This is a genomic window from Streptomyces sp. NPDC021093, assembly GCF_044333135.1.
Classification (GTDB): Bacteria; Actinomycetota; Actinomycetes; order Streptomycetales; family Streptomycetaceae; genus Streptomyces.
In genome coordinates this window covers 227978-285648 of the sequence record NZ_JBIRQJ010000009.1, presented here as the reverse complement: position 1 = coordinate 285648, position 57671 = coordinate 227978, and the positions used below count along the sequence as shown (strand labels likewise).

The following is a 57671-nucleotide window of genomic DNA, read 5'->3' as shown; positions in this document are numbered from 1 at the left end:
GCGTGCAGCGCGTGCTCGTTCCCGGCGCAGGCCACCAGGTCGCCGGTCTTCACGTCGTCGATTCCCGGGCCGACCTGCTCGACCACCCCGCACAGCGAATAGCCCAGCGGCGTGTACGAATCCAGCTTGCCCATCACCTTGCGGTACGTGGCGGGCAGCCCGTTGGTGGCGACGCTCTGCATCACCTTGGCCACCTGGTCCGGCCGGGAGCGGGCCTTGCCCACCATCGACATCCCGGCCTCGGACACTTTCATGAGCTCCGTACCGGTGGATATCAGCGAGTGGACGGTGCGCACCAGCACTCCGCCCGGCTTGCACCCCGGCACCGGCACATCGAGCACCGCCAGCTCGCCGCTCTTGTAGTTCTGCACCACTTGCTTCACTCGGACTCCCCGGAAGTCGCGCCGCGATACCAGTACTCAAGGGTCAGTACGTGCCACAGATGTTTGGAGAAGTCCCGCTGCCCGGCCGCGTCCTGGGCGACCATCCGGGCCAGCGCGTCACGCCGCAGGAACCCGGAACCGACGAGCGCGCCGTCGTTGATCACCTCGCGCACCAGCGGCGCCAGGTCCCGGCTCATCCAGGCCCGCAGCGGGGCGCTGAACAGCCCCTTCGGCCGGTGGACGATCTCCCGGGGCAGCACCGAAACGGCCGCCTCCTTGAGCGCGGCCTTCCCCTGCCGTCCGACGATCTTGCGGTCCCCTGGCACGGCGAACGCCGCCTTCACCACCTCGACGTCCACGTACGGCACCCGCACCTCGGTCGACGCGGCCATGCTGGCGCGGTCGGTGTACGCGAGGTTCAGGCCCGGCAGGAACATCCGGGCGTCGCCCAGGCACATCCGGTTGACGAAGTCGTCGAGCTCGTTGTCCTCGTAGACGTCCCGGTGCTCGGTCAGTACGTCGTCGACCGCCGGGGCCAGGTCCGGATCGATCAGCGCGAGCAGCTCGTCCTGGTCGTACATGGTGTAACTGCGCCGGAACGCGGTCTCCTCAGGCAGCTCGGCGAAGGACAGGAACCGCTTCGCGAAGCGCACCGACCGGTATCCCCGCCGTGCCGTGGCGACCGGCAGCCGGTCCACGACCCCGGAGATCCCCCGCCGCAGCGGTCGCGGCACGCGCTGGTAGCGCAGCGCGAGCCGATTGGCCAGGTGCTTGCGGTACCCGGCGAACAGTTCGTCGGCGCCCATCCCCGAGAGCATCACCTTGACCCCCGCCTCGCGGGCGGCCTGGCAGATCAGGAAGGTGTTGATCGCGGCAGGGTCGCCGATCGGCTCGTCCAGGTGGTACGTCATCCGCGGCAGCAGGTCGAGCACGTCCGGAGCGATCTCGATCTCGTGCAGATCGACGCCGAACCGCTGGGCCACCTGCCGGGCGTAGCGCAGGTCGTCCGGCATCGCCTCGAACTTGGCGTCCTCCGCGCGGAATCCGATCGTGTAGGCCGAGATCCCGGGCCGGTGCCGGGCCGCGAGCGCGGTCAGCCAGCTGGAGTCGAGGCCGCCGGAGAGGAAGGTCGCCACGGGTACGTCGGAGAGCAGGTGACGCTGGGTCGACTCCTCGACGACGGCGGCCAGGTCGGGCGGCTCGCTGTGCCGGGCCTCGTGGGCGACGTCCTTCAGGTTCCAGTACCGGCCGCGCTCCACCCGGCCGTCGGGCCGGCACCTGAGCCAGCTCCCCGGCGGCAGTTTCTCCGCCTCGCGGTACGCGCACCGCGAGTCCGGCACCCAGTAGTAGAGGAGCGAGGCCACCAGCGCCGCACGGTCCACCTCCAGCGTCCCGCCGGTGGCCGCTGCGAGCGCCTTGAGTTCCGAGGCGAACACCAGCCCCTCGCCGCGCCGGAGCAGGAACAACGGCTTGATGCCCAACTGGTCGCGGGCGAGGACCAGTTCGCCGGTCCGTTCGTCGAAGATCCCGAAGGCGAACATGCCGCGCAGCCGGGGCAGACAGTCCGTGCCCCAGCGCCGCCAGGCCTCAAGCAGCACCTCGGTGTCGGAGGTGCCGCGGAAGCGCACTCCGGCGGCCGCCAGTTCGGTGCGCAGCTGGGGTGCGTTGTACAGCTCGCCGTTGTACGTCAGGGCGAGGCCGTCCGAGACCATCGGCTGGGCGCCGGTCTCGGACAGGTCGATGATGGAGAGCCGGCGGTGCCCGAGCTGCACTTCGCCGTCACCGAGGGGGTGGCCGTACCGGCCCGCCCCGTCCGGACCCCGGTGGGCGAGGACATCGGTGAGCCGGTCGGTCACGGACTTGCCGTCCGGCCATCGGTAAGTGCCTGCGATGCCACACACGTTCTACCGTGCCTCCTGGTCGTTGTCCGGAATCCGTGCGGCCCGCACCGGCACCCGCCGGCCCGTTCCGTTCTGCCGGGTCGACTGCTCGCTCCGGTCGGTCCGGCCGCGCAGCGCGGTGTCGGGCCCGTCCCACAGCGTGCCGTCGGTGCGGTCCCGCGGATCGGGGTCGATCAGCACCACACCGATCACCGGGATGCGCTGGTCCGCGAGCTGCCGTGCCACGGTGTGCAGCCACGCGGTGCTGCCGTGCCCGGCACGTACGACGAGCACCGTCCGGGTGCCGAGGTACTGGAGGTCGGTCCACGCCGTTCCCGGCGCCACCGAGCCGACACCGAGCCGCAGTTCCTGATCCGGAGCGGCCGCGGCATGCTCGCCGCCGACCACGGTCGGGTCTCCCGGCTTCGGCCGGCGCCTCGCGAGCTGCCGGCCGGGCAGCGCGTCGACGACGACCACAGGACCCTCCTGCGCCAGTGCTCCGGCGAGGGCCAGGGCGATCGTGCCCGTGCCGCGCGCACAGCCGAGTTCGAGGAGCGACAGCGGCTCCGCGGAGGCGCGCACGGTGCGGGCCAGGGAGGCCGTGAGCCGTCTGCGTGCCGCCTCGGTCCTTCGGCGCCGCCACGGCCTGCCCGAGCGGTGCGGCAGCTCCGCGACGACCGAGGCGCCCAAGTGCGCCGCGATGTCCCGGCGCAGTACGGGGCGGTCCGCCACCACCGAGCCGACCGCGGCCAGCGCGAGCCCGAGGACGAGTCCGAGGGCGAGCCCGATCGCGGCGTCGGTGGCAGCGGTCCTGGGCAGCGAGTGCTGCACCGCGCGCGGGGCGTCCACGATCTGCGTGCCGGCGACGAGCCGGGGCGTGCCGGTGCGCGCCTGTGCGGCGCGCTGGTCGAAGTCGGCGATCCGCGAGTTGAGTTCGGCCCGGCGGGCGTAGAGCGACTCGATGGTCGCCGACGCCGTCGGGTCGCTCTCCGGCGAACGCTCCCCGATCGCCCTGTTGACCTCGGCGAGCTCGACCCGCATGCGGTCGCGCTGGTCGAGCAGGGCCTTCGCCTCGGCGTTCGCGGTCGCCCGCATCCGGCGCACATGGTCCGCCACGAACGCGTCGGCCAGCGCCTTGGCCCTGGCCACCGCGTGTGCGTCGGTGTCACCCGTCACGTCGATCTGCAGCACGTTGTTGGTCAGGCCGCTGCCCCGGTAGTCCTGAATGAAGTCCTCCGGTTTCTCCGGTGAGTTGAGGGACTTCAGGGCCTCGCCGGCGATCCGGGTGGTTCCCAGGAGCGCGACGTCGGTGCGGATCAGCGTTCCGCTGTCGTTCGGCTGGTCCTCCTGGTGCGCGACGAGGACCTTGGTCACCGCGCTCGGCGGCGGTGGCAGCAGGACCGCGACCGCCGCGCCGGCCAGCAGGCCCAGAAGCGCCATGGCGCACCAGAGCCGACGGCGCCTGCGCACCGCCACCACCAGGGCCTGCAGGTCGATCAGCGGAGCGGCCGCCGAAGAGTCCGAAGCCGTGTGCGTCGTCACTCCGGACCTCCCGTCGCGCGGCCGCTCCCCGCGAGCGCGGGAGCGGCGTTGTCCACGGCAGGGGCGGAGCGCGTCGTACAGGCCCGGACGGTGCCGGCGACGACCGTGCCGACGACCTCGTGCCTGCCGTCCGCACACGCCTCGGCGATGTCGGCGAGCTCCCCCGCGGTCCTGCTGCCCGCGCTGAGCACGACCAGGGCGCCGGACTCGGTGTCGCGGTCCGGCACCACCGGCCGGTCCACCGAAACCTCCACCAGCCGCAGCACGGGGTACCCCCTGCCCGAAGAGCCCGGAGCGGGATCGTTGCCGGCCTCGGCACCCGCGGCCTCGGCGACGAGCTGTTCGGCGGCCCGGCGGGCGATCGAGTCGTCGGCCGGTACGACGACCAGCAGCCGCCGGGGGGCAGGCAGCCGGTCGCGCAGGCGCGCGCACACCCGCTGGTAGCGGATCCGCAGACCGGCCTCGTCGCCGTACGTCTGCGGGGTCGGCACGTCCCACCGGGTGTCGACGCCGAGGAACCGGCGGATCCTGGCCCGCGCGCCACCGTCCTCAGGCCGGAGCGCGCGCCGTTCCTCGGGCACGTCGACGGAACCGAGGAGCGGTGAGCCCAGCGCCGCGGCGATCTCCGGTTCGGAGCGCAGCCGCCGGTTCGCCCGCGCGGCGGCGAGATGGCCGACGACGGCGAGCAGGAAGAACAGCAGCGCCCCGGCGACGACGAGCTGCATCCGCGTCGGTGGCGCCTCCCCGGCCGGCCGGGGCGCAGGACCCATCACGACCATGGTGGCCCTGTCGTTCGCCGGGTCGGCCTCGTCCAGCTTCTTCATGGCCGCCTCCAGCGTGGCGCGCAGCTTCTCCAGCGAGGTGCGCGCCTGCACGCTCTCCACGGACCGCCCCGGATCGGCCGCACCGGCCAGCTCGGTGATGCGCCGGTTGGTCTGCACCACCTGCCGCCGCAGTGCTTCGGGCTCCGTCACCGCTTCGGGGCTGGCGGTGCCGCCCGTGATCCGGGCGGCGAACGCGACGAACTGCTGGGCCGCCCGGTCGGAGAGTTGCTGCGCGCGCTCCGGAGTGTCGGCCGTGCCCGAGATCTTGATGATGTTGCCCTCGGCGGCCGTGGCGCTCACCCGCTCCCGCAGGTCGCCGCCGCTGACGCCCGGCCAGCCGAGCGTGGCGGCCACGCGGTCGGCCACCGCGGAACTGGTCGCGATGTTCACCTGGGTCAGCAGCTCGCGCTCTTCCCACTGCCCCGGCAGCAGTATCGACGCCGACGCCGTGTAGCGCGGCGGGAACAGCACCGAGGTGCCGTAGCCGACGAGCGCGCCCACCACGGTGAGGACGGCGAGGAGTTGCCAGCGCCGCCGGAGAATCCGACCGATCGTGGCCAGGCGTATCGTGTCCTCGCTCAACTGCGCGGCCTCTTCCGTGTCCGCAAGGCCCTGCCCGCCCGCACCGGAGTGCGGCCGCGGCAGGCAGCGGCGTACGCGGCGAGCAGCGCCGCCTGCGAGTTCCGCCAGGAGAGCCGCCCGCCGATCCGCTCCTGACCGATCTTGCCCATCCGGGCCCGCCTGTCCGGATCGTCGAGGAGCAGCGCGATCAACCTCGCGAATTCGGCCTCGTCGTTGGCGGGCGCGTAGACGGCGGCGTCACCGGCGGAGACCCGGGCCTCCCGGAGGTCGAACGAGACGATCGGCCGGCCCATCGCCATGTACTCCAGGACCTTGTTCATGGTCGACACGTCGTTGAGCGGATTGCGCGGGTCGGGGGAGAGGCACACGTCCGCGGTGGACAGGTGGCGCACCAGGTCCGCGTCCGGAATGCGCCCGGTGAACTGCACCTGCTCACCGAGACCGAGCTGCCGGGACAGCTCCACCATCGCGTCGAAGGCGTCGCCGGAACCGACGAACACCGCGTGCCAGTCGGTCCTGCCGAGCTCGTCGCGCAGCTTCGCCAGGGCCCGCAGGGCGTAGTCGACGCCGTCCTGCGGACCCATGACGCCCAGGTAGCACAGCAGATGGGGCTTGCCGCGCTTCAACTCCGGCTCGGGCGGCACCGGTTGGAACCGGTCGACCGCGGGTGCGCTGCGCACCACGAAGACGTCCTCGGGACGCTTGCCGCCACGGCGCACCGCGACGTCCCGGTAGCTCTCGTTCGTGGCGAGCACCACGTCCGCGGCCCGGTACGTCATCCGTTCCAGTGCGCACACCGCGCGGTGCAGCAGGTCCTCGCCGCGGCCGAACCGGGACAGGTACAGCTCGGGCACCAGGTCGTGCTGGTCGAAGACGAACCGCGCGCCGAGCCGCTTCAACCGCAGCGCGGGCAGGAAGAGAAGGTCGGGCGGGTTGCAGGCGTGGACCACATGGACCGGTCCGACCCTGCGGGCGAGGCGGGCCGTGTGCCACAACGCCGATCCGTACTCCCGCAGATAGCCGGCCGGTCCTCCGGTGGCCGCGCGCAACGGGTAGCGGTGGATCCGCACCCCGTCGATCACCGCCTCCGGCTCCGTGTCCCGCTTCTCCCCGCGGGGGCAGATGACGTGCACCTCCCAGCCCGCGTCGCGCAGCGTCGTGCACTCCTGCCACACCCGCCGGTCGAAGGGCACCGACAGGTTCTCCACCAGGATCAGCGCGCGCCGGTTCGTTCCACCGCTGCCCGCGGTGCCGTCGGACGATGTGTTACCAAGCAAGGCCCACGTACCCCGGTTCGGCCCGGCGCGCCTCGGCGTCGGGAAGGTGGATGAGGTCGACGATCACCGGTGCGGCGCCATGGGGGAGCGCCGCGAGAACGGCCGGATCCCTGGTCCCGACCAGGCACACCTCGGCGTGTTCGAGCACCTCGTCGACGGAGTCCGCGAGCAGCTGCGCGAGGTGCGGCAGCCGGGTCTCGATGTACTCGCGGTTCGCGCCGAGCAGCCGGGAGAGGCTCACGTTGGCGTCGTAGATCTTCAGGTCGTAGCCCTTGCCGAGGAGCGTCTCCGCCAGCTCGACGAGCGGGCTCTCGCGGAGGTCGTCGGTGCCGGGTTTGAAGGAGAGGCCGAACAGCCCCGCCCGGCGCTTGCCGGTGCGCTCGACCAGCTCCACCGCGCGCTGCAGATGGGCGGAGTTGGAGGGCAGCACATGGGCGAGGATGGGCACCGAGACGTCGGCCCGCTGCGCCGCGTGCACCAGGCTGCGGAGGTCCTTGGGCAGGCAGGAGCCGCCGAAGGCGAAGCCGGGCCGCAGATAGGCGGGGCTGATGTTCAGCTTGCGGTCGGCCAGGAACACGTCCATCACCTGGTACGAGTCCACCCCGAGCGCCTGGCACACCGCGCCGAGCTCGTTCGCGAAGCCGATCTTGAGGCCGTGGAACGCGTTGTCCGCGTACTTGATCGCCTCGGCCGTCGGGACCGGCACCCGGAACACCTCGCCCGGCAGGGCGTCGTACAGCGCCGCCACCGCGTCGCCGCTCGCCCGGTCGAGCTCGCCGATGACGGTCTTGGGCGGGTCGAAGAAGTCCCGCACGCTCGTGCCCTCGCGCAGGAACTCCGGGTTGACCGCGACCCCGAAATCCACCCCCGCCGTGCCGCCGACGGACTTCTCCAGGATCGGCACCAGCAGGTTCAGACAGGTGCCGGGGAGCATGGTGCTGCGGAACACGACGGTCTGCCGCCCGCCCCGCTCGGTCGGCCCGTCCTGCCCGCCCCGCTCGGCCAGCGCGGCGCGTTCGGCCAGCGCGGCGCCGATCTGCTCGGTGACCCGCTCCAAGTAGGTGGTGCACAGGCTGCCGTTGGGCTCCGACGGCGTACCCACGCAGACCAGCGACACCTCGCTGCCCATGATCGCCTCGCGGACGTCACGGGTGGCCCGTAACGCCCCCGTCCGCACGCCCTCGGCGACGAGCTCGCCGATCCGCTCCTCGACCACCGGGGCCCTGCCGTCGTTGACCAGGTCGACCTTCACCTGGTTCACGTCCACCCCGATGACCTCGTGCCCCATACCGGCCAGGCACGCGGCCGACACGCAGCCCACGTAGCCGAGCCCGAACACACTGATCCTCATGACTCGTTCCTCCCCCCAAGCAGGCCCTTGTGGCCCGCAGTCCGCGCGTCGTCGGGACCCTTGAACCGCAGCCCCCCGCGCATCAGTACGCCCCCTGCCCGTGGAGCACCGCACGCAGCGTCTTCCACAGGATCACCGCGTCCAGGGCGAGCGACCAGTCCTCCACGTACCGCAGGTCCAGCCGGACCGCCTCCTCCCACGGCAGGTCGCTGCGTCCGCTGATCTGCCAGAGGCCGGTGAGCCCGGGCTTGACCAGCAGCCGCCGACGGATGTCCGGGCCGTAGGCTGCGGACTCCTCCGGCAGCGGAGGCCGCGGACCCACGAGCGACATCGATCCGGTGAGCACGTTGAACAGCTGCGGGAGCTCGTCGATCGAGTACCGGCGCAGCACCGCGCCCACCCGGGTCACCCGCGGATCCCGGCGGAGCTTGAACAGCAGGCCCGCGCCCTCGTTCCGGTCGGCCAGCTCGGCACGTGCCCCGTGGGCCCCGGCGGCCATGGTGCGGAACTTGAAGATGGTGAACTCGCGGCCGTTCTTGCCGACCCTGCGCTGGCGGTAGACCGCCCCGCCCCGGCTGTCCACCAGCACGAGCAGCCCGACGAGCATCATCAGGGGCGCGAACAGCATCAGCAGGATCGCCGCTCCCGTCCGGTCGACGACCGCCTTGACCACCCGGTGCCCCCCGGTGAAGGCGGGCATGCTGACCCGCAGCAGCGGGATCCCCAGCACCGCGTCGACGTGCAGCCGCGGGCCGGCCACCTCCATCAGCACGGGGGCCACGATCATCTCGGCGTCGCTGCCTTCGAGGTTCCAGGCCAGCCGCTGCAGCCGGTCGGGCGACCAGTGCGGGTCAGGTGTGAGCGCGACGACACGGTAGCCGTCGCAGTGGACGTGGCCCGCGACGTCCGCCAGCCGGCCGACGACCGGCACTCCGTCGACGTCGAGCCGGTCGCCGTCGAGACCGAGACCGTCCGTCGTGCACACCGCCTCCACCCGCCAGCCGAGGTGCGGGAATCTGCGGGTCCGGGTGATCAGGTCGCGCACGGTGTCCAGGCTTCCGGCGGCGAGCACCGGTCGCAGACACCGTCCTTCCTTGCGCTGCTTGTGCAGCCAGAGACGGAGCAGATACCGCGCGATCATGGTGATGAGCGCGATCGCGGGCATCGCGACGAAGATCCAGAGTTTGATGTTGCGCGAGGTGAGGGCGATTCCGCCGAGCGCCAGGACGACGGTCGCCATGAACAGTGAGCGTCCGAGCCGGCGGAACTCCTCGGCGCCCTGGCCGAGTACGGCGGGAGCCCATGACCGGCTCACCGCGAGCGCCCCCAGCACCAGCAGTTCGGTGCCGAAGGCGAGAATTATCCACTTCTCGTGCCAGTTGGCCGCGTCCCGGGCCCCGAAGAAGTTGCCGATCGCCCCCACTACGACGGCGGTGGCCATGGTGTCGCTGGTGATCACGGTACGGCGGTACCGCTGTTCCCAGTCGGTCGCGGGCCGGCTGATCGCCGCGTCCGCCAGGCGCTCCGGCGCTGACGGAAACGGGCTGACTAAATCCCCCTGCTGCACAAGACCCCCCAGGTCGCCAGTGGTTCGACGCGTTCGCCTAACACCGCTTCCTCTCCCCCCGGAAGGCCCCCCGGCCCTCATGCTGGATGCTCCCCGCGGGAGGCCCCCGCCCCCGCGCCGCGCTGTTCCTCCCCCCCCCGGGAGGCTTCCGCCCCCCGCGTGCGATCTCTCGAACCGTTCCGGTGCTCTTGGAACAACTCACCGTTGGCAACAGCGGACTTGGACGCCCTGCCGGATTCTTGAGACGTGATCACCCCGACGTCTGACGCCGGGGACGCAACTGCCGGCTGGCCTTGGCACAGGACCTATTGATCATTTACTGGCTGCTTCTTGATCATTATCGGTCTCTTCGTGCCCGAACAGCTGAAGCACGGTCAATCTAGACCATCGGGGCCGGGATGAAGAGGGGATGTGTGAAATTCGTGCCCAAGCTTTGAGGCCGGATTCACCGATCACCCACGACCTGGGGGTACTTGGCGACACGCGCGTGCCGTGCGACCTGTGACGACGGCAGTTCTCCGGGCAGCCGGCGCGGGCGGTCCGGAGGTGTCCCGGGACTGCCAACTGGGCGGCACCCAGGCCCTGTTGGTGCCCTTTGGTGGGGGCGTCGCGGTGGAAGGCGTCGCCGGTCCCGGCGCACTGCCGGGCAGGCCCGTTCGCCCTGCCGATCGGCAGGGCGGGGCCGGGGCCTACTGAGGGTCAGGCTCCCTTTGTGAAGACGAGTACCTCCGTGGAGGCGACGCCCATGGGTGCCAGGAACCCGGCCTGCAGGCTGCAGCCGAGGGACGCGAAGAGGTCCACGCAGGCCTGGCGGGGCATGGCGGCCGGGTAGGAGCCGTGCCCCGCGCCGCCCTCTGTCGCCCAGGTGCGCACCGCGGCCGGGTCCAGGCAGGTCTCCGTCATGACGTCGAAGACGATCCGGCCACCGGGCCGCGTGACCCGCGCCATTTCGAAGAAGTAGCGGGCGGCGCAGAGGAAGGTCACGGTGTTGAAGACCTTGTGGGCCTGAACGAGGTCGATGCTGCCGTCGGGAGTCGGGGCGAGACTGCACCCCGCGGTCGGTTGGGCGACCACGCCGAATGTCTCCACCAGGTAGCCGGCCCACGGCGCTGCCGTCTCGTAGATCTCGTAGCGGCCCGGTGAACACTCCTTCAGCGTCTTCTCCAGGTACCTCCCGGACCCGGGGCCGATCTCCAGCACCGACTTCGGGTCGGCGGCGAAGACGCCGAGAGCGCTCAGTTCGTCGATGGTGGACTGGGTGGCGCCGGGCGTCCCGTTCATCACCTCGTCGATGTGGTCACCGACCGACAGACCGGCCGCCCGTGCGGCCCGCATCGTCGCTTCGAACGGGATGAAGTCGTCCACGCCCTCAAGGTTGTTGGTGCTGCGAACGATGTCGAATCCCGCACGTCCCAGGAGTCGCTTGACCCCGGACTTCACTAATGACGTTCCCTTGTCCACTGCCCTCATCAGGCATGACCCCCCAGGTCGTCGCAAGCCTCGGTGCCAGCATAGGATCGCGCACGCACCAGCGCAGTGGGACGACGAATTCGATGCGCGGCTGTCGAGGCCGATGGAAACGCATCACCGCCCCCGTGCACCACGAATCCACGCGCCAGATCGGTACGGAGTTGTCTTCGCCACCGTCGGCGATCCAGGAACCGTTTTCGGTGCGCCCCGGCGGAGCCGGGTGGCGAGTGTGCGGTCGGTATCGCCGGGTGCGACACGGGAGTTCGGCCTCCTTGCGGGCTGGGCCGCGGTGTCGGCCGGGTTCCGGTGCGGCTCGGTCGGGTGCGGGGTGTGACCGGTTCCTTCTCTCCTTCGGTCTCTCCTCTCGTTTCCCCCCCGGTTCCGTCGGCATGTCCCTCGCGCAGGGGGCGGCCGCGCCGCCCCCTGCGGCGGTGCGGCCCTCGCTGAGCTCGTGGTGTTCCACGATGGTCCGCAAGATCCCCGAACGGCAGGCTGACCTCACCGCCCTTTGCCGGCGGCGGACGCACCTCCACACGAGTCTGCGCCCGCCGCGCGTTCCGGCAGCCGCGGTGGAAAGCCCTCATCCACGGGGCGAAATCCACAGAGCGAAGGAGAAGCACATGAACAACATCGTCGAGAGCATCGCCGCCCACCGGGACAGCGTCGAGGTCGCGGGCCTGTTCGCCCCGGCCGAGGCCCCGGCGGCCGCGTGGGTCCTGGTCGTCGAGGAGGACTGACTCGACCCGCAGGACCAGCACTTGGGTGCCCTGTGCCGCTCCGGCGGCACGGGGCACCCGTCCAACGGCTCCGCCCCACGGCTCCTTCCGACGGCTCCTTCCCCCCCGGAGGTTTCCCCTTGTCCCTGCACGTCTTCGTCGGGCCGACCCTGCCGCGCGAGGAGGTCCTCGCCCTTGCTCCCGGCGCCGTGGTCCACCCTCCCGTCGCCCACGGCGATCTGACGGTGCTGCACACGGGGCCGGGCGACACGGTCGTGATCATCGACGGCTACTACCACCAGCGGGGCGCGGTACGCCACAAGGAACTGCTCGGCCGACTCGCCGCAGGGGTACGGGTCGTCGGCTGTTCCAGCATGGGTGCACTGCGCGCCGCCGAACTGCACCCGTACGGCATGGTCGGGCACGGAACCGTCTTCCGGATGTACTGCGACGGCGTCGTCGAGGCGGACGACGAAGTGGCCGTCGCACACGGCCCGGCACCGGACTACGACAGCCTCAGCACCCCCTTGGTCACCGTGCGCCACGCCGTGGACGCCGCGCGCCGGGCAGATCTCCTCACGGCCCAGGAGGCGGCCGACGTGGTCGCCCGGGCCCGCAGCATCCCGTACCAGCAGCGGAGCTGGCGCGCCATCGGCCACCGTCCGCCGTCCGCCGTCCCGGATCTCCCCGACGCCCTCAAGAGGCTGGCGGCCTTCCTCGAACGGCACCCGGAGCACCGCGACATCAAGGCCGCCGACGCGCGCGACACCCTGCGGGAGCTGGCGCGCGGCGGCCTGCTCTGCGCCCCGCCCGGAGCCTGGGCCACGACCACGGACTGGCGCAGCCGCGCACACCACGACTGGGACGCCGAGTTCACCGGCGCGAGCGTCGACGGCACGCCGGTCGGCAACGCCGCGGTCCTGCGCCACCGCCAGGTGTACGACACCGGATTCCCCGCGCTGTGGCGCCGGTTCGCCCTCACCGGCCTGGCCGACGAGTCCGGCCCCGCCGACGAGTCCGGCCCCGCCCACGAGTCCGGCCTCGCCCACGAAGCGGGCACGGCTCCCGCCCCCGACGGAGTGGAGAGCCGCGCGCTGGCCTGGGCGGCCCACCGCGGCCTCACCCCCGCCGAGCTCGCCCCGCACCAGAAGGACGAGTGGCTGACCGCAGGGGAAGCCACCGAACTCACGCCACGGGAGATGCTGTTGCACGTTCTCGTACGCTCCTACCGGCCGCCCCTCGGAGCCGCCGCGGTCATCGCCGCCCTGCCCGGCCTCGTGGACGACGCCCGAACACGCCGCGCCGTCGCCGAGTGTCACGCCGTGAACGACGAAGTGGCGCGCTGGCGCCCCGGGCAGAGCATCGCCCAGCTGACCGGCTCCGTCCTCGTGGACCACCTGAAGCAGACCTGGGGCCTGCCCGGCGCCACGGACCGCGAGCTGACCGCCGCGGCCAGGGACCGGGGGCTCGCCTCCCTCGGCACGGCCGTCGCCGCCGTACGCCCCTTCTTCCTGCACCGACGGCTCGGCGCTCAGGAACAGAAAGCGGGGACACCGTGCTGAGCACACCGACAGCGAAGGACGCGTACGTCACCGGCGCGCACCGCACCCGTCACCCCGAGGAGACCTGGAACGCCGTCCGGCCGCTCCTCGCGCGGTTCGGCATCACGCGGGTCGCGGACGTCACCGGTCTCGACGCCCTCGGCATCCCGGTCATGATGGCGGTGCGTCCGCTGGCCACCACGGTGAGCGTCTCCCAGGGCAAGGGGGCCAGTTCTCTGGCGGCCAAGGTGTCGGCCGTGATGGAGGGCGTGGAGCTGTGGCACGCGGAACAGGTCCACCCGCCCCTCACCGCCCGGTCGGTGTCCGCCCGCGACCTCCAACTCCCGTATCAGTACGCCGACTTGATCACCTCCCCGGGTGCCCTCGTCACCGAGAACACACCGCTGGACTGGGTCGGCGCGCGAGGCCTCCGCGACGGGGCGCCCACGCACCTCCCCCTCGACACGGTGTGCTTCCTGCCCGCCCCCAGCCGCCGCCCGCAGCTCCCGGGCATCGGCAGCAACACCAACGGCCTCGCCTCCGGCAACTGCCGCGCGGAGGCGGCGCTGCACGGCCTGTACGAGATCGTCGAGCGCGACGCCCTCAGCGGGCCGACCGCAACGGGCCCGGCCGAGCGCGCCGTCGACCCCGCCACCGTCGACGACCCCGTGTGCGCGGAGCTGATCCGGCGGATCGCCGCCGCGGGAGCCTGGCTCCACCTCACCCACGTCCCCAACCGGTTCGGCGTGCCCTGCTACACCGCACACCTGTGGAGCGAGGACGTCCCGCTGCGCTGCTTCGGCGCGGGCGCCCACGGGACCCCCGCCATCGCCCTGTCCCGCGCGATCACCGAGGCCGCGCAGAGCCGCCTCACCGCCATCGCGGGGACCCGCGACGACATCCCTCCGATCTACGACCAGGTGCGCCACGCGGACGCTCCCCGCCCCGAAGGGCCCCGCGACACCGTGCCGTACCCCGCGACGTGCGCCGACCCGCCGCCCGCCTTCACCGACGTCGACCGGGAACTGGCCTGGGTCGGCGAGCGGGTGGCGACGGTGACCGGGCAGCAGCCGCTCGTCGTGGACCTGAGCACCGAGGACGCGTTCGCCGTCGTCAAGGTCGTGGCCCCCGGCGCCGGACTCGACACGCACCGCATGCACCCTGCCGACGCCGCGCGACGCGGCGCACACGAGGAAAGCCGCCCATGACACAGCAGGACATAGCGCCCGTACCCGAACGGACCCTTGAGCAACGGGAGTTGAGCGACCCGCACGCGCTGCACGCGGCGCTGCGCGCCGACGGCGCGGTGCACCGGGTGCGGCTGCCCACGGGGCTGCGGGTCTGGCTCGTCACCGACCACGCCGCGGCCCGCGCCGTCCTCGCCGACCCCACCATGAGCAAGGACATGCGCGGCGCGGGCGCCCTCTTCGACCGGCACACGGACTGCCCCGCACCCCGCAAGCGGAAGAGCCCGACCCTCGCGGTGAACATGCTCGGCAGCGACCCGCCGGACCACACCCGCCTCCGCCGCCTCGTCTCCCGCGCCTTCACCCCGCAACAGGTCGCCGCACTGCGCCCCGGAATCGAGGAATCCGCACACGCGCTCCTGGACGACATGGCACACCGCGACGGTGGCGACCTCCTGGAGCTGTACGCGAATCCGCTGTCCATCACCGTGATCTGCGCACTCCTCGGCGTCCCGGAACAGGACCGGGTCGACTTCGCCGCATGGTCGCGGGCGCTCCTGGACCAGGACCCCGCAGGGCGCGCACGGATGCGCGAGGCCGCCACCGCGACCCGCACCTACCTGACCGACCTGATCGCCGCCAAGCGCGCGAACCCCGGCGACGACCTGCTCTCCGCACTCGTCCAGGCGCGGGCCGACGACGCCCTGAGCGAGGACGAACTGGTCGCCACCGCACTGCTGTTGCTGCTCGCGGGCTTCGAGACGACGGTGAACCTCATCGGCAACGGCATGCACGCCCTGCTGACCGACCCCGGTCAACTCGCCCTGGTCCAGGGCGATCCGGACACGCTGCCCGCCGCCCTTGAGGAGATCCTCCGCTTCGACGGCCCGGCCAACCACACCAGCTACCGCTACACCACGCGGCCGGTGGACATCGCCGGAACCACCGTGCCCGAGGGCGAGTTCGTGCTGGTGTCCCTCAGCGCCGCCAACCGCGACCCCGCCCGCTTCCCCGACCCCGACCGGCTCGACGTCTGCCGGGACACGGGCGGACACCTCGGCTTCGGCCACGGCATCCACTACTGCCTGGGCGCCCCGCTCGCCCGCCTGGAGGGCGAGGTCGCCCTGCGGCTCCTGCTGCGCCGCCTGCCGCACATCCGGCTCGCCGTACCGCCCCACGAGCTGGTCTGGCGGCCCAGCACCCTCGTCCGCGCCCTGGAAGCGCTGCCCGTCACCTGGAGCACCGATGACACCCGAGCCCCGAGAGCCGATGACGCCCGAGCCCGCAGCGCCGCCGACGTCTGAGCGCACTCTGATCGCCGTCCGCACCCCCGTGGCCCTGACCCGCGTCACCCGCGACGACATGCGCGCCTTCGCTGCCGCCCGGGACAACGCCTACGAGGTCGACCCGGACCCCCGGCCCCTGCCGATCACCACCCCCACGGACAACGCCGCCGTGGTGGACAGCGGGACGGGCCGCCTGTACGGACTCGTGGGCTGGCACGCCGTCAGCCACGGCAGTACCCACGCCTGCCTCGCCTGGAACGTCGGCCTGGCCATGCTGCCCACCGCACGCGGGCAGGGCGTCGGCGTCACGGCCCTGCGCCTGGTCGTCGAGCACCTCTTCGCCACCACGGACTTCCACCGCATCGAGGCGGCCACCGACGTCGACAACATCGCGGCCCGGCGGACCGCCGAAAGCGCCGGATTCCACCACGAGGGCACCCTGCGCGGCGCCCAACTGCGCGACGGCCGACGCCGCGACCTGATGACGTACAGCCTGCTGCGGAGCGATCTGTGAGCCTCCACCTCGCCTTCGTCACCGTCCCCGCCCCCGGCCACACCTACCCCGGACTCGGCCTCGTACGGGAACTGACCGCCCGCGGCCACCGCGTCAGCTGCGTCAACACCCTCCGCCACGCCGACCTGATCGCCACCACCGGCGCGCGCCTCGTCCCGTACGACTCGGTCCTCCCGGCCCCCGACCGGGGCGACGCCTGGCCGGGCGACCCCGTGGCCCAGCTCGACCTCTTCCTCGACGAGGCCCGCGGCATGCTGCCCCAGCTGCACCGCGCCCTCTCCGACGACCGTCCCGACCTCGTCCTCTACGACCAGGCGGCGTACGCGGCCCGGGTGCTCGCCGAGCAGTGGAAGATCCCCGCCGTGCAGCTCTCGTCGACGTTCGTGCCCTGGGAGGGGTACGAACGCGACGGCGCCCTCGCCCCGCTGCGCGACACCCCGCACGGCGTGGCCCATCTGCGCGCATGCGAGAAGTGGCTCACCGCGAACGGCATCGAGGACGCCGACCCCGTCGCGTTCACGACCCGCCCCGAGCGCGGCCTGGTGCCCGTCCCGCGCTTCCTCCAGCCCCGCGCGGACGAGGTGAACACCGACCGCTACACCTTCGTCGGCCCGCTCACGCCCCCGGTCGGGCGGGCGGCGGTCCCGGCCGGACCGGAAGGGGACCCGGCCCACGACGGCTGGAAGGACCGCCGGGCCTCCGCCACGGACAAGCTCCTGCTGGTCTCGCTCGGCTCGCTGTTCACCGACCGCCCCGCCGTCTACCGCAGCTGCCTCGACGCGTTCGGCGGCCTGCCGGGCTGGCACGTGGTCATGCAGACCGGCCCCCACGTCACGGCGGCCGACCTCGGCCCGCTGCCCGCCAACGTCGAAGTGCACAGCTGGGTACCGCAGTTGGCGGTACTCCGCCGGGCGGACGCCTTCGTCACCCACGCCGGGATGGGCGGCACTCTCGAAGGGCTCGCCTGTGCGGTGCCGATGATCGCCGTGCCGTACGCGGCCGACCAGTTCAGCAACGCCCGCCGCATCGCCGAACTCGGGGCGGGCCGGCGCATCCACCCCCGGGATCTCACCGCGGACGCGCTGCGCACCGCACTGCGCGCGCTCGACGGCGACCCCCGCGTCCGGGCCCGGCTGGGGGAGTTGCGCGAGACCCTGTACGAGGGCGGCGGCGCCCGGCGGGCCGCTGACCTGATTGAGACATTCGCCCACTCCCGTCGGGCGACGCAGGAGGCGTGACGACCACGCGCTCCGCACCCTTCCGCCGACGTGCTCCGTCGTTACGGTGGAGTGCGGGCGTCCCCTCTTGCCTGCCGGATCGGACGGGCGGTGGACGACCTCGACGAGACCATAAAGATCATCCGGTCGACCATCTTCGGCCTGCGCGCCCACGAATCGCCGGTGCCCGGCAGCGGGTTGCGGATCAGGGCGGTGCGCACGGTCGAGGAGGCCATCTCGGCGCTCGGGTTCACCCCCGCTCTGCGGATGGAGGGACTGCTGGACACGGACGTGCCGCATGCCGTGGCCGACGAGGTGGTCGCGGTGCTGGGCGAGGCGCTGGCGAACGTGGCCCGGCACGCCCGGGCGTCGCGGACGGACGTCGCCGTGACCGTGGGGCAGGGCGTGCTCACGGTGGCGGTGGCCGACGACGGTGTGGGTCTGCGCGAGGAGGAGCAGCGGTGCAGCGGGCTGCGCAATCTGGCCGAGCGGGCGGAGCGGCTCGAAGGACGGCTGACCGTCGGCCCCGGGGCGACGGGAGGGACGCGCCTGAGGTGGAGGGTGCCGCTCCAGGGACTGAAGTGACGCCTGTTCACTCGCCTTTCGTGTCGGGCGGGGTGAACCGGGTGGCGAGGACGGCCGCCTGGATGCGGCGCTCGACGCCGAGCTTGGCCAGCAGCCGGGAGATGTGGTTCTTGACCGTCTTCTCGGAGAGGTAGAGCTGCCTGCCGATCCGACGGTTGGTGAGTCCCTCGCCGACGAGCGCGAGGATCTCCCGCTCCCGCGGGGTGAGACCGGCCAGCCGGGCGTCCCCGGCCGTGGTCTCCTGGGCCGGTCCGCGCAGGCTGCTCATCAGCCGGGCGGTGGTGGCCGGGTCCAGCATCGACCGGCCCGAGGCGACCGTGCGGACGGCCTCGACCAGGTCCGAGCCCTTGATCTGCTTGAGGACGTAGCCCGAGGCGCCCGCCATGATGGCGTCGAGCAGCGCGTCGTCGTCGTCGAACGAGGTCAGCATCAGGCAGGCCAGCCCCGGTGTGCGGGAGAGGAGTTCGCGGCAGACGGTGATGCCGTCGCCGTCCGGCAGCCTGATGTCCAGGATCGCGACGTCCGGACGCAGCGCCGGACCCCGGACCAGAGCCTGTTCACCGGTGCCCGCCTCGCCCACCACCGCCATGTCGGGCTCGGCGCCGAGCAGGTCGTGCACCCCGCGCCGTACGACTTCGTGGTCGTCGAGAAGGAAGACCCGGATCGGTTCCTGCGGCGAGAACGCCCGTACGGTCATGACTGCCCCTCGCGTCCTGTCGTCCCGCAGCGATCGTGCCCGGCAAGGGCGTCTGCACACCAGGGCCAGTCGGCCCCCATTCGTCTTCCGCGTGCTCGTGCCGTACCTCCCGGGATCGCGCGGAACGTTTCACAACTCCCTTGCACGGAGCGGCGGTTCGACCAGGTCCCAGCCGACAACCGGGCCGGCCCGGCAGAGCAGCAGCGGGCCGAGCCTGCAGTGGCCGCAGTGCCCGGTGGCGCAGTGCATGGTGCGGTCCAGGGAGACCCGGACACTGCCGGGGGCGAGGCCGCGCTGCACGAGGCTGCGGGCGGCGGCGCGGATCATCGGTTCGGGGCCGCAGACGAACGCCGTGGCGTGGTGCGGGTCGAAGCGGGCCCGGTCGAGCAGCTTGGTGACGACGCCGATCTGGCCGGTCCAGCGGGCGTCGGGCCGGTCGACGGTCACTCCGGTGTACGCGGTCGACCACTGCCCGGTCTCCACCTTCGCCATCAGACCGGCCGGCGTGCGGGCGCCCACGAGCACGTTGAGACGCCCGTACGGTTCCGGGTCGGCGACCGCGTCGCGGACGAGGGGCCGCAGGGGTGCCAGCCCGATGCCGCCCGCGAGGACCACCAGGTCCTGCCCGGCGGCCTCCGCAAGCTCCCAGCCGGTGCCGTAGGGGCCGCGCAGTCCGATCGCCCGGCCGACCTCCGCCGCGTAGAGCTCCTCGGAGACCGCACCGACACCGCGTACGGTGTGCGCGAGGCCGCCCGTGGTCGGGATGGCGCTCACCGACAGGGGTATCTCGCCCCGGCCGAACACCCAGACCATCGCGAACTGCCCCGGCACGAAGGGCGGCAGCGGTTCGCCGACGGGTTCGATCCGCAGGGTCGCGGTGTCCGGGGTCTCCTCCCAGCGCGCGACGATCCGGTACGGAACGGGGACGGCGGTGGTGGTCATCGCCGCACACCGTCTCCGCTGCCGTAGGGGGCGTACAGGTCGAGCAACCGGGTGCGTGCCGCGTGGAGCCGGTGCGCGAGCACCCGGCCGACCCACTGGCTCACCGCCATGCCCAGCGCGGGATCGTTCGCGCACATCGGACGGACAACGGTGGCGTCGAACTCGTAGGTGCGTACGGGGGTCCAAGTCTCGGCGCCGAACTGCCAGACGTACGGGCTGAACATCCAGGACCAGCCCACGAGTTCACCGTGCCCGAGGGTCTCGATGACGGGCGAGCGGCGGCCGGGGACGTGCGTGTCCACGGCGACCGAACCCGTCCGGACGATCCAGAACCTGTCGGCGTGCCCGCCTTCCTCGAAGAGCCTGGTGCCCGACGGGAAGGACGTCTCGCGGGCGATGCGGATCAGGCGTTGGCGGTGTTCGGCGGGCAGGGCGTTGAGCATGGTGCTGATGGCGGTCATCGTGTCGCCTCTTCCTCGTGCTCTTCCTCGTGGGTCTTCTCGCCGGCCGCGACGGCTACGAGGAACGCTCCCCTCCGGGGTTCCCCGTGGCCGGTGTCGTGGAAGTGGCCGCAGGTCAGGACGGAGTCCGGTTTCAGGGCACGGCGATGCGTGGCGGTGTGTCCATCGAGTCCCCCTCCGTCGGCGGTTCCCTCTCCTCCACCGTGCGGACTCCGACCGGGCGCGCGGCAGGGGCCGAACGGCCCTGTCCGGGGCCGGATATCCCCTCCCCGGCCCGCCCTCCGCGTGGAAACGTCCGCAGCAGCGTCTCCGCCGAGAGGCGAACCGGAAGGTGGTGCCGCGGTGCACAGGCCACTGATCGTGGGAGTGGACGGCTCTGAGCCGAGCCTGGCCGCCCTGGACTGGGCCGCCGACGAGGCGGCAGCGCGCGGGGCGCCCCTGCTCGTCGTGCACGCCTCACGGTGGGACGAGTACGCGGCCCTGGAACCGGCCTTCGGACTCGGCCGCCCTTCCGTTCAGGTCTACGCGGACGACATCGCCGCCACGGCCGTGGAACGCGCGGCGCGCCGCCGTCCAGGGGTGCGGGTGACGAGCACAGTGGTCGGCGAGGATCCGGCGTTCGCGCTCGTACGGCTCGCCGAGGACGCCGACGCCGTCGTGGTCGGCAGCCGGGGACACGGCGAACTCGCGGAGCTGCTGCTCGGATCGGTGAGCCTGACGGTGGCCGCGCGGGCCACGTCCCCGGTGATCGTGGTGCGTGGCGGCCGCGAGCACGCCGCCGCAGAGCAAGAGGCGGTGCGTACGGTCGCCGTCGGTGTGGACGTACCCGAGGATGCCGCACCGGCCGTGGAGTTCGCCTTCCGCGAGTCCCTGCTGCGCGGGGCCCCGGTGGTCGTCGTCCACGCGTGGCGCTGCCCCGCCCACGAGGTCCCCGACCACCCCCGCACCCACCCCGACGACCACCGCCTGCGGGCGGAACGCCAGGTCGAGGAGGCGCTGAAGGGCGCGGTGCGCGCGCATCCGGAGTTCGCCGACGTCACCGTGCGACGCGAAGTCGTCGAAGGCCCCGCACGGTCCGCGCTCCTTGATGCCTCCCGCACCGCGGGCCTGCTGGTGGTCGGCGCACGACGCCGCAAGGGACACCTCGGAATGCAGCTCGGCCCCGTCGACCACGGCGTCCTGCACCACGCCGCCTGCCCGGTGGCCGTCGTCCCGCACGACTGAACACAGCTGTGCCGGTATCCCGTGCACCCGTATCCCGTACACCCACACCTCGTACACCCACACCCCGTACGCCCCGACTCGCAGACGGAGAAGGCAACGTGGCACACGACCGCATGGCCGACCTGGACGCCCACTGGCGCGCCGCCAACTACCTCGCCGCCGGCCAGATCTACCTCCTCGACAACCCCCTCCTCACCGAACCGCTGCGCCCCGAGCACCTCAAGCCGCGCCTTCTCGGCCACTGGGGCACCTCTCCGGGCCTCAACCTGGTGCACACCCACCTCAACCGCCTCGTCCAGGAACACGACCTCGACGCGATCTGCGTCTGGGGCCCCGGCCACGGCGGGCCCGCCGTCCTCGCCAACTCCTGGCTGGAGGGCTCGTACAGCGAGACGTACCCGACCATCGGCCGGGACGCCGACGGCATGGGCAAGCTGTTCCGGCAGTTCTCCTTCCCCGGCGGCGTGCCCAGCCACGTCGCCCCCGAGACCCCCGGCTCGATCCACGAGGGCGGCGAACTCGGCTACTCCCTCGCCCACGCCTACGGCGCCGCCTTCGACAACCCGGACCTGCTGGTCGCCTGCGTGATCGGCGACGGCGAGGCGGAGACCGGACCGCTCGCCGCGTCCTGGCACTCCACCAAGTTCCTCGACCCCGTCCACGACGGCGCGGTCCTGCCGATCCTGCACCTCAACGGCTACAAGATCGCCAACCCGACCGTCCTGTCCCGCATCCCCGAGGCCGAACTCGACGCCCTGCTGCGCGGTTTCGGCCACGACCCCATCCACGTCACGGGAGACGATCCGCGCATCGTCCACCCCGCGATGGCCGCCGCCATGGACCGGGCGTGGGAGCAGATCACCGCCTTCCAGCGCGGGGCCCGCACGAACGGCGCCCGCACCCGGCCCCGCTGGCCGATGATCGTGCTCCGTACCCCCAAGGGCTGGACCGGCCCCGCCACCGTGGACGGCGACCCGGTCGAGGGCACCTGGCGCGCGCACCAGGTCCCCCTCTCCTCCGTACGGGAAAACCCGGACCACCTGCGGCAGTTGGAGGCCTGGCTGCGCTCCTACCGCCCCGAGGAACTCTTCGACGCCGACGGCCGCCCCACCGCCCAAGTCCTGTCCTGCGTTCCGTCCGGCCCCCGCCGCCTCGGCGCGAACCCGCACGCCAACGGCGGCCTCCTCACCCGGGACCTCCCCGTTCCGCCCCTGGAGCACTTCGCCGTCCCCGTCGACAAACCGGGCACCACCCTCCACGAACCCACCCGCGTCCTCGGCGGTCTGCTCGCCCAGGTCATGCAGGACACCGAGCAGCGCCGCGACTTCCGCGTGGTGGGTCCCGACGAGACCGCCTCCAACCGGCTCGGCGCCCTCTTCGACGTCACCGGCAAGGCGTGGCAGGCCGAGGTCCTGCCCACCGACGAACACCTCACCACCGACGGCCGCGTGCTGGAGATCCTCTCCGAACACACCTGCCAGGGCTGGCTGGAGGGCTACCACCTCACCGGCCGCCACGGCCTCTTCTCCTGCTACGAGGCCTTCGTCCACATCGTCGACTCCATGGTCAACCAGCACATCAAGTGGCTGAAGACCTCCCGCACCCTGCCCTGGCGCGCCCCCGTCCCCTCCCTCAACTACCTCCTCACCTCCCACGTCTGGCGCCAGGACCACAACGGCTTCTCGCACCAGGACCCCGGCTTCGTCGACCACGTCCTCAACAAGAGCCCCGAGGTCGTCCGCGTGTACTTCCCGCCGGACGCCAACACCCTGCTCTCGGTCGCCGACCACGTGCTGCGCAGCCGGGACTACGTCAACGTCGTGGTCGCGGGCAAGCAGCCCTGCTTCGACTGGCTCTCGCTGGACGAGGCCCGCGTCCACTGCGCCCGCGGCGCGGGCATCTGGGAGTGGGCCGGTACGGAGGACCACGAGAGGGGCCCCGACGTCGTCCTGGCCTGCGCGGGCGACGTACCCACCCAAGAGGTCCTGGCCGCCGCCCAGTTGCTCCGCCACCACCTCCCCGACCTGGCCGTACGGGTCGTCAACGTCGTCGACATGACCCGCCTGCTGCCGCGCGAGGAGCACCCGCACGGCATGCCCGACTCCGAGTACGACGCGCTGTTCACCCCCGACCAGCCGGTGATCTTCGCGTACCACGGCTATCCGTGGCTGGTCCACCGCCTCGCCTACCGCCGCACCGGTCACCCGCACCTGCACGTACGCGGCTACAAGGAAGCGGGGACCACCACCACGCCCTTCGACATGGTCGTCCGCAACGACCTCGACCGGTACCGCCTCGTCATGGACGTCATCGACCGCGTGCCGGGACTCGCCGTCCGCGCCGCGACCGTACGCCAGGCCATGGCGGATGCCCGCACCCGCCACCACGCCTGGATCCGCATCCACGGCACCGACCTCCCCGAGGTCGCCGACTGGACCTGGACCGGCTGACCCCGCACTACCCTCACCCCGCACCGCGAGGAACCAGTCAGCGGCCCGTCGGTGCGGTCCGTCATCGCCGGGCGATGTGCCCCCGGAAGTGCTGCGGCACGGGGGCGAAGCGACAGGCCATGGTGACGGCGTCGGTGTCCGGGACGGTGAGGCGGTAGCGGGTGCACATCAGGTGGCACAGGGCCATCAGCTGGACGGTGCCGATGTCCGCGCCGATGCACCTCTTCGGTGCCCAGCCGAACGGTACGTAGCAGGTCCGGTCGGCCGGTCCGTGCGGTGCGCCGGGCAGGAAGCGGTCGGGGTCGAAGGTGTCGGCCCGCTGCCAGACCCGGTGATCGCGGTGGATCATGTGCGGGCTGACCAGGTAGCGCTGCCCCTTCTCCAGCCGGGTGGTGCCGACGTCGGATGAGACCCGCGCGTTGCGCACCAGCAGGAGCGGGGGGCTCCACATGCGCAGCACCTCCTTGACGAACCGGTGGGTGACCGGTGCAGCCCTGGCCGGTGCGGCACAGAACTCGGCCCGGTCCACGCCGCGCAGTTCGCGGGTGAGCCGCTGTGCCCACCGCGGGTTGCGGGCGAATTCGTACAGCACGCTCGCGGCTGCGGAGCCGGGCGGTCCGCCGATCGCGGTGAGCACGGCGGTGACGACGTCGAGCGCACGGTCCATACCGAGCTCGGGGAGGAGGTCGACGATCGGATCGGTGAGGTCCGGCTCGCGCACGCGGCGGCCCGAGGCGCGGTCGCGCAGCACCCGTCGCACCACGAGGCCGGCCCGGACCTGCACGGCGGCGAACCGTACGTGGTGGAGCGGCCCGCGACCGGGGTGACGGTCGATCAGCCGCAGCAGCTTCTGCTCCAAGTCCCGTGTGATCAGGGCCGATTCGCGGACGGTGAGGCCGGAGAGCGCGACCGGCAGAACGGACCGCACGGCGATGTCCTGGGCGAGCAGGACGAGGTCGACGTCGTCGCCGAGCCGGGTGTCGACGACCTGTTCCATCCGCGTGATCATCGCGGCGGTGTGCTCTCCGGTGGAGAGCGTGTGCAGCTGGGTGAGCCAGGCGGCGCGTACCCGGCTCCACGGCACCGTCGTGCTGCGACGGCGCCGGATCATGTCGACGAGGCGGTCGGACATGACGAGGCCGTCCCAGTTCGTCCGGCTCACCAGGCGTGCCGCTGCCGGTTCGAAGACGGCGAGCTGCCCGTCGTCCAGCCAGAAGACTCCGCCCTCGGCCGCGCTGCGCAGCCGCAGATCGTGCAGGAAGTCCTCGCCGTGGTGCGGTGTGGTCATGGCACGGCCCCTCCCGGCCGGTGGGGGCCGGCCGGCGGCCCGCCCCCACCGGTTCCGATCAGATGTGGTGGTAGAGGTACCAGAACCGCGATCCTCCGTATGCGGACCGGATGTTGAGGACCGACTTGGCCTTGCGAACGAGCTTCCTCATGTCATTCACCTCCTTCCGGCGCTGCGGCTCGGTGGTGCAGCTCCGCGGTGAAACGCGGCGGAGCCAGTGCGGGCCCCAGCTGGGGTCCGCCGCCGCTCGCGGTGATGGACAGGTGCCAGTCGCGGGTGATGATGCGGATCAGGTCCTCCAGGAGCGACATCGTCACGGTCGCCCCTGCACAGGAGTGCGCGCCGAACCCGAACGGCATGAAGGCAGGCTCGTGCGGAGGTGCCGCCCAGCGGTGCGGTACGAACTCGTCCGGGCGCTCCCAGTGCCCGGGGTGCCGGTGCACGAGGTACAGGCACACGTTCACCTCGTCGTGCGGGCCGGCCGTGACGTCGGCCAGCTCGTGCACGCGGCTGGGCGTACGGGAGAACAGCCAGGCCACCGGCCACAGCCGCAGCGCCTCACGGACGATCCAGGCCGGCTCGTCGTCGGCGGCGGCCGGGTGCGTACCGGCGAGATGGACCGCCCAGCCGAGGGCGAAGCCGATCGAGCCGACCGTGGCGAACAGGAACGACAGGTAGACCTCGGCCACCTGCCCGGGATCCGCCGACGGTCCGGCACCGGCGACGGCGACGTCCAGCAGGTCGCGCGGTCCGCCGGTACCGGAACCGGTCCTCATGCCGGGACCACCGGGACCACCGGGACCGGCGCTGCGGCGTGCCTCCGTCTCCCGGACCAGGAGACGCATCGCCCAGCGGCGGAAGCGGAGCCGGGACAGGGCCGCATGGCGCTCTCGCGCACCGGCCAGAACCGCGCGGTCGATGATGCCGTCGACCGCTCCGTGGAGTTCCGCGGGAGCCTCCGGGCACAGGAGCACGTCCCGCAGGTGCTCGCGGACCAGCAGGTTGCCCGCGTCGGGCCAGCTGCTGGCGGGCGCGAGCCGCGCGCCGACCAGGCGGGGCAAGTCGTCGCGGCGGGCGTCGAGTTGGCGGCGCAGCAGGTCGCGGGCCGCGCGTCCGATGTCGGTCTGCGCCGTTCTGGGGCCGAGGACTCCGGTCCGGGTGTGGAAGAAGTCGGAGGTCTCCAGGAAGGTGCCCTGCCGGTTGCCCAGCACCTCGCGGGCCGCCTGCGGACCGGCCACGCAGAGCCGGCCCGATGCCGAGCGCCACACGTCCCGGGTGCCCCCGAACTCCTCGGCCAGGAACGCCAGCGGGTCGTGCCGGTAGGCGGCGGCGCCGCGGAGCCTTCGAGCCGTTCCGCCTTCAGCCGACCGGGCCATGGCATCCCTCTCGATCGAGCAGCCGACCGGGACCGCACGTGCGGGGGACCGCATGCGTGGGTGGCCGGGCCCGGCCACCGGCACATGGATCCCGGGGCGTCCGGACCGCTTGGAGGACAGGTTCCTCCGCCGGAAGCGCGCTGTGAAGTCGCCTGCGGACTTTGCCCGCCGCATGGCCGGAAGGGGTTGTCCGCGTACGGATCTCCACGCGGAGGGTGCCGACCGAGTGCGCGTCGATCCGGTGCGCCCTCTGCTGCGACGGGTGACGTGCTTCGAGGGGCGTCGTGCTTCGAGGGGCGTCGTGCGTCGACGGGCGTCGCGGGAAGGGTTCGAGCGCCTCGGAGCATGGGAACCATGGAGGCATGACGGGGCGGGTTCAGGCCTGGGTCGGCGGCGCGGTGGCAGGCGCGTTGGTTGCGGCCCTTGCGGCCTATCTGATCGCGGTGGGCTGGGACGAGGCGGACAAGATAGCCAGCGTTCTGGCGTTGTTCGTCGCCCTGGCCGGTCTGGCCTGGGCCGTGGCAGGAACACGACGGGAAGATCCGGCGCCGGTGGTGCGACCCTCAGGGGGCGACGGCCGCGGGCGACCCTCCGTACAGCACACCATCGTGAACAACGGTGGCACGTCCTATTCGGCGATGTACGGAAACGTCATCCACCGTGAGGGCGGTGCTGCCCGCCGGGTGCCCCCGCCCCCGCCCGCACCGGCGTCCCCGCCCTCACCGGCGCCCCCGGCGGATGACGGTGCGGGCGACGGCCGGTGAGGTTCCGGAAGGCGAGGGACGAGGAGCCGGCTGCGCCACGACAAGTCGTGACGGTGGAGAGTGGCGTCGCCTACGGGGTGCAGGGTGCCGACATCCATGTCTTCGGCGACGGCATGCCGGTCTATCTTCTGGAGAACCGGAAGCCCCCGCCCATGACCGACCCCGCGTTCCTGCGCGAACTGCCCAGCCGCATGCTGAACGCTCGCTTCCAGGTCGTCGGATTCACCGGGCGCCAGGAAGAACTCGGGCAGCTGCGCGAGTGGCGCGATCAGGAATCGCGCCTGGCCGTGCGCTGGCTGCACGGGCCCGGTGGGCAGGGGAAGACCCGACTCGCGGACCAACTCGCCCTGGAATGCACGACACTTGGCTGGAAGGCCGTCACCGCTCTGCACGGCCCCGGTGCGGTCTGGCCGTCGCCGGGCCTCCAGGAGGACCTTCGTCCGGGCGATGCTCCAGGGATCCTTCTGATCATCGACTACGCCGACCAATGGCCGCTGTCGCACCTCACCTTTCTGTTCAGCAACGCACTGCTCCACCACACGATCCCGACCCGGATCCTGATGCTCGCCCGGAGTGCGGACTGGACGGCCCTGCGCGCGACGCTGGCCAACCATCAAGCATCCACCTCCACCCGGCAGTTGAGCCCGCTGCCGGAAGGTCCTGGCGGCCGTCCGGAGGCGTTCGCCGCTGCCCGGGACGCCTTCGCCGCGCGGTACGGCCTCCGGAACGCCGCCCAGCTGTCGTCCCCGAGTCCCCTGGAGGGACCGGAGATGGGGCTGACCCTGACCGTGCACATGGCGGCGCTCGTCGCCGTCGACGCCCGGGTCGGCGGGCGTCGGCCGCCCCGTACCCCCGAAGGGCTGACGCTGTACCTGTTGGACCGCGAACACCTGCACTGGGCACGGCTCTACGGCGACGGCACCCATGAACTCGACCCGGACAGCCGTACCTTCCGTACCCCGCCGGAAGCCATGGAACGAGCCGTGTTCGCCGCCGCCCTCACCGGTGCGGTGCCCCGGTCCTCGGCGATCGACGTGCTCGACAGGCTGCGTCTCGCCCCCGGTGCGGAACGGGTGGCGACCGACCACGTCTCCTGCTATCCGCCCTCGGCCCCGTACCGGACCACGGACCAGGTGCACGCCTCCGCGCTGGAACCCCTCTACCCGGACCGCCTCGCCGAAGACTTCCTCGCGCTGACCCTTTCCGGCCACCGCGCCGACTATCCGGCCAGGCCCTGGGCCGCCCCCGTCATCGAGAAGGTGCTCGAACGTGCCGCGGACGGCTTTGCCAGGCCGTGGACTCCGCGTGCGGTGACCTTCCTGGCCGCGGCGGCCGCCCCGGACCGCTGGCCCCATGTGGCGGCGCACCTGAACAGGGTCCTGCGCGACGATCCCGCGTTGGCCGTCGCCGCCGGCAGCGGGGCACTGACGGCCCTGGCGGGCATCCCCGACATGGACGTACAGGTGCTGGGCGGCATCCAGCTCTGCCTCCCCACCGGGCCGTATCCGGAACTCGCTCCCGGAAAGGCCGCGCTGGTCAGAAGGACCACGCTCCACCTCTTGGCAGCCACATCCGATCCGGCGGAGCAGGCCTCGCTGTACAGCGAGCTGGCGTTGAGCGTCGGTGAGGCAGGGCAGCACGAGGAAGCGCTGACCGCGAACGAAGAGGCCGTTCGGCTGCGGCGGCGGCTGGCCCAGGAACAGGAGGTCCACCGACCGGATCTCTCCCGGTCACTCAGTCACCACGCGGTCTTCCTCTCCAGGACGGGCCGGTTGGACGAAGCTCTGGCCGCCTCCGAGGAAGCGGTGACGACCCAACGGCTCCTGGCGGCGGCAGACCCCGAGCACCTGCGCGGACTGGCCCTTCTGCTGAGCAACCTCAGCGGTGAACTGGAGGGGCTGGGTCGGCTGGAGGAAGCGCGCGCCGCCGTGGAGGAGGCCGTGGAGATCCGGCGACGGTTCACCGGGACACTGGACGAGCGGCGCAGTTACGCACGCTCGCTGAGCAACCTCGGCATGATCTTGGGCAAGCTCGGCAGGACGCGTCCGTCCCTGGAGCGGGACATGTCGGCCTTCCTGATCCACCGAGAGCTCTACGGAGAGAACCCGGTTGCCTCTCTGCCCGATGTGGCCGCTTCCGCGAACAGTCTCGGTACGCACATGTTCACCTTTCGGTGGTTCGACAGAGCCGTCTTCTTCGGTGAGGCCGCGGTGCACTTCTACCGTCAACTGGTCCGCGCCAACCGGGACATGTACGAGCCCTACCTCGCCGACGCCCTCACCAACCTGGGGGTGTTCCTGGAAAAGGTGGACCGGGGGGACGAGGCGCTGACAATCGCCGAGGAGTCCGTGGACCTCTACCGCTCCTTGGTCCGCACCAACCGCGCGGCTCACGAGGTGGAACTCGCGAGCGCACTGAGCAATCTCGGACTGCGGCTGTGGCTCCAGGAACGCGTGGAAGAGGCGCTGAAGGCGACCCGCGAGGCCGTACGGATCCATGAGCGCCGGGCGCGTGCCGACTGGGACGCTTCCGGTGAGCACTACGCGATGTCGTTGAGCAATCTGGGATTCCAGCTGGCGGCATCGGGCGAGCGGCAGGCGGCGCTGCACACCTCGGGAGAAGCGGTCCTGTGCTACCGCAGACTCGCGGACGCCAACGAAGCCTTCGTCCCCGAGCTCGGCAGAGCGCTCCTCGCCCATGCCTGGACCCGGCTCGAACTCCGCGAGGAGCTGACGTCGGGGCTGAGCGCGGCCAAGGAGTCGTTCGCTCTCTACAGAGAACTCGCGGAGAGCCTCCCCGAGGCCTTCGAGGCCTATCTGCCGGTCACCCTCGCCATGGTCGCCGAACTCCTCTCGGCTCTCGGCAGGAAGGCCGAGGAGGAAGCAGTCCGGCAGTTCATCGATTCCGGTGACTTCGATGCTGCGGCGAGCGCCCTTTCGTGATCCGTCGTGTTCGGCGGACCGGGCCCGACCGGAGACGTCGCACGCGCCGTCCAGCACACGCGCCGTCCAGCACACGCGCCGCCCAGCCGTTGCGCCGCATCCGAGGAACCGCGCGGCGTAATTCGATTGCGCCCCCTGCCCGCCTGCTGCATCGTGCGACGAGCAATCCGTAAGCCCCTCCCCGCAAGGAGACCTCACATGCGCCGACTCTCCGAGTTCCCTCCGAAGGCCGTTCCCACCTCTTCAGAGAACCGGATTGTCAGTGCACACGGAAACGCACACCTCGACGGGCGCACGCACCCACGCGCACCCCGCCCCCTTCACGACCTCGGCTGACTCCCTCAACCTGGGCATCCTCGCCCATGTGGACGCGGGCAAGACGAGCCTCACCGAACGGCTCCTGCACCATGCCGGTGTCGTCGACGAGATCGGCAGCGTCGACGCGGGAAGCACCCACACCGACAGCCTCGCGCTGGAACGCCGACGCGGGATCACCATCAAGTCCGCCGTCGTGTCGTTCGCGCTCGACGGCCGTACGGTCAACCTCATCGACACCCCCGGACACCCCGACTTCATCGCCGAGGTGGAGCGGGTCCTCGGCGTGCTCGACGGCGCCGTGCTGGTGGTGTCGGCCGTCGAGGGCGTCCAGGCGCAGACCCGTGTCCTGATGCGCACCCTGCGGCGCCTGCGCATCCCCACCCTGATCTTCGTCAACAAGATCGACCGCAGAGGAGCCGGCGACACCGACCTGCTCCGCTCCCTCGGCGACAGGCTCACCCCCGCCCTCGTACCCATGGGAACGGTGCGCGACGCCGGCCTGCCCGCCGCCTCGTTCCATCCGTACCCCTACCCGGACGGGGACGCGGACTTCGCCGACCGCCTCGGCCAGTGCCTCGCGGAGCAGGACGACACCGTGCTGGCGGCGTACCTGGACGCCCTGCCGCACCCCCTGCCGTCCGCCCGGCTGCACCAGGAACTCCTGCGCCAGACCCAACAGGCCCTGATCCACCCGGTGTTCTTCGGCTCGGCCATCACGGGCGCCGGGATCGACGCCCTCGCCCGGGGCGTCAGGGAACTGCTGCCGCGCGCCGGGGGCGACCCGGACGGGCCGGTGTCGGGCACGGTCTTCAAGGTCGACCGGGGCGCGTCCGGGGAACGGACCGCGTACGTCCGGCTGTTCGACGGAACGGTGCGCGTGCGCGACCACGTGACCCTCCATCAGGGGCGGGGGAAGGCCCGCGGGGGCAGGGTGACCGGGGTCCGGGTGTTCACGGACGGCACGGCCGCCCGCACCGGGGCGGTCGCGGCCGGGCGGATCGGCCAGCTGCTCGGCCTCACCGAGGTACGCGTGGGAGACACCGTCGGCCGGCCAGGACCGCGTACGACGGCAGGCGGCCACTTCGCCCCGCCCACCCTGGAAACCGTCGTCGGGCCGGTCCGCCCGGGCGACCGCTCGGCGCTGCACACCGCACTCGTCCAACTCGCCGAGCAGGACCCGCTGATCGGGCTGCGGCACGACGAGATCCGGCGCGAGATCTCCGTCTCGCTGTACGGAGAGGTGCAGAAGGAGGTCATCGGGACGACGCTCGCCGAGGAGTACGCAATCCCCGTCTCGTTCTCCGCCACGACCACCATCCACCAGGAGAGCGTCGACGGCTCCGGACAGGCACACGAAACGATGGGGGAGGACGGGAACCCCTTCTTCGCGACCGTCGGCCTGCGCGTGGAGCCGGGTCCGGAGGGGAGTGGTGTGGACTACCGGCTCGGCGTCGAACTCGGCTCCATGCCCTATGCGTTCATGCGCGCGGTGGAGGACACCGTCCGGCAGACCCTCCGGCAGGGCCTGTACGGCTGGGAGGTGAGCGACTGCGCCGTCACCCTGACGCACTCCGGATACAACTCCATCATGAGCACCGCCGGAGACTTCCGCCGCCTCACCCCGCTGGTGCTGATGACCGCCCTGCGCAGGGCCGGGACGACGGTGCGGGAGCCGATGCACGACTTCCGGCTCGAAGTCCCCGCCGGAGCGCTCGGACAGGTCCTGCCGCTCCTGTCCCGACTGCGTGCGGTACCGGCTCCACCGCAGGCCGAGCGGTACGGCTACCAGCTGACCGGCGAGATTCCGGCAGCCTCCGTCCACGCGCTGGAACGCCGTCTCCCCGGCCTCACCGGGGGAGAGGGGCTGTGGGAATCGTCCTTCGCCCGGCACCGGCCGGTGCCGGGTGCACAGCGGCCCCCGGCCCGGCCGCGCACCGACCACAACCCGCTGCACCGCAGGGAGTATCTGCTGCACGTCGTGCGCAGGGTGTGAGGTCCGGCCGTGTCGAGTACCGGCGTGCACACCCACGGTGCGCCTGTTGCAGGACGGTGACAAAGCGCGGGGAACGCACCCGAGTGGTCAATCATCTTTTCCGGTGAGATCACACCATGGGCGCCTTTGCCGCCTTTGGTGCACAGCCTGTAGTTCTGCGTTGAAAGGCCTGGAATCATGATCGTCACCAAGCGCCACTCCCTGCGCATCGCCGCTGTCGCCGCCCTCGGCGCGGCCTCCGTCGCCCTCGCGGGTACCGCGACGGCGGCCACCCCGGCCGTGCACACCCCCTCCGCCGCGGTCGCGCACAAGACGGCCGCCGTCAAGGCGACCATCACCGCCAAGCCGTCCGTGTCCTCGGTCGGCGCCTGGAAGCTGTTCCGCGTCACCGGCAAGACCACCGGTCTCAAGCCCGGCAGCAAGGTGACGCTCCAGCAGAAGCAGCACGGCACGTGGGTCTCGCTGCCCGCGAGCGTCTCCACCGCGCGCGACGGCTCCTACTCGCTCGGCGTCAAGCTCGGCCTGAAGGGCAAGAACGAGCTGCGTACGGTCAGCGGCAACGTTGTCTCCGCGGTCTTCCAGGTGACCGTGCGCTGATCGGCGTCCACCGGGCCGGGCCACCCTCGCACGCTGCGGGACGGCCCGGCCCGGCTCCGTGCGGCGGGCGCGCACGGGTCGCCGTGTGCTCCCGCGGCTAGCCGAAGACGAGCCCGACGTCCTTGTCGACGCAGAACCGCAGGACCGTGACGAGCTCACCGACGTCGTCGATGCGCCGCCGGAGAACGGGGTCGCCGCTGTCAGGTCGGCGTTGGCCGAGAATTGCCACCAGCCGGGGCAACATGGCCGCGCATTGAGCGGGCGTGAGGTCGGGGCCATCGTCGTCCTGATGGTCGAGCAGGGGCTCCAGCGTGGTGGAGACGCTGCCCCACGGGCGGTCTCCGTCGAACCCCTCCATCTCGGCGAGCGTGAATCCCTCGGCCTGGGCGAGCCAGTTCCTGAACATGCTGAAACCGGTGTAGGACCAGGAGATGTCCGGACTCGCCACGTCGTCGCCGCCCGGGAAGAGCATCAGTCCCACCTTGTCCCCCTTGCTTGCCGGGTACCCATGATCAGTCGTGGGGAGGGCCGTAGGCAACTGGAATGATCACCGGATGGCTGGTGCCGTCCCGCCGTTGTACCCACCGTCCCGGGCGGTCTGCACACCCCGCCCGGACCGTTACACGGCGAACGAGGGCCACGGCCACCGGTGTACCCGGTACGGCAGCCACCAGGCCAGGTTGCCGGCCCGTCCGGCGAGGCTCTCGCCGACCAGGTCGTCGAGCACCTGGGCCGGTACGGCCTCGGCCGGGCAGCCTGCGGACAGCTGCTCCACGGCCCGGAGGTAGGCGGGGTCGTGGAGGGTGAAGCGGAGCAGCGAGCCGCCGCTGCGCCGGTCGCGCACCTGGATGAAGCCGGGGCCTTTGCGGTAGATGCACTTGCAGAGGTAGAACGTCTCCTTCCACTGCTGCCGGATGTCGTCAGCGTCCGGCGCGCCCAGGACGGCGCTCGGCGGGTACAGGTGGTTGAGCGAGCGCCAGATCTCCGGTTCCGCGCCGAGCGAGATCTCCCAGTCGACCACCAGGCCCCAGCTCGTCAGCTCGGCGACGAGCAGCATGGTGGTGACGATGGAACGGGCGCCGGTGGAGCCGGACATGTCGGCGGGCCGGTCGAGCGCGACCCGCCGGGCCCCGCTCCGGTAGAGCTCGGCCGCGAGTTCCGCAGGCCCCGGGCCCGTGGGATCCGCCGCGATCCGGGTGGAGGAGTCCATCCAGGGCAGTTGCAGTACCTCCTCGTCGTGGTCGCGCCAGGTGGTCAGGGAGAGGGGAGTGGTGGTCGTGGGCATGAACGGTGCTCCTTGGGTCCGCTGCGGGCGTCCGGGTCAGGCGGCCGGTACGGGTGCCGCGCCGGTGGTCCCGGCCGGGACCACCTCGTGTGCCTCGGCCGCCGCGGCTGCTCCGTCGGGCTCCTCCCCGTCGGACGTGCCCTTGCGCCGGGTGTCGAAGATGCGCTCGAAGCGCAGCAGCTCCTGGTTGGTGGCGAAGGGGGCGATGTGCACCCACTGCCCGTCGTCGGTGAAGACGACGCCGAGCCGCAGCCACTCCTCCAGGAGCGCGTCCACCTTGGCCTTTGTGGCGTCGCCGCCGAGCTTGCGCACCAGGCCCGGTACGGCGTGCGGCTGGTCGAGCAGCCGGAACGCAGCAACCTCGAACGGGTCGTGCAGGGTCAGCGTGGTCCAGTCGAAGTCCTTGCGGCGGCTGATCAGCACGATGCGGTCGTCGAGGTCGATCATGCTGAGCCGGCACTGCACGTGCTCCTGCTGCCAGCGTTCGCCGCCGGCCTTGAGCGCGTCGCTCGTCTCCTCGTCGATGCCGAGGTGCGGCGCGGTGAACAGATAGCCGAAGTCGAGCATCTCCGACTCGGGCAGGTCGTAGTTGCGCCGGTACTGCGCATCGGGCTTGAGCGGGTGGAAGCCCAGCGCGGGGTTGTTGAAGTTGGGGCTGAACCGCTCGGTGACGATCCTGGCCACGCCCTCCATCGGCGCCAGGTGGTGAAGGGCCGGGAACTGCTCGATGATCGGCAGGTAGTCCTCGGACCGCTCGCCCGGGAAACCGAAGAGGTAGTTCCAGGACACCGACAGGCCGACCGTCTCGGCGTCGCGCAGCATCCGGATGTTCAGACAGCCGGAGACGCCCTTGTCCATCAGCTTCAGGACCCGGCTGTTGAGGCTCTCGATGCCGGGCTGCACATTGACCAGGCCCGCCCGGTAGAGGGTTTCGAGCTGGTCGCGGCGGAGGTTCGACTTGATCTCGTACTGCAGCCGCATGTCGTAACCGGACTCGCGCAGCCTCGGCAGCACCGAGGACAGGTACCGCATGTCGAGGATGTTGTCGACGACGTACATGTCGAGCACCTGGTGCCGCTCGACCTGCCGGATCACCTCGGCGTAGAAGTCGTCGGGGCTCTTGCTGCGGAATTCCATGAACGAGCCGTTGAGGCCGCAGAACGTGCAGTGGTGCTTCTCGCCCCACCAGCAGCCGCGCGAGCCCTCGACCACCAGTTTCGGCTCGACCCAGTCGCGTGCAGTGGACGCTTCGAGGCGGGCGAAGTAGCCGTCGTAGTCCGGCGAGACGATCTCGGCGGGCCGCAGCGGGCGGGTGCTCATGGCGTTGACGACGATGCCGTCCGCACCGCGCCAGCAGAGCCCGGGTATCCCGGCGAGGACCGCAGGATCGGGTCGCCCCTTGTCGAGTTCGTGCAGCAGCGCGGGGAAGGAGTGCTCGCCCTCGCCGCGCACCACGGAGTCGACGAAGTCGAAGTTGCGGTGCAGCGCCGCCCCTTGGGGGCCGTCGCAGTTGGCTCCGCCGAAGACGGTGTGCGTCGCGGGGGCCGCGCGCTTGATGGCGCGGGCGGTGGCCAGTGCGGCGGTGTTCTGCTGGAAGGTGGAGGTGAAACCGACCACGTCGGGTGCGAGGGCGAGGATGCGGGAGGTCAGCTCGGCGATGAACTCCGGGGCCTCCCGGTGCAGTTCGATGCTGAGCTCGCGGTCCGCGTCCTCCAGCGGGATCTCCTCGGTCATCTCGGCGATCCGCCACTCAGGGTCGTCGTAGAGGGCCGAGGAGAACACCCAGTCGCCGAGACCGCTGAAGTAGCTGTCCAGGGCGAGCAGGTTGAACTGGGCGAGGCTGAACTCCCGGCGTTCGGTGAGCCAGTCGACGTAGTCGAGATTGCCGTGCACGACGGTGACCTGCGCGTCGGGAAGGGCGTTCGCGGCCGTACGGCGCAGGATGCCGGTCGCGAGGGACGGTACATCGATGAGGGACCAGGGCATGTTGACGATGACGATGTTCACGTGGGTTCCCGGCCTTTCGAGGCGTACGGGGCTTGCGCTGTTCGGGTTCTCCCGCGGGCGGAACGGCCGGGACGGCCGGCAGGCGGCCGTCCCGACGTCCCCCGTGGTCAGGCGCTGACGATGATGACGATGATCGGCCGGTTGGCCCGCGCCTGATTCTTCAGGTCGAGCGGGTCGTTGTGGACGATGGTCTTCCGCATGGTGTTCACCCCCTTCCCGTACGGGAACGGTCGGCCGCCGGACCCGTGCCGGGCACGGGCCGGCGGAGTCGGTGGGCGCTCACAGCGCCTCTGCCGCGACGTGTCCGCCGAGTGCGGCGCCGAGGAAGGTCACCACCTTGATCAGGGCGGTCGCCTGCGACTGGACGGCCCGGTCGGAGTGCCCGGTGTCCAGTTCGAGCAGCTCCGGCTCGGCGCCGTGCGCGCGGAGCGCGTCCGCGTAGGCCACGATCTGCTCGGGCGGGCACTTCACGTCGTTCCCGCCGGCGATGAGCAGGACCGGTGCGCGCACCCGGTCGGCGTAGGTCAGGGGCGACGATTCGGCGTAACGGTGCGGTACTTCGTCGGGCGTCCCGCCGAACAGCCGCGTGTCCAGGGACCGCAGCGCCGGGGTGCCCGCACGGAACGCGGCGACGCTGTCGGCGACCGGGTGGACCGCAGCCCCGGCCCGCCACAGCTCGGGCCGGGTGCCGAGGGCGAGCAGGGTGAGATAGCCGCCCCACGACCAGCCGGCCAGCGCGATCCGTTCCGGGTCCGCGAGGCCCGCCCGCACCAGGTCGGCGCGGACCGCCGCCAGGTCGGCGACCTGCGTCAGGCCCACCCCCTCGTCGAACGCGTTGCGCCAGGCGGGCCCGTAGCCCGTGGAACCGCGGTAGTTGACCCGTGCGACGGCGTACCCGGCGGCGGTCAGCAGGGTGACCGTCGGGTCGTACGCGTCACGGTCCTGCTCGAAGGGGCCGCCGTGCACCAGGAAGACGGTCGGCCACGGCCGCGACCGGTGGGCCGGGGCGGAGAACAGCGTGTGGACCGGGCCGCCGGGTCCCGGCGTCCACCGGTCGGTGACCTCCACCGGGGGGCCCGCCGCGACCGCCTGCTCTCCCGGCGGCCTGCGCCCAGATGTGGTGCGGAGCACCGGAGGCGTCGCGGTCTCCGTCCAGATGTAGTGGAGATCGGCGCCCGGTCCGCTGCGTTCCCGTACGCCGTCGACGATCGGCTGCATCCGGGCGTCGAGCACCGTTCCCGGCGGCGTCACCAGCGGGATCCGGGTCCGCCGCAACAGGTCCACGGTGGTCAGCGTGGAGCGGCCGTGCCGGTCCTGGCGCACCAGGACCCGGCCGTCGGGGCACCAGCTCGCCGAGATCTCGGTGTCGAACCTGCACCATCCGGCGAGGCGCAGACCGCCCACGAGCGACCAGGTCCCCAACTGGTAGCCGCCGTCCCGCTCCACCACCAGGAGCAGCCGGCCCGGCCCCGGGCCCGGGCCGAACCCCAGTGCCCACAGCGGGTGCCGGGTCCCCGCCAGCGTGGTGACGGGGCGGCCGACGCGGTCGAGCACCCGTACCGCGGCCGGATCCGTCGGCTCGCCGCAGACCGCGAGCAGGGTGCCGTCGGCGGACAGGTCGACCAGCTCGCCGTGGTCCACGCCGGACAGGAGCGTGCGAACCTCTCCCTCGGGCGACCGCAGGTGGAGCGAGAGGCCGTCCGGGCCGAGCAGGCCCACGGCGGCGGTGCCGTCGGCGGCCATGGCGAGCCCGCCGTGCGCACCCGGCGCCACCCCGGGCAGCGCGGGCGTGTCCGCGCCGCCCTCCCACGGCTGCAGCAGCCACCGGCCGTTGCCCGTCGGACCGTCCTCGAACCACCAGACGGTCCGGCCGTGCGGGTCCACGTCGGCGGTGTCGGTGCCGAGCCCGGGGCGGTCGGTGACCTGCCGGACCGTGCCCTGTGCCAGATCCCAGGCGAAGATCTCGCACCGGTCGTCCGCCTCGCCTGCGAAGCAGCCCCGGTCCGGGGCCAGTTCGGCGAGCGTGGGCAACAGGGCAGGCGCGACGCGCAACTGCATCTCCACCTCAGTCTCCTCGGGTCGGGGCGGTCGGTGCGGATTCGTCGGACACTTCGGCGGTCGGCCCCGCCCGGTCCAGGTGGCGGCGGCCGGTGTGGGCGTACAGAGCCAGAGCGGAGAGGCAGCCGGCGAGCACCCAGCCGACCGCCGCCGGTTCGAGGAGGCCCGTCAGCAGGCCCGCGGTCGCCGGCGCGGCGAGCTGCAGAGCATTGGCCGCGCCGCCCATGACGGCGCCGGCGCGGCCCTGGAGTCCGGGCGGGATGATCGCGATCGCACGGGTCTGGAACAGCACGCTGAGCACCGGACCGATGAACAGGGACGTCCCGAACAGGGCCCCGTACATCCACAGCGACCCCACCATTCCCAGCGGGGCGACCAGCGCCACCATCGCCCAGGAGCAGACCGCGACGAGCGTGCCCGGGGACACCCGGCGCAGCACCCACGGCGTCACCAGCGCGCCGACGAGACCGCAACCGCTGGCCAGGCTCAGCATCAGACCGACGGACGAGGCCGAGGCCCCGTCGAGGCGGGATGCGATGAGCACGAAGTAGTAGACGGCGGTGAACACCGCGTTCACCCCGGCCCCCCAGATCAGGGCGAACCGCAGGAACGGCTGGCGCCACAGGAAGCGCAGGCCCTCCACGGCCGACTCGCGGAACGACTCGACGGGCCCGGGCCGCGCGGGCGCCGACAGCTCGGTCCTGATCGCCCGTACGCACAGTGCCGCCCCGACGTAGGACAGCGCGTTGGCGGCGAACGGTACCCACCGGCCGAGCTGGTAGAGCACTCCGCCGACGAGCGGGCCGAGCAGTGCGGCACCCTGGTCCCTGGCCTGCAGCGCCGCGATGGCCCGGCCCGGGTCCTCCGGCGGCAGGATCGCGCGGATCGCCCCGCGCGCGGCGGCGGTGTACGTCGTCGCCGCCCCGCTCTCCAGGACGGTCACGGCGAACAGCAGGGGCAGCGTCACCGAATCGGCGATCACAGCGGCGGTGAGCGCGCCGAACGCGACGAACGACACGGCGGCCGAGACCAGCATGATCCGCCGCCGCGACCTGCGGTCGGCGAACACCCCTGCAACGGGGCCGAGCACGGTCTCCACGGCGACCGCGACCGTGCCGAGCAGACCCGCCACCGCGGGACTCCCGCCGACCGTCAACACCAGGAGCACCAGAACGAGTTCGGCCGCGTGCGAGCCCAGCCGGTCCGTGGCGCCCGCCAGCCAGTACAGCCGGAAGTCGCGCCGCCGGACGGCTGCCGCATCCGCTTTCGGCTTGCTCAACGGAGCCCCCGTCCTCGGCGCGGTCGCCGCACGTCCCGTGCGGTGACGGCCCGGCCGGACGGCGTCCGCGCCCTGGTGGTGACCCGGCGTACGCCTTCCGGCTCGTGCCGCGCACCACTGTGTCCGGGACCGCGAGGGGAAACCTTGGAGAATCCTTGAATCGGCTGTGAGGAGCCTGTACGACGGGAGGGCGGTGTCCGCGGGCCCCGGGGGGAGCGGTCAGGATGACGGTGGAGTTCGGTCTGCTGGGCAGCATCGAGGCACGCATCGACGGAAGGCCCGCCCCGCTGGGCCACGCCCGCCAGCGAGGTGTCCTCGCCGCGCTCCTCGTGGACGTCAACCAGCCTGTGACCATTGACCAGTTGGCCACGAGGGTGTGGGGGGACCGACTGCCCCGCCAGGCCCGCGCCACCCTGCACGGATACGTCTCGCGGCTCCGCAGGGCCCTGGCCTGTACCAGCGAGGCGGGCATCGGCCGCGGTTGCGGCGGCTACGTCCTCACCGCGGCCGACACGGCCACCGTGGACCTGCACCTCTTCCGCGGGCTGCTCGCCTCGGCCCGCGCCGCCGAGGACGACCGGCGTGCCGTCGCTCTGCACGAACAGGCCCTGCGACTGTGGCGCGCGGAGGCCTTCGCCGCCCTCGACACCCCGTGGATCAACGCGCTGCGCGACACCCTGGAGCAGGAGCGATTCGCCGCCCAACTCGACCTGGACGAAATCAAGTTGAGGCTCGGACACCACGCGGCGCTGTTGCCCCAGCTGGCGGCCAGAGCGGCCGCCCATCCGCTGGACGAACGGCTCGCCGGGCAGGTGATGATCGCCCTGCACCGCTGCGGCCGAGCGGCCGACGCACTGGACCACTACCGGCGCATGCGGTGCCGATTGCGCGCGGAGCTGGGCATCGAACCGGCTCCGGCCCTCCGCGAGATCCAGGCCGCTATCCTCCGCCAGGACGCCCCGCCCCGACCCCCGGCCGCCGTCAGACTGCACACGCCACCGGCTCAACTCCCGCTGTCGGTGGCGGCATTCACCGGACGCGACGTCGAAATCGCCCGGCTCGACCATCTGTTGTGCGGCAGCGTACGGGCCGCCCCGGCCCCGACCTCGGTCGTCATCTCGGCGGTGGAGGGCACCGCCGGAGTCGGCAAGACCGCACTCGCCGTGCACTGGGCCCACCGGGTCCGCGCCGCCTTCCCCGACGGACAGCTCTACGTCAACCTGCGCGGCTTCGCCCCGGAGGTCGCGGCGGTCAGCCCGGAGGAGGCGGTGCGCGGGTTCGTCAGCGCGCTCGGGGTGCCGCCCGGCCACATACCGGCAGGACTGGAGGCGCAGACCGGTCTCTTCCGCAGCCTGATGGCGGACCGCCGCGTCCTGATCCTCCTCGACAACGCCCGCGACGCCGACCAGGTGCGCCCCCTGCTGCCCGGCGCCCCCGGCTGCCTCACCCTCGTGACCAGCCGCAACAGACTCACCGGTCTCGCCGTGGCCGAGGGCGCCCAACTCCTCGCAGTCGACCTGCTCACCCCGGGCCAGGCCCAGGACCTGCTCACGGGCCGCCTCGGCGTGTGCCGGGTCGAGGCCGAACCCGCCGCCGTGGACGAGATCGTCGCCCGCTGTGCCGGTCTGCCGCTGGCTCTCGCCGTGGTGGCCGCCCGTGCCGCCGCCCAGCCCAGTTTCCCGCTCGCCCTGCTCGCGGAGGAGCTGCGCCGGGACGGCAGCCGCCTCGACGCCCTTGACGGCGGCGACCCCGCCTCCCAGGTGCGCGCGGTGTTCTCGTGGTCGTACCGCATGCTCAGTCCCGATGCCGCCCGGATGTTCCGGCTGCTCGGCCTGCACCCCGGACCCGACGTGGCCGCGCCCGCCGCCGCGGCCGTCGCCCATGTCACGGAGGAGCACGCCAGGGCCCTGCTCGCCGAGCTGACCCGGGCCCACCTGCTCACCGAACACGTCCCCGGCAGGCACGCCTTCCACGACCTGCTGCGCGCCTACGCCATCGAACTGGCCGGTGCCCACGACCGGGACCGGCGCGAGGCCATCCACCGGATGCTCGACCACTACCTGCACACCGCCTGCACCGCCGACGCCCTGCTCACACCGCGGCTCAACCGGATCATGCTGCCGTCGGCCCAGTCGGGCTCCGCACCCCAGGAGCTCGCCGACCACCGGGAGTCCCTCGCCTGGTTCACCGCCGAACACCGGGTGCTGGTCGCCGCCGTGGAGCAGGCGCGCGGCGCCGGTTTCGAGCCGCGCGCCTGGCAGCTCGCCTCGACGCTCACCACGTTCCTGGACCGGCAGGGGTACTGGCAGACGCTCGCCGCGGTCCAGACCACCGCCCTCGAAGCCGCCGGGTGCCGGGGCGACGCGGCGGGACAGGCCGACGCGCACCGCGGCCTCGGCCTCGCCCACGACCGCCTGGACCGCCCCGAGGACGCCCGCGCCCACTACCTGCTCGCCCTCGACCTGTTCAGCGGGCTCGGCAACCGCACCGGACAGGCCCGTACCCACCAGCACCTGGCCCGGATGTCCGAGTCCCAGGGCCGCCGCCGGCAGGCCCTCGAACACGCCCACCACAGCCTGGAGCACTACCGGGCCGTCGGGGACCCGGCCGGGCAGTCCGCCGCCCTCAACCACATCGGCTGGATACTCGCCCAGCTCGGCGACCACCATCAGGCCCTGGACCACTGCCGCCGCGCCCTCGCCCTGGCCCAGCGGGTCGGCGACCTCAACGGGCAGGCCCACATCTGGGACAGCCTCGGCTACATCCGCCGAAGGCTCGGCCAGTACGACCAGGCGGTCGGCCACCACCGGCAGGCCCTCGCCCTGTTCCACCAGACCGGCGACCGCCACGGCGAGGCCGCCGGACTGGCCTGCCTCGGCGAGACGCACCGCGCCACCACGCATGCCGACGCCGCCCACGAGGCCTGGGTGCGGGCGCTGGAGATCACCCACGAGCTGGGCCTGCCCGACGCCGACCCGCTGCGCACCCGGATCCTCCACCTCCTGGGCCGACCGGGGGGTCCCGATCAGGGGCGGCCGTTGTTCAGCCCGCACAACTCCCAGGTCCCGTCGTCGAAGTAGGGCGGGAGGACCGGGCCAAGGTCCCCTTGCCCGGCGGGCCGCCGATGACCGGCACGTGCACATGCGCGGGTGGCCGGGAAGGCGACCGCGTGCACGGGGAGCAGGCCGCCCACGACGCGGACGCCGTCGTTCTGCGGACTGCGTGGTGCCCCGTACGCACCGGCCAAGATCGGTCGCAGGTCCCGCCCATAGGGTCGGAGGCATGACGACGCCTCTTGCCACCAGCGCATTCGACTCGCTCCGCCTCGACGCTGTGCCCGACCAGGAGACGCTGCGCCGGGTCTACGATCTCCCCGGCGACGCGGCCGTGCGCAAGCAGATGACCGAACTCACCGAACAGACCCAACGGTTGATCGGCTGCTCGTCGCTGGTCCTGGTCGCCAGCATGGACGCCGAGGGCAACTGTGACGTCTCCCCGCGCGGCGGCCCCGCCGGGTTCGTCGCCGTGCTGGACGCACGGACGGTGGCGATACCGGACGCGACCGGCAACAAGCGTCTGGACACCCTGCAGAACGTCATAGCCACCGGACGGGCCGGGCTGCTGTTCATCGTCCCGGGGCGCACCACGACGCTCAGGGTGAACGGCCGGGCCTGCGTCTCCACCCGCCCGGATCTGCTGTCGCAGCTGACCGCCGTGGGCAAGCCGCCGGCCAGTGCGCTGGTGCTGGGCATCGAGGAGGTCTACCCGCACTGCCCCAAGTCGCTGCTGCGCAGCGGGGCCTGGAAGCCGGAGCAGTGGCTGTCGGCGGACGCCCAGCCCGCCTCGGCCGAGGTGACGCTGGCCCAGCTGCGGATGCCGGAGCTGACGATCGCCGACATCGAGCAGGCGGAAGCGGACTCGCTGAAGTACCGGTACGAGTAACGGTCTCGGCGGGTCCCAGGAGCGCGGCGGGCCCCAGGAGCGCGGCGGGCCGCGCGGTGCCGACAGCGTCCGCACCGGCCGCTCGCTCGGTCCCGAACCCCCGGTTCAGCTGCGGCGAACAGCCCCTGCGCCATGCCCGCCACCCAGTGCACGGGCTGCTTCCACGTCGACGGGTCGTCCGGGTCGCAGCCCGTCTCCCGCCACAGCAGCCGCGCGCAGTCCGCGGCCACGCGCGGCGCGACAGCGCCCTCCCACTTCACGAAGCCGTCGCGGAGGAAACGGGATACCAAGGTCGTGTCGTCCATGCCCCATCGTGCGGCGACACCGGCCCCGATCACCCGACATTCCGCGCACCGCCTCTGTCGGGTGATCACCGGACCGGGTGCGACGCCGAGCCGGGCCGCGCCGCCCTCGGCCCGACGGACGGCGGGGATCGCTAGGAGTTGCTCCACCCGGCTGTGCTGGAGAACGAGTCAAGCAGGTCCACCACGAAAACCAGGGTCGAGCCCGCCGGGATCGACGGCGCGGGCGACTGATTGCCGTAGCCGAGACGCGGGGGAACGATGATCTCGCGGCGTCCGCCGACCTTCATCCCCCTCACCCCCCGGTCCCAGCCCTTGATGACCCTGCCGCTGCCCAGGGCGAACTTGAACGGCTCGCCCCGGTCCCAGGAGGCATCGAACTCCTTCCCGGACTCGAAGGTCACCCCGACGTAGTGGACCCTGACCACCATGCCCGGCTTCACCTCGGCCCCGTCCCCGACGACCAGGTCCCGGACGGTCAGCTCGGTAGGAGCGGCACCCTCCGGAACGTCGACCTCGGGCTTCGTCAGTTCGCTCATTGCAGCCTCATCACTCTCCGTCGGAAACCCCCGCACGGACCAGCCGGACACATGGACACCCCATGCGGCAGATGGCCACGCTACCGAAAACGCCGATCCCCGGAGCACACCGGACCGTCTGAACCGCCAGGGTCCCGCGCGGGCGGCCCGGCTATATTCCATGCGTGGACGACGATCACGGGCAACTCCTCGCGGGCCGCTACCGGTTGAGCCGACTGCTCGGCCAAGGTGGCATGGGCGCCGTCTGGCAGGCCCACGATGAGCGGTTGGGGCGGGACGTCGCGGTCAAGGAGTTGCGGCTGCCCGAGCATCTGGGCGAGGCCGAGCGGCAGAACTGGATCGCCCGGCTCGACCGCGAGGCCCGCGCCGCCGCACGGCTGAAGCATCCGGGGATCATCACCGTCCACGACCGGATATCCGGCCCCGACGGACGGCCCTGGATCGTCATGGAGCTGGTGGACGGCGGGTCCCTGGCCGACCTCATCGAGACACAGGGTGCGCTCACGCCCCAGCGGGCCGCCGACGTCGGGCGGCAGGTGGCGGCCGCGCTCGGTGCCGCGCACCGGATGGGCATCACTCACCGGGACATCAAGCCCGCCAACATCCTCCTCGAAGAGGACCGGGTCGTCCTGACCGACTTCGGCATCGCCGCCCTTGAGGGGGACGCCACCCTCACCGCCACCGGCATGATCATGGGCACGCCCGCGTACATGGCGCCCGAGCAGGTACGGGGCCTGCCCGCGACGGCCGAGTCCGACCTCTGGTCCCTGGGCGCGACGCTGTTCGCCGCCGTGGAGGGCCGCCCGCCGTTCGCGGGGACGGCCCCGAGCGCGGTCCTGGTCGCCGTCGCGACGGAGCCGCCGCTTGCGGCCGTGCGGGCGGGGGCGCTCGGCCCCGTACTCGACGGACTGCTGCACAAGGATCCGGCCGCGCGCCTGACCATGGATCAGCTGCAGGCCCAGCTGAACGGAGCCGTCGGCGCAGCACCAACTCCCGCCGTGGCAAGCCCCGTTGCGTTCCGGACCCCCACGATGCCGGCGCGGAGCCCCGCCGTGCGGCAGCCGACGGCACGGCCCGCCGCCGGGCCGCGGCCCGCACCGCGCCGACGTTTCTCACCGTGGGCCAAGCTGGGAGCGACGCTACTGGTGATCGCGCTGGTGACAAGTGCCGGGTACCTCCTTGACCAGCGGGGCGACGACAGCACGTACGAGGCCAACCGGAGTGTGGCCGACGCCCTGACCGTCCCCACGGGCTTCTCCCGGCCGACCACGACCCGCACCCGTGAGAACTGGGCGGAGGTGACGTACACGTGGCCCGACCCGTGCGCCGATCACTGCGCCAACCAGGTCCCCCTGGTCAAGGAGTGGATGAGGCGGCAGGCGGGTGTGGCCCGGGTCGACACCCTCGGGGCCGAACTCGGCGGCTGCCTCGACGACGAGCACGGCTGCCCGATCCTGATCGAGCGGGCGCCGTCGTACAAGGACCCGACACTTCAGGGCGCCGCACTCCAGACGGAGGGCGACCGGCTCTCCTTCCGGGTCGACGTGGGCCGATAGCCGCCGGCCGCTCGCCCTCCTGACGGATGGTGTCCCGCAGATCGAGGGAGCGCCACGTAGCCTCCGGGCCCCGTGCGGCCGACCCTTCAACCGGACTGTCCCAGGACGAGTGGCACGGTGATGGTGAGGTGTTCGTCGGTGGTGGGCAGGGCGGTGGTGAGAGCGTTCATACGAGTGGCGAGGTGGCCGATCACCCGACTGGTCAGTTCCTCGTCCCACTCGGCTGTGCCTTCCGGCGGCAGGCACATCTCTGCCTCGGCAGGTGGGTTGTCACCGAGATAGCGCGCGGTGTCCATGTTGACGACCCAACAGGCCAGTGCGATCTTCACCTGCCCGGGTGCCGCCCACTGCGCCCGTACGTCGGCGCACATGCTGAAGTCGTCCCCGCCGAAGGCGACCGTCGTGGAGAACGGCCTGCCACGGGGGTATTGCCGTACCAGCTTGAGTACAGCTGGTTCCACCACAGCTCGCGCCATAGGTTCCGTGAACACCGTCTGCCCCCCTGTCGAGACTGGCCCTCAGTATCCCGGACGGGGCCTGCGACGGACAGATCGGAGGAACCGCCGGTCAGCCCAGGATCCCCACCTGGTAGAAGAATTCGTACCGTGTGGGGTCGTCCGGCAGGAACCAGTGGAAGCCCTCTTCCAGGAAGACGGCCACCAGGTTGACGGCGATCACCACACCGACGAACCAGAGAACGATCCGGCCGATCGGCCTGTGGAGGCCCGTCGCCGGGACGGCAGGGGCCGCGGTGAGGTGGGCGAAGGCCAGTACGATGCCGATCGCCACCACCGAGGCGATGAAGAGGATCCACGCCCAGACGTACATGTGCAGGCCGAGCACCGGGGCCCCGTACCCCTCGTCGCCCGGCAGGATGTGCAGCATGGTCTGCCGCCAGGCTGTGAAGCCGCCGCCGACGCAGGCGACCAGGGCAAGTCCCCAGCCCGTCATGTAGTCGCGTCCTGTGACGGTGCCGGTCATGCCCTTGCGCACGATGGTTCCGGCCCCGAGCGCGGCCAGCAGCATGAACATCCGCTGGACCATGCACAGCGGGCAGGGGTGCTCCCAGCTGATGAACTGGACCCCGAGCCCGGCGCAGACGATCCCCGTCCAGCCGGCGGCGAAGAAGCAGGCGAACCAGTACTGGACCTTGCCGAGGAGGGCGGAGTTCCCGGTGTCGCTGAGCGGTGCGGTGAGGGAGGCCATGTCAGTAGCTCAGCCCCAGCCCCAGGCTGCTGGTGATGTGGTGCGAGAGCAGCAGGATGACGGCGGCGAGCAGGATCCACCAGCAGATGAGCAGAAGGGTCCGGCCGCGCTGCTGGTGGAGCACCAGCCAGGTGGCGAGCATGCCGCCGAAGATGAGGGTGTCCATGGCGGCGGACGGTACGCAGCGAGTCGCCGACCGAGGCGTGAGCGCGCCGGGCGAAGGCCCGAAGTCCACGAGAAGGGACCAATGAACGGTGTCCGTGCTCACCCGGGCCGTGACGCCGCGCAACGGACACCGCGATCGGGGCTCCATAGGACCGCGTCGGACTCGGCGCCCCGCGCACCGTGTCGTGCACCGCACCGCATCGCGACCGAAACCGGCAATGGTTCGACCGTAACCGGCAGTGGTTCGACCGTCGGCCGGGGCCGGCCGGATCAGGAGAGCTGATCCGGCCGGCCCCGGTCCTGGACACCGCCCCACCGGTGCCCTCAGTCGCTGTGGACGCCGACCTCACTGAGCGAGTAGCCCCACTTGGTGCCGCGCTCCAGCCCCTGGATCCGTACGTAGCGCGCCGGAGTTCCGGCGAACCGTGCCGTGTCCAGGCCGCCGTCACCAGCCGTCGTGGACCAGGCCGTCCGCCAGTTCGTGCCGTCGGCCGACAGCTCGATGCGGTACGACTTCCCGTACGCCGCCTCCCAGTCGAGGGTGACGCGCTTGACCTGGTGCGTGGATCCGAGGTCGATCCGCAGCCACTGGTCGTTGTTCCACTCGCTGGCCCAGCGGGTTCCCTTGTCGCTGTCCACGGCCCGGCCGGGAGTGAACTGGACGAAGGGGTTCCACCACTCCGACGTGGACGCCGAGGCGGCCCTGCCCGAGGCCAGGTTCACCCCGGGTTTGTGCCGCTCGGAGTTCCCCCAGGTGCGGAGGTAGGACTCGGCGCCCGTGAAGAGGTCGTCCACGACCTTCTGGCCGCCGACGATCCGGATGTCCTCGATCCAGTCCGGGACCATGCCGTAGTGCGACGCGCCGTTGGTGTTGAAGTCCCAAGTGCGCTCGCCCGTGGTCTGTTTGTCGATCACCGAGCCGCCGTCCGTGCTGCGGAACGGGTACTTCACCGGGTTCGGGGTGTCCCCGCCCCGCGGGGCCGGCCAGCCGCCGACCCCGTTCATGTCGGTGCCGTAGCCGTAGCCGACCTTGTACTTCTCGCGCAGGGCGGCCGTGCGTTCGGCCTCCGCGCTGAACGCCTTCGAGCCGCTCATGTACTGGGCGGCGAAACCACCGAGCCTGTAGAGCCGCTCGGTCCAGCCCAGGTCCATCCAGCTGTGCGAGGAGATCACGCCCGGGTACGACTCGGACTCCAGGATGTCGAAGGCCTGCCCCGCGGCCTTGACGCTCATGTGGTCGATCTCCAGCATCATGTTGCGTTTCATCATGCCGCGCACCGCGTAATCACCGAGGTCGGTCAGCCCGCGGGTGTTGCACTGCGCGCCCGAGGCGTACGAGGGGACGGCCACCCCCGCCGGCAGCCTCTTCTCGGCCTCCGCCGCCTTCGCGTTGCCGATGGGGTTGTCGTGCTGCGGCCCGCGGCAGGTCTCCGTCTTCCAGAAGGTGCCGGTGGACAGGAACTGGCCCACGTTGATGGCCGTACCGAGGGTGCCGGAGTCGAAGCGCACCCCGCACAGGGCGTTGTCGAACTTGTGGCACAGGAACATGCTGCTCACGCCCAGCTCCTTGAGCTCGTCCAGGCCGCGGTCGATGTCCTCCTTGCTGCACTGCGCGACATCCAGGATCTGCTTGCAGCCGAAGGGCTCGGAGGTCTCGACGCCCAGGACGACGGCCAGCTTGCCCTGCTCGACGATCTTGCGGGCCTGTGCGCTGTCGGTGACGATCCTGAACCAGCCCTTGCCAGGACCGCCGTACATCTTGTCGATGTAGGCCTGCATGTCGTACGTCTTCTTCGCCTCCAGGCGGATGGCGGTCATCTCGTCGCAGCTGCGGTCCTTGAAGAAGTAGACCGAGCAGATCACGCCGTTGGTCACGAGGTCGTTGACGAGCACCCGCTGGCCGCCGCGCCAGGCCCGCTCGACCCAGGCGTAGTAGTTCTGCTGGTGGGTCAGCGAGTCGTGGGCGGGCCAGTCCTTGAAGGTGGGCCACCCGTTGGGATCGTGCTTGCCGTCGCCGCCCTTGGTGATCATGTCGAAGATGGCGAGCGTGCCGTCGGGGTAGTGCTCGGGGCAGTCCTTGAGCGCGTCGGTGACGCCCTGTTCCGAGAACGGCTTGCCGCAGATCAGCCGGCCGCCGAAGCCCTCGTTGGACATGAGGTGGTCGTGGGCGTCGACGAAGCCCCGCACACGGCCCTGGGCGTCGGTGCCCTTGAAGGGCTCGCCCGTGACGTTGATCTGTGAGTCGGGTGCCGGCCGCGCGGTCGGGGTCCACCAGTCGGACTCTGCCGCGGAGCTGGGCACCGGACCGAGTACCAGGGCCATCAGGGTGAGGAGCAGTGACACCACCGTGAGGGATCTGAGCCTGTGGCGCGGAGATTGAACCATGGTCATCACACAGGTCCTTAGATGTGAGGTGGGCTCATGTTCCGCACATACGTTAGGCAGGTGAGCCCGCAGCGCCAACCCCCTTGACGGGGAGTGTCGTTGGGGAATGGGGAGGACTGGTGTTCGTACGGGGTCGGCGGGCGGCTCAGCCGCGCTGGGCGCGGATGAGGTCGCGGTACCAGGCGAAGGACGCCTTCGGAGTGCGGACCTGGGTGTCGTGGTCGACGTGGACGAGGCCGAAGCGCTGGTGGAAGCCCTCGGCCCATTCGAAGTTGTCCAGCAGGGTCCAGGTGAAGTAGCCGCGGACGTCCACGCCCTGGGCCACGGCGGCGTCGACGGCCCGGAGGTGGGTGTCCAGGTAGTCGATGCGGTCGAGGTCGGGAACGGTGCCGTCCGCGGTGACGACGTCCTCGACCGAGCAGCCGTTCTCCGTGATGTAGACCGGCGGGAGTGCCGGGTAGCGCTGCTTGAGACCGACCAGCAGTTCCCGCAGGCCGTCGGGGGCGACGGGCCAGCCGAAGGCGGTGCGGCGGTAGCCCTCGACGGGGGCCTCTTCGAACGGCAGGCCGTCGGAGGTCGGAGCCTGGATGCGGGTCGGGTTGTAGTAGTTGACGCCGAGCGCGTCCAGGGGGGCCGAGATCAGTTCGAGATCGCCGTCCTGGACGGAGCCGCCGAGGGTGGCGTCCACGCCGTAGGCCGACAGGTCGGGGTAACTGCCCGTAAGGATCGGGTCGTTGAACAGGCGGTTGTGGAGGTTGTCGTAGGCCTGCGCGGCGGCGCGGTCGCCGGGGGCGTCCGAGGCGGGCCAGACCGGGGTGCAGTTGTTCGCGATCATCACCTGGAGACCGCGTGCCCGCAGCTCCCTCGACGCCAGGCCGTGGCCGAGCAGTTGGTGGTGGGCGACCGGCAGGGAGTCCAGGAACAGGGTGCGTCCTGGCGCGTGGGTGCCGAGGGCGTAGCCCCAGACCATGTGGATGAACGGCTCGTTGAGCGTGATCCATTTCTGGACGCGGTCGCCCAGCCTGTCGGCCGTGACGGCGGCGTACTCGGCGAAGCGGTACGCGGTGTCCCGGTTCAGCCAGCCCCCTTCGTCCTCAAGGCCCTGCGGGAGGTCCCAGTGGAACAGTGTCGGGACGGGTTCGACGCCGCGTGCCAGCAGGCCGTCGACCAGCCGGTCGTAGAAGTCCAGGCCCCGGAGGTTGACCTCGCCCCTGCCGGTCGGCCGGATCCTGGGCCAGGCGAGGGAGAAGCGGTAGCCGGTGAGGCCCGCCTCGGCCATCAGCGCCAGGTCCTCCTCGTACCGGTGGTAGTGGTCACAGGCCACGTCGCCGGTGTGTCCGTCGCGGACCGTACCGGGGCGGGCGGTGAAGGTGTCCCATACGGACGGTCCGCGGCCGTCCTCCTTGGTGGCGCCCTCGATCTGGTAGGACGCCGTCGAGGCACCCCAGACGAAGTCCGCGGGCAGATGGTCCAGTGTCATGTGCGACCCCCTGAAATATGAGTAGGGCTCATGTTAGCTCGCCGGGTGGGATGATGGAACGGTGAACCAAGATCGCACCGCGGGGTCGCTGCGCCGCATGCCCGTGCAGAAGCGCAGTGCCGAACGTTTCGAACGGTTGCTGGACGCCTGCGCCGAACTCCTGGACGAGGTCGGCCATGCCGCGCTGACCACCAAGGAGGTGGCCCGCAGGGCCGAGGTGCCCATCGGCACCCTCTACCAGTTCTTCTCCGACAAGGAGGGGCTGATCGGCGCGCTCGCCGCCCGCAACCTGGAGGCCTTCCTGGAGCGGGTCGCGGCCCGGCTGGAGCGCGAGGAGCCCGAAGAGATCTCGGGCGTCGTCGACGTGGCCGTCGAGGAGTTCGTCGCCATGCGTCGGACGATCCCCGGTTTCGGCGTGGTCGACTTCGGCGCGGTGGGCCGGGACCACACCCTCGACCCGGCCCTGGACAACAACACGGCGGTCGCCGGAAGGCTGCGCTCACTGACGGCGTCCCTGTCCGGAGTCCCTGACGACGCCGAGCTGGAGCTCGCCATCCGGGTGGCACTGGAGTGCGCGGACAGCGTGCTGAGGCTTGCCTTCCGTACCGATCCGCAGGGCGACCCCCAGCTGATCGCCGAGTGCAAACGAGTCCTCAACAGCTATCTGAACGATCGGATCCGGTCACTGGCGACAGGTCGGCGAGCGCGCCGGCGGACGCCCGTGACCTGCCAGGAACGCGCTAGCGGACACTCCTGACCTTCCACACCAGCACCGCGCCCAACGCGGACATGGCCGCGGAGCAGAGGAACAACGAGCGGTAGCCCCCGAGATCGCCGAGCACGACCGAGGCGATCGGTGGAACCAGCACGTAGGGCAGCGAAGCCATCAGGTTGGCCAGGGCCATGTCCTTGCCGCGGTTCGCCGAGGCGGGGAGCACCTCGGTGACCAGGGCGGTGTCGACGGCCAGGTACACGCCGTAGCCCAGCCCCAGGACGACGGCTGAGACCAGCGTCATGGGCCACGTGGGCGCCAGCGCGAGCGGTATCGCGGCGACGGCCATCGTGACGCCGCCGAGGAAGACCAGCATGCGGCGCCTGCCCAACCTGTCGGAGAGCCAGCCGCTGAGGACGACCGTCGAGATCGTGGCCAGGCAGTTGACGCCGATCACGAGAAGCAGGCCGTCCTCGGTGGACTCGCCGGGGAACAACTGCTCGTAGTGCAGGACGTCGTCCAGGAAGTACGGCATGTAGAGCGTGCCCAGGCCGTAACCAAGACCCATGATGAACCGCGAACCCATCGCCCAGACGAAGTCGGGATGCGCGCGCGGGCTGATCCGGTAACCGTTCAGAAAGGTACGCAGCGAGAACGGCTCGCGGTGCTCGCGGGGGAGCGGCGGATCCTTCATCGTGACCGCGAACACCACGATCAGCAGCGGGAACGCGGCCATCAGCACGTACTGCGCGGGAAAGCCCGTCACAAGCCCGAGCAGCAGCCCGCCCGCGACCATGCCGCCTGCCTGCGGGACCGTGGCCCACCCCAGCACCACGCCGCGTTGCCCGACCGGGACCCGGTCGGGCACCACAGGGGCGAGCCCGGCACCGATGACCATGAAGGCGGAGGACAGTACGAGAGTGCCGAGCGCGACCCCGGCGACCGTCGTCTGGACGCCGGTGAAGACCAGGGCCGCCATGCAGAGCAGCGAGCCCGCGATCATCCACGGCCGGCGGCGGCCGAACCGGCCGGTGGTGCGGTCGCAGAGCGCGCCGGCCAGCGGCGCGATGACGATCCCCGAGATCGCGCCCATCATGCTGACCCAGGCGTAGCTGCCGATCTTCCCCGCCGGGTCGATCTGCGCGATCTGCTCGGGCATCAGGAACGTGGTCGGTACCTGCATCGGGATGAACATCCCGGCGTTGGCCAGGACGTACAGGGCGAGCCAGCCGGGACCGACCCTGCGGGTGGGCTCGGCGAGAGCCTCGGGCCGTACGGGGGCGAGGCTCATCGGGGCACTCTCTTGAGGTGGACGAGCTCGCTCGTCCAGTCGAAGGGCAGCAGGGGCGGGAGACCGTGGCCGAGCAGGACGGCGCCCTCGTGGACGGTGCCGGTGGCCTCGTCCCGGTAGCGGGCGTCGGGGTCCAGACCCTTCAACCGGGTGCGGGCGACCGAGCGGGTCAGCGCGGACGGCTGGAACTGGAAGACGACGACCTCGCCCTCGTCCTCGGTGAGGTACTGCACGGCGTCGTGTCCCAGGCGGTGCAGGACGCCGCCGTGCACCACGGGCCGGATCCGCTTGTACTGCTCGACCAGCATCCGGGCCCAGGCCAGCTCCTCCTCGCTCCAGTTCCGCAGGTCGCCGCCGATGCCCAACGCCCCGGCCATCGAGACATGGAAGCGGTACCGGATCGAGGTCGGGCGGGCGCTGGAGCTGTTCGGGCTGTCGGTGACCCAGGCGCCCATGGTCCGGGCGGGCAGCAGCTGGCAGTGGCCGTGCTGGATCGCGACCCGGTCTGCGGCGTCGGTGTTGTCGGACGTCCAGACCTGGTCGGCGCGGGCCAGCACGCCCAGGTCCGCCCGGCCGCCACCGCCCGCGCACGATTCCAGGTACAGGCCCGGGCGCGCGGCGCGCAGCCGGTCCATCACCTCGTAGACGCCGCGCGTGTGCTCGATCCAGACCCGGTCGGGATCGGCGGCCCCGGGCTGCCCCGCCTCGCTGAAGGGCCGGTTCATGTCCCATTTGAGGAACGCGACGTCCAGCTCGGTGACGGTCCTGACCAGCCATTCGACCGCCCATTCGCGGACGTCGCGGCGGGCGAAGTTCAGCACGTGCTGGTGGCGGCGCTGCGTACGGGTACGGCCGTCCTGGCGGAGGATCCAGTCGGGGTGCGCACGGAAGAGGTCGCTGTCGGGGTTGACCGCCTCGGGTTCGACCCACAGGCCGAAGTCCATGCCCAGCGCGCGGACGCGGTCGGCGAGCGGGCCCAGGCCGTCCGGGAAGCGGTCGGGGTTGGGCCACCAGTCGCCGAGCCCGGCCGTGTCGCTGGTGCGGGCGCCGAACCAGGCGTCGTCCAGCACGAAGACCTCGACGCCGAGACCCGCCGCCAGTTCGGCCAGCTCCATCTGCTGCTTCTCGGTGACGTCGAACTCGGTCGCCTCCCACGAGTTGAAGATCAGCGGGCGCTCGGCCGGACGGGCGGGCAGCACCTGGCCCTCGACGTAGGCGTGCCAGCGGCGGCTGGTGCCGCCGAAGCCGTCGGGGGAGTACAGCCCGGTGAAGACCGGGGTCTCCAGACACTCGCCCGGGAGCAGCTTCCAGACCAGCCCCTCATGACCGAACCCGCCGGTCCAGGAGGCGCGGCCGTAGGGGTCGCGGCGCAGGGTGATGCGGCGGCTGCCGCTCCAGGCCAGGGCGGCGCTCCAGACCTCGCCGTGCTCCTCGGCGGCGTCGTGTGCGTCGAGCATCAGCCAGGGTCCGGCGTGCTGTCCCGTGATGCCGAGGCGGCTGGTGAACACGGTCTCCCCGACGGGCACCCGGTCGCGCCGGAGTTGGCACTCCCGGCCCCATTCCCCCACCACATGGCTGACCCGGTAGTCGTGCCTGGCGGGCAGCGTCCAGGCGGCGGAGTCGAACCGCAGGACGTCCACCGGTTCGTCCGCGGTGAGGACGGCCCAGCGCTCGATCTGGTCATGACCGTCCCGGATCCGGTAGTGCAGATCGAGACCGAGCGAGCGGACGCGGTCGGTGAAGCAGAGCGTGAGCAGGCCCTCTTGGGCTTCTTGGCCTTCTTGGGCTTCTTGGGCGGTGTACGAGACGAACCGCCAGTCGAAGCCGCGCACGCCGTCGTCGAACCGGACGGTCAGCGAGGGCGCCCCGAATCGCAGGCCGCCCTCCACCACGTACTCCTCACCGCCGGGATCGTCGCCACCGGGGTCCTCGGTGGGCAGTCCTGCCGCGATCACGGCGGCCTGCTCCAGGGTCAGCGGCCGGCCCCAGTGCACGTGCCGGGGGACGTCGTCGGCGTCCAACTGGAAGGCGTAGGAGGTGCCGGGCGTGCTCAGCAGCCACAGGCGGGCTTCGGCGTGGTGGGTGATCACGCAATTCCTTAAATATGAGGTGGGCTCATGTTCTGCTCACACGGTAGGCAGGCGAGCCCGTGACGCCAACCCCCTTGGCGGGGGCGATCGTTGGGAAACGGGGAAGGGTGCTCCACCGGGGGAGCACCCGCGAGGAGCGGACGAGAGGGACTCGGTACCTGAATCAGTGTCAGGTCGCAGGCCGGAAGCGGTAGACGCAGAGTCCACGGTCGCCACCGGCGGTGCTGCCCCGGCCGCCAACTGCAAGACCGCAGTGGGCCCTTGGTGCGCTGGGTGGCCACCACTTGCCCGCTCCGGCGGTCCCACACCCGTACGGTGGCGTCCTCGCCCGCCGTCGCGATCCAGTGGGTGTCCGGCCCGTGACTCTCCCGATTCGAAGTCCCGGAGCACGACCCTGCCCTGACCGTCCGCGCCGGCCAGCCGGGAACTGTCGGGAGCGAAGACCGGCCGAGGTTCACCCCGCGGCGGTCCGAACGCCCCGTACCACCCGAAGCTGTCGAACGTCAGCGAGGCGGCACCGTCCTCCGCCCCGTGGAGCTGTACGGCGGTACGACGAGCCGCAGCTACGTGCAATCCGTCCGGCGTGTACGCGACGGTGGTCACGGGCCCGGCCGTTGCCGTCCGGCGACTGTCGGGCGCGACAGGCAGCGGGTCCCGCACGCAGCCCATGAAGCCGGGCCCTCGACCCAGGGCGGGGACAGGTGTGCCGTTCACCGCATGTACGAACCCGCGCTCATCCGCTGCCGCGTACCGGCTCCCGTCCGGTGCGGTCGTCAGGTCGTCCCGTATCTCGCCGGGGAAGTAGCGCCGTGTCTCGTAGCGGCCCGGCTCCGGCCCGCAGAGGTGATCCCGGCGGCCCGGCAGGCACGCGCGACGTGGCTGCTGACGGTGAATGAGGACAACGCTAGTTCGCCGCCGATGCCGTCGTCGCTGCCGCGGCGTGCGAGCCCGCCGATGACCTGGATCTCGGGCGTCTCAGCCGCCGCCGGAATGGTGCGGGGCGGGTGCCCGTCCGGGGTACGGGGCCCGGTGATCTGCGGCCGCGCCGTGTGGGCGCGAGCGACCGGAAGTGACGTGGCAGGCAGGCAGCGGCGGAGGCCGAGAGCCCCGGCCGCGCGCCCGCCGGGACGGTGTGTCAGATCATGGCGAGCCGGTCCACCAGCAGGTCCACCCTCGGTCCGGTGTCCTCCGGCGGCAGTCGTCCCGCTCGGGTCAGGGTGGCCAGCCCGTGCAGGGCCGCCCAGAACACCTCGGTGAACAGTGCCGGGTGGACGCCTTCCCCGGCGACCTCGCCGAGCGTTTCCAGCAGGGCGCCGAAGGCGTCCTTCAGAGGTTGTGGGGTGTCCTCGTTCGCGAAGGCCAGGCCGCCGTCGAGCTGGAACATGGCGTCGTAGACCGCCGGGTTGTGCACGGCGAAGTCGAGGTAGGTGCGGGCGAGGGCGGTGACCCGGGCGCGCGGGCCGTCCGCTGCGGGGGTCGCGGCCCGCAGTGCGGCGGCCATCTCGGTGGCGCCCTCCAGGGCGACGGCGCCGATGATCTCGCGCTTGCCGCGGAAGTGGCTGTAGAGGACGGGCTGGCTGTACTCGATGCGCTCGGCGAGCCGGCGGGTGGTGACCGCGTCCCAGCCCTGCTGCTCGGCGAGTTCGCGGGCCGTTGCCACGATGAGCCGTTCGCGGTCCGCCCGTTCGCGCTGCTTGCGTTCCTGTACCGACATGACTCGATCCTAGCATCGCTAGACAATCGAGCGGCAGTAGTACTAGCGTTGCTTCATCACCTAGCAATGCTAGATCCCAGGAAGGGCCGTCATGCTCAACGCACTTGAGGTCATCACCACCGTGGTCGTCGGCGTGATGGTGGGGGTGGAGTTCTCCGTCGCCTTCGTCATCAACCCGATCCTCAACGCGCTCCCCGACGACAGTGGCCAACTCGGCCGCGCCCACGGGGGCCGGATGCTCGGGGCCGTGATGCCGGTCTGGTACATCACCTCGCTCGTCCTCGTCGCGGTCTGGGCCGTCGCCGGATGGCACGACGGCGGCGCCGGACTGGTCGTCACCGCGGGCGCACTGCTGATCCTCAGCGTGGTCATGTCGGTCCTGCTGCTCGTCCCGATCAACAACCGGGGTAAGACATGGACGCCTGAGAACCGGCCCGCCGACTGGAAGGAGCAGATGAACCGCTGGGACCGCTTCCACTACGTCCGCGTCGCCGTCATCATCGCCGCCTTCGCCCTGCTGGTCGCCGCCCTCGCCTGACCGCACGGCTCGACACCGCGCATGCGGCGCACCGTCCCACTCGCCGGGGCGGCAGCGGGCCACCCCGCTCAGCGGCCTTGAGCGATTCGGGGGCGTCCGCCCGGCTTGGGCGGCGGCACGAGCGGAGCCAGTACCGCCCGTTCCACAT

General features: G+C 71.7%; 43 protein-coding genes and 2 pseudogenes (1 of these 45 cut by a window edge). 17 read left to right on the top strand and 28 right to left on the bottom strand.

Annotation, left to right across the window (positions count from 1 at the left end):
- The 8 genes from ACH4SP_RS28625 to ACH4SP_RS28590 form a co-directional block, all read right to left on the bottom strand.
- On the bottom strand, positions 1 to 383 hold the 5' portion of the coding sequence (locus tag ACH4SP_RS28625; RefSeq protein WP_398418840.1) for a bi-domain-containing oxidoreductase. It extends 1789 nt beyond the left edge of the window; 383 of the gene's 2172 nt are visible here — the first part of the coding sequence; the start codon lies at positions 381 to 383; its stop codon lies off the left edge, out of view.
- Positions 380 to 2284 carry an asparagine synthase (glutamine-hydrolyzing) gene (asnB, locus tag ACH4SP_RS28620; protein ID WP_398418838.1) on the bottom strand — a complete coding sequence of 635 codons (1905 nt, stop codon included), beginning with the start codon at positions 2282 to 2284 and terminating at the stop codon, positions 380 to 382. The genes ACH4SP_RS28625 and asnB overlap by 4 nt, the downstream gene beginning before the upstream one ends.
- Before the next feature lie 3 nt (positions 2285 to 2287).
- The gene (locus ACH4SP_RS28615; protein WP_398418836.1) at positions 2288 to 3805 is read right to left on the bottom strand and encodes a Wzz/FepE/Etk N-terminal domain-containing protein; all 1518 of its coding nucleotides are present in this window, start codon (positions 3803 to 3805) and stop codon (positions 2288 to 2290) included.
- Positions 3802 to 5211 (bottom strand): Wzz/FepE/Etk N-terminal domain-containing protein, encoded by a 1410-nt coding sequence (locus tag ACH4SP_RS28610; RefSeq protein WP_398418835.1) that lies wholly within the window; start codon positions 5209 to 5211, stop codon positions 3802 to 3804. The genes ACH4SP_RS28615 and ACH4SP_RS28610 overlap by 4 nt, the downstream gene beginning before the upstream one ends.
- The gene (locus ACH4SP_RS28605; protein WP_398418833.1) at positions 5208 to 6488 is read right to left on the bottom strand and encodes a glycosyltransferase family 4 protein; all 1281 of its coding nucleotides are present in this window, start codon (positions 6486 to 6488) and stop codon (positions 5208 to 5210) included. Before ACH4SP_RS28605 ends, ACH4SP_RS28610 begins: the two co-directional genes overlap by 4 nt.
- Entirely contained in the window at positions 6478 to 7839 is a 1362-nt protein-coding gene (locus ACH4SP_RS28600; protein ID WP_398418831.1) for a nucleotide sugar dehydrogenase, read from the bottom strand. Before ACH4SP_RS28600 ends, ACH4SP_RS28605 begins: the two co-directional genes overlap by 11 nt.
- A gap of 82 nt (positions 7840 to 7921) precedes the next feature.
- Positions 7922 to 9406: a sugar transferase gene (locus ACH4SP_RS28595; RefSeq protein WP_398418828.1), complete on the bottom strand. Its 1485-nt coding sequence runs from the start codon at positions 9404 to 9406 to the stop codon at positions 7922 to 7924.
- A 699-nt stretch (positions 9407 to 10105) separates the two neighbouring features.
- The gene (locus ACH4SP_RS28590) at positions 10106 to 10876 is read right to left on the bottom strand and encodes a methyltransferase domain-containing protein (RefSeq protein WP_398418826.1); all 771 of its coding nucleotides are present in this window, start codon (positions 10874 to 10876) and stop codon (positions 10106 to 10108) included.
- A gap of 856 nt (positions 10877 to 11732) precedes the next feature.
- Between ACH4SP_RS28590 and ACH4SP_RS28585 the strand changes: the two genes are divergently transcribed.
- The 6 genes and pseudogenes from ACH4SP_RS28585 to ACH4SP_RS28560 all read left to right on the top strand — a co-directional run.
- Positions 11733 to 13154 carry a TfuA-like protein gene (locus ACH4SP_RS28585; RefSeq protein ID WP_398418825.1) on the top strand — a complete coding sequence of 474 codons (1422 nt, stop codon included), beginning with the start codon at positions 11733 to 11735 and terminating at the stop codon, positions 13152 to 13154.
- The gene (locus ACH4SP_RS28580; RefSeq protein WP_398418823.1) at positions 13148 to 14341 is read left to right on the top strand and encodes a YcaO-like family protein; all 1194 of its coding nucleotides are present in this window, start codon (positions 13148 to 13150) and stop codon (positions 14339 to 14341) included. The genes ACH4SP_RS28585 and ACH4SP_RS28580 overlap by 7 nt, the downstream gene beginning before the upstream one ends.
- Positions 14338 to 15624 (top strand): cytochrome P450, encoded by a 1287-nt coding sequence (locus ACH4SP_RS28575; protein WP_398418821.1) that lies wholly within the window; start codon positions 14338 to 14340, stop codon positions 15622 to 15624. The genes ACH4SP_RS28580 and ACH4SP_RS28575 overlap by 4 nt, the downstream gene beginning before the upstream one ends.
- Positions 15566 to 16120: a GNAT family N-acetyltransferase gene (locus ACH4SP_RS28570; RefSeq protein WP_398418820.1), complete on the top strand. Its 555-nt coding sequence runs from the start codon at positions 15566 to 15568 to the stop codon at positions 16118 to 16120. Before ACH4SP_RS28575 ends, ACH4SP_RS28570 begins: the two co-directional genes overlap by 59 nt.
- Positions 16117 to 17358 carry a macrolide family glycosyltransferase gene (locus ACH4SP_RS28565; RefSeq protein ID WP_398418818.1) on the top strand — a complete coding sequence of 414 codons (1242 nt, stop codon included), beginning with the start codon at positions 16117 to 16119 and terminating at the stop codon, positions 17356 to 17358. The genes ACH4SP_RS28570 and ACH4SP_RS28565 overlap by 4 nt, the downstream gene beginning before the upstream one ends.
- A gap of 75 nt (positions 17359 to 17433) precedes the next feature.
- A pseudogene (locus tag ACH4SP_RS28560) lies at positions 17434 to 17922 on the top strand (sensor histidine kinase); the annotation flags it as partial.
- A 7-nt stretch (positions 17923 to 17929) separates the two neighbouring features.
- On the opposite strand, the gene ACH4SP_RS28555 reads toward ACH4SP_RS28560, so the two are convergent.
- From ACH4SP_RS28555 to ACH4SP_RS28545, 3 genes are all read right to left on the bottom strand, one after another.
- The gene (locus ACH4SP_RS28555; protein ID WP_398418816.1) at positions 17930 to 18619 is read right to left on the bottom strand and encodes a response regulator; all 690 of its coding nucleotides are present in this window, start codon (positions 18617 to 18619) and stop codon (positions 17930 to 17932) included.
- A 129-nt stretch (positions 18620 to 18748) separates the two neighbouring features.
- Positions 18749 to 19561 (bottom strand): FAD/NAD(P)-binding protein, encoded by an 813-nt coding sequence (locus ACH4SP_RS28550; RefSeq protein ID WP_398418814.1) that lies wholly within the window; start codon positions 19559 to 19561, stop codon positions 18749 to 18751.
- Entirely contained in the window at positions 19558 to 20022 is a 465-nt protein-coding gene (locus ACH4SP_RS28545) for a Crp/Fnr family transcriptional regulator (protein ID WP_398418812.1), read from the bottom strand. Before ACH4SP_RS28545 ends, ACH4SP_RS28550 begins: the two co-directional genes overlap by 4 nt.
- A gap of 342 nt (positions 20023 to 20364) precedes the next feature.
- Between ACH4SP_RS28545 and ACH4SP_RS28540 the strand changes: the two genes are divergently transcribed.
- Together ACH4SP_RS28540 and ACH4SP_RS28535 are read left to right on the top strand one after the other, a co-directional pair.
- Complete coding sequence (locus tag ACH4SP_RS28540) at positions 20365 to 21246, top strand: universal stress protein (RefSeq protein ID WP_398418810.1); 882 nt, start codon at positions 20365 to 20367, stop codon at positions 21244 to 21246.
- Positions 21247 to 21344: 98 nt separating this feature from the next.
- Positions 21345 to 23696 carry a phosphoketolase gene (locus ACH4SP_RS28535; RefSeq protein ID WP_398418809.1) on the top strand — a complete coding sequence of 784 codons (2352 nt, stop codon included), beginning with the start codon at positions 21345 to 21347 and terminating at the stop codon, positions 23694 to 23696.
- Positions 23697 to 23757: 61 nt separating this feature from the next.
- Here the strand turns inward: ACH4SP_RS28535 and ACH4SP_RS28530 are convergent, their stop codons facing one another.
- Positions 23758 to 24984, bottom strand: a complete 1227-nt coding sequence (locus tag ACH4SP_RS28530; protein WP_398418807.1) for a cytochrome P450 — start codon at positions 24982 to 24984, stop codon at positions 23758 to 23760.
- A gap of 152 nt (positions 24985 to 25136) precedes the next feature.
- Positions 25137 to 26360, bottom strand: coding sequence for a cytochrome P450 (locus ACH4SP_RS28525; protein WP_398418805.1), 1224 nt, complete (start codon positions 26358 to 26360; stop codon positions 25137 to 25139).
- A gap of 362 nt (positions 26361 to 26722) precedes the next feature.
- Here ACH4SP_RS28525 and ACH4SP_RS28520 point away from each other — a divergent pair, with 362 nt between their 5' ends.
- The 4 genes from ACH4SP_RS28520 (at position 26723) to ACH4SP_RS28505 (ending at position 32974) form a co-directional block, all read left to right on the top strand.
- Positions 26723 to 27124 carry a hypothetical protein gene (locus ACH4SP_RS28520; RefSeq protein ID WP_398418803.1) on the top strand — a complete coding sequence of 134 codons (402 nt, stop codon included), beginning with the start codon at positions 26723 to 26725 and terminating at the stop codon, positions 27122 to 27124.
- Between the two features lie 47 nt (positions 27125 to 27171).
- A complete protein-coding gene (locus ACH4SP_RS28515) occupies positions 27172 to 30066 on the top strand; it encodes a tetratricopeptide repeat protein (RefSeq protein ID WP_398418802.1) in 2895 nt (964 codons plus the stop codon).
- 346 nt (positions 30067 to 30412) lie between these two features.
- Positions 30413 to 32377: a GTP-binding protein gene (locus ACH4SP_RS28510; RefSeq protein WP_398419149.1), complete on the top strand. Its 1965-nt coding sequence runs from the start codon at positions 30413 to 30415 to the stop codon at positions 32375 to 32377.
- 177 nt (positions 32378 to 32554) lie between these two features.
- Positions 32555 to 32974: a hypothetical protein gene (locus ACH4SP_RS28505; protein ID WP_398418800.1), complete on the top strand. Its 420-nt coding sequence runs from the start codon at positions 32555 to 32557 to the stop codon at positions 32972 to 32974.
- 97 nt (positions 32975 to 33071) lie between these two features.
- Here ACH4SP_RS28505 and ACH4SP_RS28500 read toward each other — a convergent pair whose 3' ends face one another.
- The 5 genes from ACH4SP_RS28500 to ACH4SP_RS28480 all read right to left on the bottom strand — a co-directional run bounded on the left by ACH4SP_RS28500 (position 33072) and on the right by ACH4SP_RS28480 (position 39603).
- Complete coding sequence (locus ACH4SP_RS28500; RefSeq protein WP_398419147.1) at positions 33072 to 33446, bottom strand: hypothetical protein; 375 nt, start codon at positions 33444 to 33446, stop codon at positions 33072 to 33074.
- A gap of 147 nt (positions 33447 to 33593) precedes the next feature.
- The gene (locus ACH4SP_RS28495) at positions 33594 to 34259 is read right to left on the bottom strand and encodes a DUF5825 family protein (RefSeq protein WP_398418798.1); all 666 of its coding nucleotides are present in this window, start codon (positions 34257 to 34259) and stop codon (positions 33594 to 33596) included.
- A 36-nt stretch (positions 34260 to 34295) separates the two neighbouring features.
- Positions 34296 to 36266, bottom strand: coding sequence for a RiPP maturation radical SAM C-methyltransferase (locus tag ACH4SP_RS28490; RefSeq protein ID WP_398418796.1), 1971 nt, complete (start codon positions 36264 to 36266; stop codon positions 34296 to 34298).
- Between the two features lie 279 nt (positions 36267 to 36545).
- On the bottom strand, positions 36546 to 38324 hold the full coding sequence (locus ACH4SP_RS28485) for a prolyl oligopeptidase family serine peptidase (RefSeq protein WP_398419146.1): 1779 nt from the start codon (positions 38322 to 38324) through the stop codon (positions 36546 to 36548).
- Between the two features lie 7 nt (positions 38325 to 38331).
- Positions 38332 to 39603: an MFS transporter gene (locus ACH4SP_RS28480; RefSeq protein WP_398418795.1), complete on the bottom strand. Its 1272-nt coding sequence runs from the start codon at positions 39601 to 39603 to the stop codon at positions 38332 to 38334.
- Between the two features lie 224 nt (positions 39604 to 39827).
- Here ACH4SP_RS28480 and ACH4SP_RS28475 point away from each other — a divergent pair, with 224 nt between their 5' ends.
- Complete coding sequence (locus ACH4SP_RS28475) at positions 39828 to 42683, top strand: BTAD domain-containing putative transcriptional regulator (RefSeq protein ID WP_398418793.1); 2856 nt, start codon at positions 39828 to 39830, stop codon at positions 42681 to 42683.
- 202 nt (positions 42684 to 42885) lie between these two features.
- Positions 42886 to 43545, top strand: coding sequence for an MSMEG_1061 family FMN-dependent PPOX-type flavoprotein (locus ACH4SP_RS28470; protein ID WP_398418791.1), 660 nt, complete (start codon positions 42886 to 42888; stop codon positions 43543 to 43545).
- Between the two features lie 107 nt (positions 43546 to 43652).
- On the opposite strand, the pseudogene ACH4SP_RS28465 reads toward ACH4SP_RS28470, so the two are convergent.
- Positions 43653 to 43850: pseudogene (locus tag ACH4SP_RS28465) on the bottom strand (phytanoyl-CoA dioxygenase); the annotation flags it as partial.
- Positions 43851 to 43981: 131 nt separating this feature from the next.
- Positions 43982 to 44386: an FKBP-type peptidyl-prolyl cis-trans isomerase gene (locus ACH4SP_RS28460; RefSeq protein WP_398418789.1), complete on the bottom strand. Its 405-nt coding sequence runs from the start codon at positions 44384 to 44386 to the stop codon at positions 43982 to 43984.
- A 164-nt stretch (positions 44387 to 44550) separates the two neighbouring features.
- On the opposite strand from ACH4SP_RS28460, the gene ACH4SP_RS28455 reads away from it, so the two are divergent.
- Entirely contained in the window at positions 44551 to 45942 is a 1392-nt protein-coding gene (locus ACH4SP_RS28455; protein WP_398418787.1) for a protein kinase, read from the top strand.
- 86 nt (positions 45943 to 46028) lie between these two features.
- Here ACH4SP_RS28455 and ACH4SP_RS28450 read toward each other — a convergent pair whose 3' ends face one another.
- From ACH4SP_RS28450 to ACH4SP_RS28430, 5 genes are all read right to left on the bottom strand, one after another.
- Positions 46029 to 46418 (bottom strand): hypothetical protein, encoded by a 390-nt coding sequence (locus ACH4SP_RS28450; protein ID WP_398418785.1) that lies wholly within the window; start codon positions 46416 to 46418, stop codon positions 46029 to 46031.
- Between the two features lie 91 nt (positions 46419 to 46509).
- Complete coding sequence (locus ACH4SP_RS28445; RefSeq protein ID WP_398418783.1) at positions 46510 to 47148, bottom strand: disulfide bond formation protein B; 639 nt, start codon at positions 47146 to 47148, stop codon at positions 46510 to 46512.
- 1 nt (position 47149) lies between these two features.
- Positions 47150 to 47314: a DUF5993 family protein gene (locus ACH4SP_RS28440; RefSeq protein WP_398418781.1), complete on the bottom strand. Its 165-nt coding sequence runs from the start codon at positions 47312 to 47314 to the stop codon at positions 47150 to 47152.
- Positions 47315 to 47637: 323 nt separating this feature from the next.
- The gene (locus ACH4SP_RS28435) at positions 47638 to 49704 is read right to left on the bottom strand and encodes a discoidin domain-containing protein (RefSeq protein WP_398418779.1); all 2067 of its coding nucleotides are present in this window, start codon (positions 49702 to 49704) and stop codon (positions 47638 to 47640) included.
- A gap of 139 nt (positions 49705 to 49843) precedes the next feature.
- The gene (locus ACH4SP_RS28430; RefSeq protein WP_398418778.1) at positions 49844 to 51178 is read right to left on the bottom strand and encodes a GH1 family beta-glucosidase; all 1335 of its coding nucleotides are present in this window, start codon (positions 51176 to 51178) and stop codon (positions 49844 to 49846) included.
- A 61-nt stretch (positions 51179 to 51239) separates the two neighbouring features.
- On the opposite strand from ACH4SP_RS28430, the gene ACH4SP_RS28425 reads away from it, so the two are divergent.
- Positions 51240 to 51935 (top strand): TetR family transcriptional regulator, encoded by a 696-nt coding sequence (locus ACH4SP_RS28425; RefSeq protein WP_398418776.1) that lies wholly within the window; start codon positions 51240 to 51242, stop codon positions 51933 to 51935.
- On the opposite strand, the gene ACH4SP_RS28420 is transcribed toward ACH4SP_RS28425, so the two are convergent.
- From ACH4SP_RS28420 to ACH4SP_RS28410, 3 genes are all read right to left on the bottom strand, one after another.
- Complete coding sequence (locus ACH4SP_RS28420) at positions 51919 to 53181, bottom strand: MFS transporter (protein ID WP_398418773.1); 1263 nt, start codon at positions 53179 to 53181, stop codon at positions 51919 to 51921. The genes ACH4SP_RS28425 and ACH4SP_RS28420 overlap by 17 nt on opposite strands.
- Entirely contained in the window at positions 53178 to 55271 is a 2094-nt protein-coding gene (locus ACH4SP_RS28415) for an alpha-galactosidase (protein WP_398418771.1), read from the bottom strand. Before ACH4SP_RS28415 ends, ACH4SP_RS28420 begins: the two co-directional genes overlap by 4 nt.
- A gap of 1135 nt (positions 55272 to 56406) precedes the next feature.
- Positions 56407 to 56985, bottom strand: coding sequence for a TetR/AcrR family transcriptional regulator (locus tag ACH4SP_RS28410; protein ID WP_398418769.1), 579 nt, complete (start codon positions 56983 to 56985; stop codon positions 56407 to 56409).
- A 91-nt stretch (positions 56986 to 57076) separates the two neighbouring features.
- Between ACH4SP_RS28410 and ACH4SP_RS28405 the strand changes: the two genes are divergently transcribed.
- A complete protein-coding gene (locus ACH4SP_RS28405; RefSeq protein ID WP_398418767.1) occupies positions 57077 to 57523 on the top strand; it encodes an anthrone oxygenase family protein in 447 nt (148 codons plus the stop codon).
- Positions 57524 to 57671 lie beyond the last annotated feature (148 nt).

Coding starts and splice junctions, on each gene's coding strand:
- ACH4SP_RS28435 (WP_398418779.1), bottom strand. CDS start 49,704: ATGACCATGGTTCAATCTCCGCGCCACAGGCTCAGATCCCTCACGGTG.
- ACH4SP_RS28440 (WP_398418781.1), bottom strand. CDS start 47,314: ATGGACACCCTCATCTTCGGCGGCATGCTCGCCACCTGGCTGGTGCTC.
- ACH4SP_RS28470 (WP_398418791.1), top strand. CDS start 42,886: ATGACGACGCCTCTTGCCACCAGCGCATTCGACTCGCTCCGCCTCGAC.
- ACH4SP_RS28525 (WP_398418805.1), bottom strand. CDS start 26,360: ATGGCCCGGTCGGCTGAAGGCGGAACGGCTCGAAGGCTCCGCGGCGCC.
- ACH4SP_RS28420 (WP_398418773.1), bottom strand. CDS start 53,181: ATGAGCCTCGCCCCCGTACGGCCCGAGGCTCTCGCCGAGCCCACCCGC.
- ACH4SP_RS28405 (WP_398418767.1), top strand. CDS start 57,077: ATGCTCAACGCACTTGAGGTCATCACCACCGTGGTCGTCGGCGTGATG.
- ACH4SP_RS28450 (WP_398418785.1), bottom strand. CDS start 46,418: ATGGCGCGAGCTGTGGTGGAACCAGCTGTACTCAAGCTGGTACGGCAA.
- ACH4SP_RS28545 (WP_398418812.1), bottom strand. CDS start 20,022: ATGACCGCCATCAGCACCATGCTCAACGCCCTGCCCGCCGAACACCGC.
- ACH4SP_RS28555 (WP_398418816.1), bottom strand. CDS start 18,619: ATGACCGTACGGGCGTTCTCGCCGCAGGAACCGATCCGGGTCTTCCTT.
- ACH4SP_RS28575 (WP_398418821.1), top strand. CDS start 14,338: ATGACACAGCAGGACATAGCGCCCGTACCCGAACGGACCCTTGAGCAA.
- ACH4SP_RS28505 (WP_398418800.1), top strand. CDS start 32,555: ATGATCGTCACCAAGCGCCACTCCCTGCGCATCGCCGCTGTCGCCGCC.
- ACH4SP_RS28410 (WP_398418769.1), bottom strand. CDS start 56,985: ATGTCGGTACAGGAACGCAAGCAGCGCGAACGGGCGGACCGCGAACGG.
- ACH4SP_RS28520 (WP_398418803.1), top strand. CDS start 26,723: ATGACGGGGCGGGTTCAGGCCTGGGTCGGCGGCGCGGTGGCAGGCGCG.
- ACH4SP_RS28495 (WP_398418798.1), bottom strand. CDS start 34,259: ATGCCCACGACCACCACTCCCCTCTCCCTGACCACCTGGCGCGACCAC.
- ACH4SP_RS28530 (WP_398418807.1), bottom strand. CDS start 24,984: ATGACCACACCGCACCACGGCGAGGACTTCCTGCACGATCTGCGGCTG.
- ACH4SP_RS28500 (WP_398419147.1), bottom strand. CDS start 33,446: ATGCTCTTCCCGGGCGGCGACGACGTGGCGAGTCCGGACATCTCCTGG.
- ACH4SP_RS28570 (WP_398418820.1), top strand. CDS start 15,566: ATGACACCCGAGCCCCGAGAGCCGATGACGCCCGAGCCCGCAGCGCCG.
- ACH4SP_RS28550 (WP_398418814.1), bottom strand. CDS start 19,561: ATGACCACCACCGCCGTCCCCGTTCCGTACCGGATCGTCGCGCGCTGG.
- ACH4SP_RS28600 (WP_398418831.1), bottom strand. CDS start 7,839: ATGAGGATCAGTGTGTTCGGGCTCGGCTACGTGGGCTGCGTGTCGGCC.
- ACH4SP_RS28485 (WP_398419146.1), bottom strand. CDS start 38,324: ATGCAGTTGCGCGTCGCGCCTGCCCTGTTGCCCACGCTCGCCGAACTG.
- ACH4SP_RS28430 (WP_398418778.1), bottom strand. CDS start 51,178: ATGACACTGGACCATCTGCCCGCGGACTTCGTCTGGGGTGCCTCGACG.
- ACH4SP_RS28460 (WP_398418789.1), bottom strand. CDS start 44,386: ATGAGCGAACTGACGAAGCCCGAGGTCGACGTTCCGGAGGGTGCCGCT.
- ACH4SP_RS28475 (WP_398418793.1), top strand. CDS start 39,828: ATGACGGTGGAGTTCGGTCTGCTGGGCAGCATCGAGGCACGCATCGAC.
- ACH4SP_RS28590 (WP_398418826.1), bottom strand. CDS start 10,876: ATGAGGGCAGTGGACAAGGGAACGTCATTAGTGAAGTCCGGGGTCAAG.
- ACH4SP_RS28445 (WP_398418783.1), bottom strand. CDS start 47,148: ATGGCCTCCCTCACCGCACCGCTCAGCGACACCGGGAACTCCGCCCTC.